The sequence below is a fragment of the Candidatus Photodesmus anomalopis genome (assembly GCF_000731785.2).
GTDB lineage: Bacteria > Pseudomonadota > Gammaproteobacteria > Enterobacterales > Vibrionaceae > Vibrio > Vibrio anomalopis.
Genome location: NZ_JGVJ01000012.1, coordinates 1 through 57,671 on the forward strand (window position 1 = coordinate 1; position 57,671 = coordinate 57,671).

At 30.6% G+C, this 57,671-nt stretch carries 51 protein-coding genes, 3 tRNA genes and 3 pseudogenes (1 of these 57 running past the window's edge); 35 read left to right on the plus strand and 22 right to left on the minus strand.

Features of this window, described 5'->3' with window-relative positions:
• Positions 1-266: 266 nt before the first annotated feature.
• The 5 genes from rpsF (at position 267) to alr (ending at position 4,213) form a co-directional block, all read left to right on the plus strand.
• Positions 267-638, plus strand: coding sequence for a 30S ribosomal protein S6 (gene rpsF, locus CF66_RS02985; protein ID WP_016503788.1), 372 nt, complete (start codon positions 267-269; stop codon positions 636-638).
• 180 nt (positions 639-818) lie between these two features.
• A complete protein-coding gene (gene rpsR, locus CF66_RS02990) occupies positions 819-1,043 on the plus strand; it encodes a 30S ribosomal protein S18 (protein ID WP_016503787.1) in 225 nt (74 codons plus the stop codon).
• Positions 1,044-1,078: 35 nt separating this feature from the next.
• Positions 1,079-1,528 carry a 50S ribosomal protein L9 gene (gene rplI, locus CF66_RS02995; RefSeq protein WP_016503786.1) on the plus strand — a complete coding sequence of 150 codons (450 nt, stop codon included), beginning with the start codon at positions 1,079-1,081 and terminating at the stop codon, positions 1,526-1,528.
• Positions 1,529-1,725: 197 nt separating this feature from the next.
• Positions 1,726-3,135, plus strand: a complete 1,410-nt coding sequence (locus CF66_RS03000) for a replicative DNA helicase (RefSeq protein WP_016503785.1) — start codon at positions 1,726-1,728, stop codon at positions 3,133-3,135.
• Complete coding sequence (alr, locus tag CF66_RS03005) at positions 3,125-4,213, plus strand: alanine racemase (protein ID WP_016503784.1); 1,089 nt, start codon at positions 3,125-3,127, stop codon at positions 4,211-4,213. The genes CF66_RS03000 and alr overlap by 11 nt, the downstream gene beginning before the upstream one ends.
• 184 nt (positions 4,214-4,397) lie before the next feature.
• On the opposite strand, the gene gpmI is transcribed toward alr, so the two are convergent.
• Positions 4,398-5,936: a 2,3-bisphosphoglycerate-independent phosphoglycerate mutase gene (gene gpmI / locus CF66_RS03010; protein WP_016503783.1), complete on the minus strand. Its 1,539-nt coding sequence runs from the start codon at positions 5,934-5,936 to the stop codon at positions 4,398-4,400.
• 163 nt (positions 5,937-6,099) lie between these two features.
• Positions 6,100-7,980, minus strand: coding sequence for a methyl-accepting chemotaxis protein (locus CF66_RS03015; RefSeq protein ID WP_034411588.1), 1,881 nt, complete (start codon positions 7,978-7,980; stop codon positions 6,100-6,102).
• A 612-nt stretch (positions 7,981-8,592) separates the two neighbouring features.
• On the opposite strand from CF66_RS03015, the pseudogene rfbB reads away from it, so the two are divergent.
• From rfbB to pgi, 3 genes and pseudogenes are all read left to right on the plus strand, one after another.
• Positions 8,593-9,582: pseudogene (gene rfbB, locus CF66_RS03020) on the plus strand (dTDP-glucose 4,6-dehydratase).
• Between the two features lie 3 nt (positions 9,583-9,585).
• Positions 9,586-9,867, plus strand: a pseudogene (locus tag CF66_RS03025) (sugar phosphate nucleotidyltransferase); the annotation flags it as partial.
• A 592-nt stretch (positions 9,868-10,459) separates the two neighbouring features.
• Positions 10,460-12,112 carry a glucose-6-phosphate isomerase gene (gene pgi / locus CF66_RS03030; RefSeq protein ID WP_016503780.1) on the plus strand — a complete coding sequence of 551 codons (1,653 nt, stop codon included), beginning with the start codon at positions 10,460-10,462 and terminating at the stop codon, positions 12,110-12,112.
• A gap of 50 nt (positions 12,113-12,162) precedes the next feature.
• Here the strand turns inward: pgi and dusA are convergent, their stop codons facing one another.
• From dusA to CF66_RS03065, 7 genes are all read right to left on the minus strand, one after another.
• Complete coding sequence (dusA, locus tag CF66_RS03035) at positions 12,163-13,152, minus strand: tRNA dihydrouridine(20/20a) synthase DusA (protein ID WP_034411592.1); 990 nt, start codon at positions 13,150-13,152, stop codon at positions 12,163-12,165.
• A 104-nt stretch (positions 13,153-13,256) separates the two neighbouring features.
• The gene (gene waaA, locus CF66_RS03040) at positions 13,257-14,528 is read right to left on the minus strand and encodes a lipid IV(A) 3-deoxy-D-manno-octulosonic acid transferase (protein WP_016503778.1); all 1,272 of its coding nucleotides are present in this window, start codon (positions 14,526-14,528) and stop codon (positions 13,257-13,259) included.
• 146 nt (positions 14,529-14,674) lie between these two features.
• Positions 14,675-15,706: a lipopolysaccharide heptosyltransferase II gene (gene waaF, locus CF66_RS03045; protein ID WP_034411599.1), complete on the minus strand. Its 1,032-nt coding sequence runs from the start codon at positions 15,704-15,706 to the stop codon at positions 14,675-14,677.
• On the minus strand, positions 15,707-16,927 hold the full coding sequence (locus CF66_RS03050; RefSeq protein ID WP_034411601.1) for an O-antigen ligase family protein: 1,221 nt from the start codon (positions 16,925-16,927) through the stop codon (positions 15,707-15,709).
• A gap of 204 nt (positions 16,928-17,131) precedes the next feature.
• Positions 17,132-18,883 (minus strand): bifunctional glycosyltransferase family 4 protein/polysaccharide deacetylase, encoded by a 1,752-nt coding sequence (locus tag CF66_RS03055; protein ID WP_034411603.1) that lies wholly within the window; start codon positions 18,881-18,883, stop codon positions 17,132-17,134.
• Positions 18,884-19,106: 223 nt separating this feature from the next.
• The gene (locus tag CF66_RS03060; protein ID WP_034411605.1) at positions 19,107-19,943 is read right to left on the minus strand and encodes a CPBP family intramembrane glutamic endopeptidase; all 837 of its coding nucleotides are present in this window, start codon (positions 19,941-19,943) and stop codon (positions 19,107-19,109) included.
• Between the two features lie 290 nt (positions 19,944-20,233).
• Positions 20,234-21,370, minus strand: coding sequence for a flagella assembly protein FlgT (locus tag CF66_RS03065; protein WP_034411633.1), 1,137 nt, complete (start codon positions 21,368-21,370; stop codon positions 20,234-20,236).
• Positions 21,371-21,538: 168 nt separating this feature from the next.
• Between CF66_RS03065 and CF66_RS03070 the strand changes: the two genes are divergently transcribed.
• Entirely contained in the window at positions 21,539-22,186 is a 648-nt protein-coding gene (locus CF66_RS03070; protein WP_034411607.1) for a FlgO family outer membrane protein, read from the plus strand.
• Positions 22,183-22,596, plus strand: a complete 414-nt coding sequence (locus CF66_RS03075) for an LPP20 family lipoprotein (protein WP_016503771.1) — start codon at positions 22,183-22,185, stop codon at positions 22,594-22,596. The genes CF66_RS03070 and CF66_RS03075 overlap by 4 nt, the downstream gene beginning before the upstream one ends.
• A gap of 22 nt (positions 22,597-22,618) precedes the next feature.
• On the opposite strand, the gene flgN is transcribed toward CF66_RS03075, so the two are convergent.
• On the minus strand, positions 22,619-23,044 hold the full coding sequence (flgN, locus tag CF66_RS03080) for a flagellar export chaperone FlgN (RefSeq protein WP_034411609.1): 426 nt from the start codon (positions 23,042-23,044) through the stop codon (positions 22,619-22,621).
• Positions 23,045-23,279: 235 nt separating this feature from the next.
• Positions 23,280-24,008, minus strand: a complete 729-nt coding sequence (gene flgA / locus CF66_RS03085; RefSeq protein WP_016503769.1) for a flagellar basal body P-ring formation chaperone FlgA — start codon at positions 24,006-24,008, stop codon at positions 23,280-23,282.
• Between the two features lie 75 nt (positions 24,009-24,083).
• On the opposite strand from flgA, the gene CF66_RS03090 reads away from it, so the two are divergent.
• From CF66_RS03090 to CF66_RS03155, 14 genes and pseudogenes are all read left to right on the plus strand, one after another.
• On the plus strand, positions 24,084-25,007 hold the full coding sequence (locus CF66_RS03090) for a chemotaxis protein (protein WP_016503768.1): 924 nt from the start codon (positions 24,084-24,086) through the stop codon (positions 25,005-25,007).
• Between the two features lie 18 nt (positions 25,008-25,025).
• Positions 25,026-25,853, plus strand: a complete 828-nt coding sequence (locus tag CF66_RS03095) for a CheR family methyltransferase (protein ID WP_016503767.1) — start codon at positions 25,026-25,028, stop codon at positions 25,851-25,853.
• Positions 25,854-25,996: 143 nt separating this feature from the next.
• Positions 25,997-26,395 carry a flagellar basal body rod protein FlgB gene (gene flgB / locus CF66_RS03100; protein ID WP_016503766.1) on the plus strand — a complete coding sequence of 133 codons (399 nt, stop codon included), beginning with the start codon at positions 25,997-25,999 and terminating at the stop codon, positions 26,393-26,395.
• Positions 26,396-26,398: 3 nt separating this feature from the next.
• Complete coding sequence (gene flgC, locus CF66_RS03105; RefSeq protein WP_016503765.1) at positions 26,399-26,815, plus strand: flagellar basal body rod protein FlgC; 417 nt, start codon at positions 26,399-26,401, stop codon at positions 26,813-26,815.
• A 36-nt stretch (positions 26,816-26,851) separates the two neighbouring features.
• On the plus strand, positions 26,852-27,568 hold the full coding sequence (locus CF66_RS03110) for a flagellar hook assembly protein FlgD (RefSeq protein WP_016503764.1): 717 nt from the start codon (positions 26,852-26,854) through the stop codon (positions 27,566-27,568).
• 28 nt (positions 27,569-27,596) lie between these two features.
• Positions 27,597-28,901 (plus strand): flagellar hook protein FlgE, encoded by a 1,305-nt coding sequence (gene flgE / locus CF66_RS03115; RefSeq protein ID WP_016503763.1) that lies wholly within the window; start codon positions 27,597-27,599, stop codon positions 28,899-28,901.
• A 44-nt stretch (positions 28,902-28,945) separates the two neighbouring features.
• Positions 28,946-29,710: a flagellar basal body rod protein FlgF gene (locus CF66_RS03120; protein ID WP_016503762.1), complete on the plus strand. Its 765-nt coding sequence runs from the start codon at positions 28,946-28,948 to the stop codon at positions 29,708-29,710.
• 22 nt (positions 29,711-29,732) lie between these two features.
• Entirely contained in the window at positions 29,733-30,521 is a 789-nt protein-coding gene (gene flgG / locus CF66_RS03125) for a flagellar basal-body rod protein FlgG (RefSeq protein WP_016503761.1), read from the plus strand.
• 164 nt (positions 30,522-30,685) lie between these two features.
• Positions 30,686-31,324, plus strand: a pseudogene (locus CF66_RS03130) (flagellar basal body L-ring protein FlgH); the annotation flags it as partial.
• A gap of 33 nt (positions 31,325-31,357) precedes the next feature.
• Positions 31,358-32,428: a flagellar basal body P-ring protein FlgI gene (locus tag CF66_RS03135; protein WP_034411612.1), complete on the plus strand. Its 1,071-nt coding sequence runs from the start codon at positions 31,358-31,360 to the stop codon at positions 32,426-32,428.
• 22 nt (positions 32,429-32,450) lie between these two features.
• Positions 32,451-32,906 carry a rod-binding protein gene (locus tag CF66_RS03140; RefSeq protein WP_016503758.1) on the plus strand — a complete coding sequence of 152 codons (456 nt, stop codon included), beginning with the start codon at positions 32,451-32,453 and terminating at the stop codon, positions 32,904-32,906.
• Positions 32,907-33,103: 197 nt separating this feature from the next.
• A complete protein-coding gene (gene flgK, locus CF66_RS03145; protein ID WP_016503757.1) occupies positions 33,104-34,975 on the plus strand; it encodes a flagellar hook-associated protein FlgK in 1,872 nt (623 codons plus the stop codon).
• Between the two features lie 10 nt (positions 34,976-34,985).
• Entirely contained in the window at positions 34,986-36,179 is a 1,194-nt protein-coding gene (gene flgL, locus CF66_RS03150; RefSeq protein WP_034411615.1) for a flagellar hook-associated protein FlgL, read from the plus strand.
• Between the two features lie 147 nt (positions 36,180-36,326).
• Positions 36,327-37,469: a flagellin gene (locus CF66_RS03155; protein WP_034411616.1), complete on the plus strand. Its 1,143-nt coding sequence runs from the start codon at positions 36,327-36,329 to the stop codon at positions 37,467-37,469.
• A gap of 25 nt (positions 37,470-37,494) precedes the next feature.
• Here the strand turns inward: CF66_RS03155 and CF66_RS03160 are convergent.
• From CF66_RS03160 to lolB, 8 genes are all read right to left on the minus strand, one after another.
• Positions 37,495-37,579 (minus strand) — tRNA-Leu (locus CF66_RS03160).
• A gap of 79 nt (positions 37,580-37,658) precedes the next feature.
• Positions 37,659-37,735 (minus strand) — tRNA-Met (locus CF66_RS03165).
• Positions 37,736-37,765: 30 nt separating this feature from the next.
• Positions 37,766-37,840, minus strand: a tRNA-Gln gene (locus CF66_RS03170).
• A 141-nt stretch (positions 37,841-37,981) separates the two neighbouring features.
• Entirely contained in the window at positions 37,982-39,076 is a 1,095-nt protein-coding gene (gene ychF, locus CF66_RS03175) for a redox-regulated ATPase YchF (protein WP_016503754.1), read from the minus strand.
• An 18-nt stretch (positions 39,077-39,094) separates the two neighbouring features.
• Positions 39,095-39,682 (minus strand): aminoacyl-tRNA hydrolase, encoded by a 588-nt coding sequence (pth, locus tag CF66_RS03180; RefSeq protein ID WP_034411618.1) that lies wholly within the window; start codon positions 39,680-39,682, stop codon positions 39,095-39,097.
• 45 nt (positions 39,683-39,727) lie between these two features.
• Entirely contained in the window at positions 39,728-40,678 is a 951-nt protein-coding gene (locus CF66_RS03185) for a ribose-phosphate pyrophosphokinase (RefSeq protein ID WP_034411620.1), read from the minus strand.
• A gap of 28 nt (positions 40,679-40,706) precedes the next feature.
• Positions 40,707-41,585, minus strand: a complete 879-nt coding sequence (gene ispE, locus CF66_RS03190; protein ID WP_081697378.1) for a 4-(cytidine 5'-diphospho)-2-C-methyl-D-erythritol kinase — start codon at positions 41,583-41,585, stop codon at positions 40,707-40,709.
• Positions 41,567-42,199, minus strand: a complete 633-nt coding sequence (gene lolB, locus CF66_RS03195) for a lipoprotein insertase outer membrane protein LolB (protein WP_016503750.1) — start codon at positions 42,197-42,199, stop codon at positions 41,567-41,569. The genes ispE and lolB overlap by 19 nt, the downstream gene beginning before the upstream one ends.
• A 170-nt stretch (positions 42,200-42,369) precedes the next feature.
• Between lolB and hemA the strand changes: the two genes are divergently transcribed.
• The 4 genes from hemA to CF66_RS03215 all read left to right on the plus strand — a co-directional run bounded on the left by hemA (position 42,370) and on the right by CF66_RS03215 (position 47,749).
• Positions 42,370-43,635: a glutamyl-tRNA reductase gene (hemA, locus tag CF66_RS03200; protein ID WP_016503749.1), complete on the plus strand. Its 1,266-nt coding sequence runs from the start codon at positions 42,370-42,372 to the stop codon at positions 43,633-43,635.
• A gap of 22 nt (positions 43,636-43,657) precedes the next feature.
• A complete protein-coding gene (gene prfA, locus CF66_RS03205; protein WP_034411622.1) occupies positions 43,658-44,746 on the plus strand; it encodes a peptide chain release factor 1 in 1,089 nt (362 codons plus the stop codon).
• Positions 44,736-45,605 (plus strand): peptide chain release factor N(5)-glutamine methyltransferase, encoded by an 870-nt coding sequence (prmC, locus tag CF66_RS03210; protein ID WP_016503747.1) that lies wholly within the window; start codon positions 44,736-44,738, stop codon positions 45,603-45,605. Before prfA ends, prmC begins: the two co-directional genes overlap by 11 nt.
• Positions 45,606-45,703: 98 nt before the next feature.
• Entirely contained in the window at positions 45,704-47,749 is a 2,046-nt protein-coding gene (locus CF66_RS03215) for a tRNA(Met) cytidine acetyltransferase TmcA domain-containing protein (protein WP_034411623.1), read from the plus strand.
• Between the two features lie 38 nt (positions 47,750-47,787).
• On the opposite strand, the gene ung is transcribed toward CF66_RS03215, so the two are convergent.
• Positions 47,788-48,495 carry a uracil-DNA glycosylase gene (gene ung, locus CF66_RS03220; RefSeq protein WP_016503745.1) on the minus strand — a complete coding sequence of 236 codons (708 nt, stop codon included), beginning with the start codon at positions 48,493-48,495 and terminating at the stop codon, positions 47,788-47,790.
• 145 nt (positions 48,496-48,640) lie between these two features.
• Between ung and queA the strand changes: the two genes are divergently transcribed.
• From queA to secF, 5 genes are all read left to right on the plus strand, one after another.
• Positions 48,641-49,699: a tRNA preQ1(34) S-adenosylmethionine ribosyltransferase-isomerase QueA gene (gene queA / locus CF66_RS03225; RefSeq protein ID WP_016503744.1), complete on the plus strand. Its 1,059-nt coding sequence runs from the start codon at positions 48,641-48,643 to the stop codon at positions 49,697-49,699.
• 70 nt (positions 49,700-49,769) lie between these two features.
• A complete protein-coding gene (gene tgt / locus CF66_RS03230) occupies positions 49,770-50,894 on the plus strand; it encodes a tRNA guanosine(34) transglycosylase Tgt (protein ID WP_034411624.1) in 1,125 nt (374 codons plus the stop codon).
• Between the two features lie 132 nt (positions 50,895-51,026).
• Positions 51,027-51,356 (plus strand): preprotein translocase subunit YajC, encoded by a 330-nt coding sequence (gene yajC / locus CF66_RS03235; RefSeq protein ID WP_016503742.1) that lies wholly within the window; start codon positions 51,027-51,029, stop codon positions 51,354-51,356.
• 22 nt (positions 51,357-51,378) lie between these two features.
• Positions 51,379-53,229 carry a protein translocase subunit SecD gene (gene secD, locus CF66_RS03240; RefSeq protein WP_034411625.1) on the plus strand — a complete coding sequence of 617 codons (1,851 nt, stop codon included), beginning with the start codon at positions 51,379-51,381 and terminating at the stop codon, positions 53,227-53,229.
• A gap of 14 nt (positions 53,230-53,243) precedes the next feature.
• Entirely contained in the window at positions 53,244-54,155 is a 912-nt protein-coding gene (gene secF / locus CF66_RS03245; RefSeq protein WP_034411643.1) for a protein translocase subunit SecF, read from the plus strand.
• Positions 54,156-54,199: 44 nt separating this feature from the next.
• Here secF and rfaD read toward each other — a convergent pair whose 3' ends face one another.
• Positions 54,200-55,147 (minus strand): ADP-glyceromanno-heptose 6-epimerase, encoded by a 948-nt coding sequence (rfaD, locus tag CF66_RS03250; RefSeq protein ID WP_034411626.1) that lies wholly within the window; start codon positions 55,145-55,147, stop codon positions 54,200-54,202.
• Positions 55,148-55,402: 255 nt separating this feature from the next.
• Positions 55,403-55,768, minus strand: coding sequence for a YajG family lipoprotein (locus CF66_RS04730; RefSeq protein ID WP_081697377.1), 366 nt, complete (start codon positions 55,766-55,768; stop codon positions 55,403-55,405).
• Positions 55,769-56,149: 381 nt separating this feature from the next.
• On the opposite strand from CF66_RS04730, the gene CF66_RS03260 reads away from it, so the two are divergent.
• Together CF66_RS03260 and CF66_RS03265 are read left to right on the plus strand one after the other, a co-directional pair.
• Positions 56,150-56,758, plus strand: a complete 609-nt coding sequence (locus tag CF66_RS03260) for a peroxiredoxin C (RefSeq protein WP_016503738.1) — start codon at positions 56,150-56,152, stop codon at positions 56,756-56,758.
• A 130-nt stretch (positions 56,759-56,888) separates the two neighbouring features.
• A protein-coding gene (locus CF66_RS03265) for a DapH/DapD/GlmU-related protein (RefSeq protein WP_016503737.1) crosses the window boundary here: on the plus strand, positions 56,889-57,671 show its 5' portion. Its footprint extends 249 nt past the window's final position; 783 of the gene's 1,032 nt are visible here — the first part of the coding sequence; the start codon lies at positions 56,889-56,891; its stop codon lies off the right edge, out of view.

Sequence of the window (57,671 nt, forward strand, 5' to 3'; positions counted from 1 at the left end):
AAAATTTTTGAATAAGAAAGATATAATATCCCTTTCTAAGTTAGATAGAACATGATTTTTAAAATGTTTTCTAAAAAAATAGCTTAGAAGGGGTTATTTAAACTATAGATTTAGTGTTTAAGATAATCTTTTTTTTCTTGCTCGTTCTGTTTTTTTTTTATAAAATCGGCAGTCCTTGTTTTTTTAGTTCCTTGCTTCCTTTTACCTTTGTTTTTTGAAAGTCAATATAAGTTTGGAAGCTAATAGTCCGTAAGGAGCAAATAATAATGCGTCATTATGAAATAGTATTCATGGTAGATCCTGATCAAAGTGAGCAAGTGGAAGGTATGATTGATCATTATACTTCCATTGTAGTTAAGTCAGGCGGTACGGTTCATCGTTTAGAAAATTGGGGTCGTCGACAAATGGCTTATCCAATTAATAAACTACATAAAGCTCACTATGTTCTTATGAATGTTGAAGTTACTCCAAAAATCATTAATGAGATAGAAACTGCTTTTCGTTTTAATGATATAGTTATGCGTAATATGATTATGTCTGTAAATAATTCTATTACTGAGCAATCTATTATGATGAAACCAAAAGAAGAGCGTTCTTCCCGTCGAGAAGAGCGTATAGGATTAACAAAGCAACCATGACTATATGTATTTCCAATATAGTCTGAGTTTTTAATGAAGGGTTTTATTTATAGATTTTCTGTAAAGTAATATAGACGTAATTCATTATGTGTATCTTATATCTGTTGGAATTGATAGCGTAACTAAGTTATTCTCTCATTCAGAGAGTTCTTTAATTAAAAGATTAATAGGAAATATACTGTGGCTCGTTTTTTTCGTCGTCGTAAATTCTGCCGTTTTACAGCAGAGGGTATACAAGATATCGATTATAAAGATATAGTAACTCTAAAAAATTATATTACTGAAACTGGAAAAATTGTTCCAAGTCGCATTACTGGTACAAGTTCTAGATATCAGCGTCAGTTAGCACGTGCTATTAAGCGTGCACGCTATTTGGCTTTATTACCTTATACTGATAAACATTAGTTATTGGTTTTTTATTTACTTAAAAGGATTGTATAATGCGAGTTATTTTACTTGATAAAGTAAGTAATCTTGGTGCCTTTGGTGATACAGTGAATGTTAGATCGGGTTATGCTCGTAATTTTCTTATTCCTAAAGGCAAAGCGGTTGTAGCTACTGAAGTTAATGTAAAAATGTTTAAGATTCGTTCTGATAAGTTGAAAGCTAAAGTTACTGAACAGTTATCACTTGCTAAAGCTCGGGCTGAAAAAGTGAATAATCTTAGTAATGTAGTTATATCTTCTAAAGCAGGTGATGAAGGCAAATTATTTGGTTCAGTTGGTGCTCGTAACATTGCCAATGCTATTTCATCCATGGGTGTTGAAGTAGAAAAAAGTGAAATTTGTTTACCCGATGGAGTGATCCGTAGTACTGGTGAATTTGATATTAGTTTACAATTTCACCCAGAAGTAGTGGTTTCTATTAGATTACATGTGGTTTCAGCGTAGTTTAGATTACTTAGTAAGTAAAATAACGCTTGTCTTTTTTTATAAAAATTTACTTTTCTCTTTTTTAGTTTTCTGAGTTTGCTTTCTATTTTGTAATTTATAATATCTGTTTTAGTTTTTATTAAGATTTAGATATATTAAATTTGAGGTTCGGTTATACCTATACCATCAATATTTAGAATACATTGAGTGTAATTATGGCTAATTCCAAAATCAATAATAGAAATCAAAAAAAAACAGATTTTGAAATTGATGCAATTAAGATTCCTCCGCATTCATTAGAAGCAGAGCAGTCAGTTATTGGTGGTTTACTCCTAGATAATCTACGTTGGGATATAGTTTCAGAAAAACTAGTAATAAAAGATTTCTATCTTCATCCTCATCGTTTAATTTTTGAATCTATAAAATCAATTTTAGAAGATGGAAAACCTCTTGATTTAGTTACTTTATCAGAATTTTTAGACCGACGAGAACAGCTTGAAGATGTTGGTGGCTTAGCCTATTTAGTTGATTTAGTCAAAAACACTCCAAGTGCTGCTAATATAAATGCTTATGCTACTATTGTCTCTGAACGAGCTCTTATAAGAAGTTTAATTAGTTTATCACATGAAATTGCCACAGCAGCTTACAATCCACAAGGAAGGACATCAGAAGATTTATTAGATTTTGTTGAAAGCAAAGTATTTGCTATTGGAGAAGCACGTACAATTGAAAATGAAGGTCCACAGAATGTTGATAGTATTCTTGAGAAAACGTTAGAAAAAATTGAAATACTATATAAAACACCTCAAGACGGTGTGATAGGGTTAAGTACAGGTTTTAGTGACCTTAATAAAAAAACAGCTGGATTACAAAACGCTGAACTTATTGTTGTAGCAGCACGCCCATCAATGGGAAAAACCACTTTTGCTATGAATATATGTGAAAATATAGCTATGCTACAAGATAAGACAGTTTTAATTTTTTCTTTAGAGATGCCTGCTGATCAACTGATGATGCGTATGTTGGCTTCTTTATCTCGTGTTGCTCAAACGAAGATTCGTACTGGTCAACTTAATGATGAAGATTGGGCTCGTATATCTTCTACTATTGCTATTTTGATGCAAAAGAAAAATATATATATTGATGATAGTTCTGGTTTAACTCCAACTGAGTTACGTTCACGAGCTCGTCGTATTGCACGTGATTCTGATGGATTAGCTATGATTATGATAGATTACTTACAGCTAATGCGAGTTCCAAGTTTGCAAGATAGTCGAACATTAGAAATTTCAGAGATATCCCGTTCTTTAAAAGCACTCGCAAAAGAATTAAATGTACCTGTAGTTGCATTATCGCAGTTAAATCGTTCTTTGGAACAACGTGCAGACAAACGTCCAATTAATTCAGATTTACGTGAATCTGGAGCTATTGAACAAGATGCTGATTTAATTATGTTTATTTATCGTGATGAAGTATATAATTCTAAGACTTCACTAAAAGGGGTTGCTGAAATAATTATTGGGAAACAACGTAATGGTCCTATTGGTTCGGTAAAATTAACCTTTCAAGGTCAATTTGCTCGTTTTGATAATTATATGGGTTTTTCATTTGAAGATGAGCAATGATAAAGGTTATGGAATAGCTGTTAAGGCAGTAGTAGACTTAAAGGCTTTTCAAGATAATATAGCTCTAATTAAAACTCAAGCACCTAATAGTAAAATTATGGCCATACTTAAAGCAAACGCTTATGGTCATGGATTATGTCGTATTGCCCGATGCACTAATAGTGTTCATGCAATTGGGGTTGCTCGCATTGAAGAAGCATTGCAGTTAAGAGAATCTGGTATTCTAAAACCTATCATTTTATTAGAAGGTTTTTATTCTCTAAGCGATTTGTTTATTTTATCAGCTAATAACATTCAAACAGTGTTGCATTGTGAAGAACAATTATTGTTATTAGAGCAGACTAAACTTAAAGTTCCAATTGTTGTTTGGTTAAAAATAGATACTGGTATGAATCGTTTAGGAATTAATCCAAATCAGTGTTTTGATTTTCTAGTTAGGTTAAAATCTTGTAGAAATATTGACAAATCATTGCGAGTTATGAGCCATTTTTCTTGTGCTGATGATTTTAATTTTTCTATGAAACAATTTAAATTATTTTTATCATTAACTAAAGATTGTAATGGCGAACGTTCAATTGCTGCTTCAGGTGCTTTATTATATTTAAATAAAACCTATTTAGAATGGGTTAGGCCTGGAATAATTATGTATGGATTGTCTCCATTCTTTAATCAAAGAGTAAATACTTTGGGTTATCGTCCTGTTATGACACTAAAATCAGTTCTGATTGCTATTCGTGATATTAAATATGGTGAAAGCATTGGTTATGGTAGAACATGGATTAGTAAATGTAATACTAAAGTTGGTGTGATCTCTATTGGTTACGGTGATGGTTACCCTAGAATGGCACCCAATGGAACACCTGTTTTTCTTAATGGTCGAAAAGTTCCTATTGTTGGTCGTGTATCTATGGATATGATTACAATTGATTTGGGTTTTAATTCTATAGATAAAGTGGGAGATGAAGTTATTTTATGGGGGAGAGAACTTCCAGCAGAAGAAATAGCAAGATATATAGGAACACTAGCATATGAACTAGTTACAAGGATTACTTCTCGTGTTGAAATTCAATATATGTGAATATAGCATGATATTCATCACTAAATATAGTGTTCTTCTTATTGCTTTATTTTTAAGGTAAAGTATTTTGGTTCAAAAACATTTCTGAATTTTTATTTAAGCATAGAATCCGTAAGGATGAATGGTTTTTTAAAAAAATATTATAATTGATATTAATCGTTTAATTTAGAAATTAAGTTTACGATTATTCAATGAGTATATTTCCAGTCATTTCAGTTGGAATATTAATATTCGCTAAATATAACATAGTTGGTGCTAGGTCTGATAGTTTCCCGTTTTTTTTAAATGTAAATTTTTTATTACCTACATAAATTAAAGGCACTGGCAGATTGGTATGTGCTGTATGAATAGATCCGGTTTTAGGATTAACCATCATTTCTGCATTTCCATGATCAGCAGTGATTAATAATTGTCCATTAACTTCTATAATAGCCTTAGTAATTTCACCAATACAGATATCAATTGCTTCGATTGCTTTTTTTGTAGCTTCATATACACCAGTATGACCAACCATATCAGGATTAGGATAGTTACAAACTATGGAATCATATTTACTAGATTTAATTGCAGCAATAAGTTTATTAGTAAGTTCTTTAGAATTCATTTCTGGCTGCAAATCGTAAGTTGGAACTTTTGGTGAAGTGACAAGTTGATGTACTTCACCTTTAAATTTGCTTTCAATACCGCAATTAAAGAAAAAAGTCACATGCGCATATTTTTCAGTTTCTGAGATACGCAATTGTGTATAGCCTTTTTTAGATAGCCATTCACCATATGTATTATGTAATGAGATTGTAGGGAAAGCGACTGGTAATGGAAAGCAATCAGAATATTTAGTTAGCATAACAAAGTTTGTAATTGGAGCCTTTATTCGTCTGAAATGATTAAATTCAGGTAAAAAAACACTAGTTAGTTGACGTGCACGATCTGCTCGATAATTCATAAAAATGACTGTATCACCATTCTGAATTTTTACTTTTTTTTGGCCTTTAGCTCTTATTTCAGTTGCTTTTATAAATTCGTCGTTTTCCTGACGTAAATATGCTGCACTTAATCCTTCTAATGCAGAATCATATGTGAAAGAAGCTTTTGCTAAGGTAAGAAGATCATATGCAAATTGAATTCTATCCCAATTATTATCTCGGTCCATTGCATAATAACGACCTATCAAAGAAGCAATTCTAATTTGACTAGAATTGAAAATAGCAAGTAGATTTTCAAGACGTTGTAAAGAATTTCGTGCACTACAAGGTGGTGTATCTCTGCCATCTAAAAAGCAATGTAGGTAAATTTTTTTTGCAGAACGACTCACTGCCATTTTTATTGCTGCATAAATGTGCTCTTCATGAGAATGGATTCCACCTGGAGACAAAAGTCCTATAATATGAATTGCGTTATCAGTAGTCTTAGCTTTATCTATTGATTCTAAAATAGTAGGGTTATTAAAAAAATTTCCATTGGAAATAGCTTTACTAATACGAGTAAGATCTTGATATACAACACGGCCTGCACCAATATTAGTATGACCGACTTCGGAGTTTCCCATTTGTTTATCTGGAAGACCGACATCAACCCCAGAAGCTGAAATAATAGTATTGGGATTATTAGAAATAAGTTCATCCATTATTGGTGTTTTTGCATTGTTAACTGCATTATTTATATTATCTTCACGGTATCCCCAACCATCAAGAATTACTAGGACCATTGGTTTTTTAGTTGACATAATAACCTCATCAAGTTCGTTTTTAAAAAAACTGAAACCTTAAGTAAGTCTTTTTTATATTTAATATAAGTTTATTTCAAGTAAATATTCTTAAATATATTATGATTATAGAACTAATTTTTCAGAAAAATTATCTGCTGTTATTGGATGTATATTCTAGAATTTATACTTTAAAACGTTTAATTTGTTGACGCATAGAACTAGTAGCTATATTCATATTTTTAGCGCTTTCGCTACTTAGGCTAGCTTGTGATGCTAGTGCATCTGAAGCGTCTTTGATACCTTGAGTATTACGACTAATATCTTCACTTACAGTGCGTTGTTCTTCAGCGGCACTTGCTATTTGAGCTGCCATATTGTTAATTTCAGTAATTGCTTCTGTAATTTTAGTTAAGCTATCTTGAGCTTCTTGAGCATAATTGACACTAGTATCAGCGAGTTTTGTACTTGTTTCCATACTATCAACTGCATGTCTAGTATTTTTTTGTAGTGTTTCAATCATAGTACGAATTTCTTCTGTAGAGCCATGGGTGCGTTGACTTAATACACGGACTTCATCAGCTACAACTGCAAAACCTCTACCTTGTTCACCAGCGCGAGCAGCTTCAATTGCAGCATTAAGTGCAAGTAAATTTGTTTGTTCAGCAATGCCTTGAATAGTCGATAAAATTTGATTGATGCTTTGAGTATTGTTTTCTAATTCTCCTATTATTTTTGCTGCTCCAGAAACTTGATGGGCTAAGCTTAATATGGATTGTTGATTTTTCTGAATCACTTGTTGACCATCATTACAAGCTGAAGATGATGCTTTTGAGGCATTAGCAGTAAGAGCTGCATGTCTAGAAACTTCAGCTGCTGTAGCAGACATTTCATGGATTGCTGCAGCTATTTGATTTACATCATTTTGTTGATGTTCGATTTGGTCTGCTGCTTGAAGAGAAATTTTGCTGGCTTGTTCTGCTTGTTTAGAAAGTTCTTGACTATGATCAACAATTCCTCTGAGCATTTTTTGTAATTGGATTAAAAACTGATTAACATGCTTAGCCAATGTTCCTATTTCGTCCATACGTTTTACATGAATTCGTTGTGTTAAATCGCCTTTACCTTGAGATAATTCTCGTAGAGCTTTAGATAATGTTTTTAAAGGTTGAAGTAGATGAGTAATAATCCATGTACTAATTATAGCAATAATAATATACAGGATAATAGGAGCAACAGTGGTAAAGGTAATTTGCTTAGATACAGAATACAATGCTTTGTTTTTATCAATAACTAAACCAAGAGACCATTCAGTCTTGGGAATAGAAGAAATAAAAATTAATTTGTTTCCTTGTTTTGGCCAAGGAACTGTAGAGATGTCAGCTATATCAGATAGCTCATTTATTTTCTTTTTATTCAAAATTGGATTTAAGTCAGTTAATGGTTTTTGACTTAATTTATCATGTTTGTAGGCAACAATATTATTATTACCATCAACTAAGAAAGCGAATCCATCATCATCAAGTTCCAGGTTTAGTACTTCATCAATGATATTAGAAACTGTGAGGTCTGCTGCCAGTACACCAGTTCTGTTTCCAGAAAAGGCTTTAGCAAAACTAATAACGATGCTTCCATCAAAATCTCTGTATGGTTCAGTTATTATTAATTTTTGCGTGGACATTGCATCTCTATACCAAGGTCGGTTTCTTGGATCGTAGCTTTTTGGCCAAATTTCTGTTTTATCTCCATAGGAAATGCTGCCATCATTAAAACCTGCGTATACAGATAGAAAATCGCCAGCTTTTTTAATAACAAGCATTTCTCTATCAGCATTTCCTGATTCTCGGATAATAGATTCATTAGCAAGCATCATTTTACTATGAATTTCTAGCCAATTACTTATATAGCGAGCTGTTGTTATGTTGATATTTTTCATTTCACTATTGATCGCAGAGGTTGTTTCTTGTTTTAGCTGGTTTACTGAAATCCATGCTTGGACAGTGCTTACGATAGCAATAATGATTGCTATGGAGATCTGTATCTTAAATTTAATCGTATTAGTCATTTGCTTTCTACCTAAAATGAATAGTCTATAATTGTAGCAATTCTTATTTAAATAAATTATCTAGTTAAATCAAACAACTTTTAATTATTAAATTTAATGTGCCTTTTAAAGTTTATAAACTCGTACCAAAAAAATAAAATATAGAATTAAATATATGGTAAAGTATTGGAGAGTATTATGGAGTTGTTTGTTGTTGATTTGACCCATAGTATACAGAGAGTTTTTGCGATATTAAAATCACTTTTTAGATATTTTAATTATACTAGTTCAATGTTTATTATCTTTATATAAACAGCAATATCCATTGCTAACTACTTTAATGGAATTAAACTGGTTTTTGTTTCTTAATTTTATTAATACCTTTATATATGACTGTTTTAACTAATTTGCAATTTTACTCTGCTATTCTAATTTTAAATTCTATAATATTTTAGTTATATATTTAGATAAGTTATGTGTAAAGAACAATTTCTTGTTTTTCTTGTTCTTTATTATTAAGTAAACATTATTTACTTATCAATTTTTTATATTTTAAAGACAGATTTTTTGATAATCGGTTAAATAATGAGGAAGTATAAAAAATAAAATAAATTCTTCCTACTAAGGATGAAAATGAAACTGTTAGTTACTGGTTGTGCTGACTTTATAGGATCTTCTGTTATTCGTCATATCATTTTAAATACATGTGATAAAAAAATGGAGTTATTTCTTTGAACAAGTTGATATTTGTGATTTCATTGAATTAAATCGTGTTTGCTCTGAGCATAAACTAGATTCTGTAATGCATCTTGCTGCTGAAAGCCATGCAGATCGTTCAATCTCTGAAATATTAGTGTTTATCAGAACTAATATTCTAGGTACTCATGCTTTACTTAAATCTTCTCTAACTTATTGGAATAAATTAAACAATAAATGTAAAACACTTTTTCGTTTTCATTATATTTCTACAGATGAAGTATATGGAAAACTCAATTATCTAATTCAAGCTTTTACAGAAAAAACTCCTTATTCACTTTCTAATCCTTATCAGCTTCAAAAGCTTCTAGTGATCATTTAGTTAGAGTTTGGTTCAAAACATTTAATCTTCCTACAATAATAACTCCTTGTTCAAATAATTATGGACCACATCATTTTCCAGAAAAATTAATTCCATTAATCATTGTAAATGCCTTAAAAGGTCTACCACTGACTATCTATGAAATGGTAGGCAAATTCGTGATTGGATTTATGTTGAAGATCATGTTAAAGCCTTGTATAAGGTAATTACAATAGGAAGAGTTGGTGAAACTTATAATATAGGTGGTTATAATGAAAAAACAAATATAGAGGTTATGAAAACTATTTATTCTATATTAGAAGAGTTAGTACCTAATAAACCTAATGGAGCAAATAAATATCAAGACCTTATCACTTATGTAACAGATCGTCCTGGGCATGATATTCATGATGCTATCGATTCCTCTAAAATTGAAAGAGAACTAGGATGGAGACTGAAGAAACCTTTGATTCTGGGTTCGAAAAACAGTTAAATGGTATTTAAATAATAAAACTTGGTTATATCAAGCATTGGATAGTTCTATAGTTAGTTTAGTAGATTTCTAAAAAATTTGTGCTGTATCCAAACAATTATTTCCAGTGAATAATAAACCAATGATTTATTATTCACTTTCAACCATTATGTTAGCAGGTATTAAGCAGATTCTCATTATTACAAAACCAGAAGAAAAGATAAGTTTTAAGCGATTGTTAGGAAATGGTAATAATTTTGGTATTCAGTTACAGCATATTACACAATCTAGTCCTGATGGGTTAGCTCAGGCAGTAATCTTAGGTGAAAAATTTATCGGTAAATATAGTGTTTGTCTGATTCTTGGAGAGAATATTTTTTTATGATATCTTAGATCCAATATAATATGCAGTTAATTGCTTTTTTTCAGTTTTATCAAATTTAGCAAAACATACTACATTTATAGATAAACTGATTTTCTATTATACTAAATTTAGTATTTTATTTTAAATAAAAATATTTATTCGAAAGTTTTTTTAATATAAAATTAATATTTATTCCTAGAATAAAAAGGGGCAATAGCGTAAAAATAGCAATAAATTCTAACCTAGAATTCATTCTATTAAAAGTTAATTCTTTAACTCAAGATGTTAATCCTATCAAGCATTATGAATATGGGTCTTTAGATTTGCCTATTCTTTATGAAATTTTTTCTCTTTTATCTGCTTATTTTTAAAAATAGAAAATGCCAATTTAATGGCAAGATTTAGATAAAAATGTTCTTATGAAAAGCAATTTAATCATAATATTTTAGATTATGTACTTTTTGAGAAATATGATATGCTATTTGTAAAACTACATAATAGTAATGTTTTATTAATGTCTATCTAGTATTGGTAATTAAAATAATAATTACTAGATATCATTGATATTAGACTATTTATAGCACTAATTAATGTCAGGATAATTATTATGTTAAAAAATATTAATCCGATAAAAACAAAAGCTTGGAAAAAATTAGTAGAACATTTTGAAATAAATAAAGGTATGCTTCTTAAGAAACTTTTTGCTCAAGATGCGAATCGATTTGATAAATTATCAATTCGATTTGGAACAAGCCTTTTAATTGATTACTCAAAAAATTTGATTACTGAGGAAACTCTTACAAAGTTATTTGATTTAGCAAACGAGACTGAGTTAAAAACAGCCATATCCTCAATGTTTAAAGGGGATATAATAAATCATACTGAAGGTCGTGCTGTTCTTCATATAGCATTACGTAATCGTAGCAATAAGCCTATAATCTTAAATGGCCAAGATATTATGCCATCCGTTAATGCAGTATTAGAAAAAATTAAGCTTTTTACAAATTCTGTTATTAGTGGTAAATGGAAAGGTTATACAGGGAAATCCATTACTGATATAGTAAATATTGGCATTGGAGGTTCTGATCTTGGGCCTCATATGGTTAGCGAGGCTCTATCATCATATAGAAATCATTTAAAATTACACTTTGTATCTAACGTAGATGGTACTGATATTGTAGAGACTTTTAAAAAAATAAATCCTGAAACAACGTTGTTTTTAATTGCTTCTAAGACTTTTACTACGCAAGAAACGATGACAAATGCATTTAGTGCTCGTTCTTGGTTTTTAAAATCATCTGGGAATCAATCTGATATCGAAAAACATTTTATAGCTCTTTCCGTTAACTCAGTTTCAGTAGTTGAGTTTGGTATAAATATTGAAAATATGTTTGAGTTTTGGGATTGGGTAGGGGGGCGTTATTCACTATGGTCATCAGTTGGTCTATCTATAGCATTATCTGTGGGTTATGAAAATTTTATTGAATTATTAGAAGGTGCTCATGAGATTGATAAGCACTTTATTTCAACAGAATTTGAAGAGAATATTCCAGTTATTCTTGCTCTTATTGGAGTTTGGTATAATAATTTCTATGGTGCGGAATCAGAAGCTATCCTTCCATATGATCGATATATGCATCGTTTTTCTGCTTATTTCCAGCAAGCTAATATGGAATCAAATGGTAAATATATAGATCGCAATGGTAAAGTTGTTAAATATCAAACTGGTCCAATTGTGTGGGGAGAACCTGGAACTAATGGACAACATGCATTTTATCAGCTTATTCATCAAGGCACTAAATTCATTCCTTGTGATTTTATTGCTCCTGCAATCAGTCATAATCCAATAGGTGATCATCATAAAAAGCTTATATCTAATTTTTTTGCGCAAACTGAGGCATTAGCGTTTGGTAAATCTGAAGAAGTAGTTTTAAATGAATTTAAAAATTCTAAAAAAAGCTCTAAATATATTAATATGTTAGTGCCCTTTAAAGTATTTCAAGGTAATAGGCCAACAAATTCTATTTTAATTGAAAAAATTACTCCTCGTATTTTGGGTAATTTAATTGCAATATACGAGCATAAGATTTTTGTACAAGGCATTATTTGGAATATATTTAGTTTTGATCAATGGGGTGTTGAACTTGGAAAAGAATTAGCTGATAAGATTTTGCTAGAGCTTGATAATGATTTAAAAATCACTTCGCATGATAGTTCTACTAATGGATTAATTAATGTATTTAAAAAATTTAATAGTTAATTCTTTAAACATGAAAGTTTCATTATGACAGATAAATTTGAGTTCTTTTTTTATATATTTTGTATTTTTTTAAGTGCTCTTTGTATTACTTCAATACCAGCATTTTTTTTATATGCATTTTCACTAATATAGCGACGCCAATATTTTGATCCTGGTTTATTTTTAAATAAACCGAGCATGTGTCTAGTGATTTGACCTAAATTTCCCCCTGTTGAAAGTGTAGCTTCAATGTAAGGGTACATTTCTTCAATTATTTGGTACCGTTTTTTTCTTAATTGATTCATATTAAAAATTTTTTTCTCAACTTCAGATAACATATATGGATTTTTATATGCTTCTCGGCCAATCATAACACCATCTAGATATTTCAAATGTTGTAATGATTCATTTAATGTTTTTATACCACCGTTTAATATAATAATTAGGTGTGGAAATTTTTTTTTAAGTTGATATACCTTGGAATAATTTAGTGGTGGAATGTTTCTATTTTCTTTCGGATTTAAACCATTTAACCATGCTTCTCGTGCGTGTATAGTAAATTTTTTGCATTTTGCTTTTTCTGACACAGTAGAAATAAATTTCATTAGAAATCGTTCCGAATTTTGATTATCAACACCAATTCTAGTTTTTACTGTAACAGGAATATCTACGATACTTTTAATTGCTAATATACAATTTACAACTAGATGAGGTTTAGTCATTAAACAAGCACCAAAATTTGCATTTTGAACTCGGTTTGATGGACACCCTATATTTATATTGATTTCACTATATCCAAGATTCTCTACGAGTTTAGCACATCTTGCAAAATCTCTTGGATTTGAACCAGCTAGTTGAATAGCTATAGGTTGTTCTATTGGATTATATTCGATTAAATTGTTTTTTTTACTATATAAAATTGCATTGGTAGTGATCATTTCTGTATGAAGCAATGTTTTAGTAGATAATCTTCGATGGAAGTAGTTACAATGTTGGTCTGTCCAACCTAACATAGGTGCAACGCTGAAACGATTTATAGAAATATTATTATATTTTTGCATTGGTTTTTTTTATTTGATTTCATATGAGTATATTTATACTACCCTAGAGTATTTCTATTTTTTTTTATAGAAAACAGTATTAATAAAGATTTAGCAGGTTATTTTTATTTTATAGATTTTATTAAGTTAATTGTTTTATTTACTGCGCCTGTATTCATTTTTATTACTTTTAATGCATTATTTCCCATTTTTTTTACCTGTTTTTCTGATTTAAAGAGCATTTTTAAAGCATTAGCTAGTTCTTTTGGATTATGAATGATTTTGATAGCTTGGTGTTTTTTAAGTTGGAGAATAATATCTAAAAAATTAAAATAATTAGGCCCAATTAAAATAGGTTTTTTAAGTATTGCGGGTTCAAGAACGTTATGTCCACCAACTTTATCTTGAATTAGGCTTCCTCCCATAAAACATATAGTTGCAGCACCTATAATAGTTAGCATTTCACCCATAGTGTCTGCTAGATATATAGAATCGTGCTGTGTTATTTTTTGATTTTTACTACGTCTAGAGTACTGTAGTTTCTTTTTTTTACATAATTTAGCTACAGCATTAAATCTTTCTGGATGTCTAGGTGCTAAAATAAGTAAAATATTTGGCAGTTCATCTAAAAGTTGATGATGAATAGCTAGTATTTCTTCTTCCTCTCCAGGATGAGTGCTGACTGCAACCCAAATTGGACGTCTTTTACCTAATTTTTTACGCAAGTCTTTCCCTTTTTTTAGAATAGATTTATCTATGTTTAAATCAAATTTTATCGATCCAGTCACAAAGATCTTACTTTTTAAAATTCCTAAAGAAATAAAATTTTCTGCATCAGTTTTATGTTGACATAGAAATGCTGTAATTTTTTCTAAAAAGAACCGGCATAGTATATTGAACTTTTTATACCTTTTCATTGATCGGTTAGATAATCTAGCATTTATGATTATTATAGGAATACCAGCTTCGCTAACAACATGTATGGTATTAGGCCATAGTTCTGTTTCCATTATTAACATTTTTTTGGGTTTAATAGCTTGAAGAAAGTTTTTAATTGCAAATTTAAAATCAATAGGCATATAACGATGTTCAACTAATGAGCCTAAATTTTTAACTTGTTCTGCACCAGTAGATGTTGTAGTTGTAATTAAAATTTTTTCATTAGGAGAACTTTCTTTAAGAGCTTTTATAAAAGGAAAAGCTGCAATTACTTCTCCTACAGAAGCAGCATGTAACCATATTGGTTTTTGTTTAGATTCTATCTTTGGTATCTTACCAAAATATTCTTTCCATCGTTTACCAACAGTTGAATTTGTTAATTGCATTTTATATAGCATAATCAGTGGAATTGGGGAAAGAATGATTAAAATTAAGCGATATATTAATCTAATAAGCATAATTAGTTGGACCTGATTAGGTTAGTTTAAATAAAACAAACTGTTTTTCAGAAATTTTTTTATTTGCTAAATTTTTATATTTTTAAAAAGAATATATACTTTTATATTTAGATGTATTTTAGATTATTTAATTTACATCCATTACATTATTGAGCAACTTTATTTAGTGCGTTAATCGCATTGCTTGGTGATAGTTTTTTGAGACAATTTAAGTGTTTTAGAGGACATTTACGTTTGAAACATGGTCTGCAAGCAACGTTTTTAGCATATAAAATTTGAAGTTTATTTGTAAGAGGGGGAGTATATTTTGGTGAAGTTGAACCATAAATAGCTATAATATTGCACCCAACGGCAGCGGAGATATGCATGAGACCTGAGTCATTGCTTATTACTGTATGGCAAGCAGCAAGGAGGTCAATAGCTTCAATTAAATTAGTTTTTCCGGATAAATTTTTGCACTCATATTGTTGTTTTTTTAACATAGAATGTTTGATTTGGTTACATATATTTTTATCTTTACTAGAACCAAATAACCAAACTTGATAACCTAGTTCAATAGCATGTTGACTAACTTTAGTGTAGTTATCTGCTGGCCATTGTTTGCTTGGACCAAATTCAGCTCCAGGACATATTCCAATGATTGGTTTATCCTGATGTAAGCAAAGTTTTTGTATAATTATTTTTTGAGAGTTAAGATCAACCTTTAAATTAGGGATAGGACAATTACTTAATGCTATCCTATTTTTGTAATCTTTTTTTTCATACGCTAAAGCAACATAACATTCAACCATGTATTGAAATAAATGTTTTTTTTTTCTTAGATCACTTAATAGTCCATAGCGCCATTCTCCTTTCCATCCTATTCGTTTTTTAATTCCAGCAAATAATGGAACTAAAGCAGATTTAGCTGAATTTGGTAGAATATAAGCATGTGTATAATTATTTTTTGCTAGTTGACGGCCTAGTTTCCATCGAGAAGATATCTGAAGTGAACTATGCTTGATTGGCATTTGAATGATTTGATTAACCTCAGACATTCTTTCTAGAATCGGACTGCTCCAATTCGGAGCAAGAACGTCAATTATCGTGTAAGGATACATTGTTTTTAGGGTCATATATAAACTTTGTGCTATTATCATATCTCCAATCCATGATGGTCCTATAATAAGTATCTTCATTTAGTATGACTGCCTTTCATGTTTAATAAATGCGAAGAAAGTAGCTAACATAAATCCATAAAAAGCACTGATTAAATTAGCTTGTAACAGTACTTCTGTAATACCAAAAATACTAAATCCTGCTACAAATGTTGCAGCAGTTAGTGAAATAATATTGTTTGTTTTTATGTAATAATATGAAAACATAGTTAACGGTAAAAATAGCATTCCTATCAAACCTATTATTCCTAGTAAACCATTGCTTGCTAACATTTCAAAGTACTGACTGTGTGCATGACCACGTTTAATTCCGAGATGCCAATTTGTTATTTCTCCTCGTTCAAAAAGTTTCTGATTGAAAGTTTCACGTTCAGGATAAGTTAATCCGATAAATGGACTTTTGAGAAAAGCTTTTAGTGCACTTTCCCAAAGCATGATCCGTCCTCCAGAAGATACTGAATCATGAATATTACCAGAGGTTATGGATGAAAATTCTTCTATGGTAAAATTGATACGTTTTTGAAAATTATTAGAAGTAAAAAAGAATATTAAGAATATCATAAGAAAGCTAATACTAATTAATAACACTTTTTTAAAATTAAAATTAGTTGTCCAGTTGAGAAGTGCGATAAATGAAGTTATTATTGGAATAGCAAATATTGCCCCTCGAGTTAAGGTAAGAAAAGTGGATATGCAAGCAGCAATGAAAGCTAATCTGAGATACTGTTTATATTCGCTATCAAAGCTTAAACAAATGGCTAAAAAAGCTAAGGAACAAGATAAATATCCAAAATTAATGCTATATAACCAGCCATCAACTCTAGTATAGCCTAAAAAGAAATATTGATATATAGCTATTAAAAGAGAACAAAATGAACCAGCAATGATTCCTAAAGATAGCGCTTTAATATGAAAGCAATTATCGGCAAGGGTTTCCCTGATAAATATATATATAGGTATACAAAGAAGTAACCGAATTCCTCCTTGAAAATATCTAAATTCACCAGTATCTATAAACACATTAGGAATGTTTACTACAAAATAAATGCTAAGACAGGTTATAACTAGACAGTCAAAGGTATCATATACCAGTGAGATATTATCTTTTATGATAAAAAAAATAGAGTATGCTATAAGTAAAGCGATAGTTATTACACTGAAATTTTTGGTCCAAAGGAGTAAAAAAGGAACTAAAAATAAAGCAGCTACAGATAAAGTTCTATTTATATAATTTAAGTTCATAGTATTTTATCTACATCTAATCCGTGGATATGGTAATAAATATAAAAAGGCCTAAGTTATCTAAGTTATCTAAGTTATCTAAGTTATCTAAGTTATCTAAGTTATCTAAGTTATCTAAGTTATCTAAGTTATCTAAGTTATCAGAAAAGCAATACATATTATATAGACTTATTAGATATATATATTAAATTGTTTTTCATGATGTTAGTGTAATTTCCGCCATAAACCAAAGATTGTAGTTCTTGGAAATATAGCTATTCTAGGAATCTGATAAAAGTTAATGTTAGTATTGAGTGACTGTTCGTTAGTTATAACAGCAAATTTATATCCAACTTCCTTGATTATATTTTCAGAATCTTGATTATAGGTTCCATAAGGATAAGCGAAAGAAGTTAACTTTTTATCAAGTAAAGCCTCTAGGTAGATTTTGTTTTTTTCGATTTCATATTGTTGTTGCTCAAAATTCAATGTATTTAGACGAGGGTGAGTCAGAGTATGACCTCCTATTTCAATATAGCCTGAGTTGGAAATGGTTTTAAGTTGTTTATTAGTCATTAATGGTATTGGTATTTCTGGACAAGTTGTAACTTCTGTATCCCAGCGATTAATTTTTTCTCCAGTAACAGTATATATTATAGCTTTAAAATTATACTTTTTAAGAAGTGGTAATAACAGATGGTAGTTATCTTCATAACCATCATCTACTGTAATAATAATATAACGTTTTACTGGTTTGATAATATTAAGATGACGAATAAATTCTATATTTGCTAAATCTTCAAATGTTAGGCTTTCAAACCCCATCCATTTTAATAATTTAAAGTGTTTTTCAAGCATATCAACATGAAGATATGTTCCATGCACTCCTTTCTCATTATTGTTTTGAATAAAACGATGATACATAATGATTGGGGTTTTTTTAAGTAATTTTTCCATGTAGAGCGTTTGATAATTTTTTTCTACTTGATTAACTATATTATATAAATTATAGTTTTGCTTGATTTGGTTCCTAATACTCTTTAAACAGTACTTGTTGTCTAGACCTTTTTTAATTTGATTCTTTATATCTGATAAATTTTTATTGATAATCGTTTTAGAATAAATATCACCAAAATTAGTTATCATAGCTTGATCAATATTAGTTTCATCTATCAGACCAACTAGGCCTGCTTCTCCGATTGCAAGAGTAGGTCTTCCACATAAGAGAGATTCTATAGCTACTCGCCCTGAACCTATTACTAAATCTGAGTGAGCAAGTATTGGAACGATATCTTCTAAATATCCAAGAAAGCTAATTTTAGATGATATTTTGCTAAAAGGTTCTTTTAGCGTAGAGCTTGAAATAAGTTGAATATGATATTTTTCTAAATTTAAATGTTTGTTGAGTAAATTATAATAAACCCTTCCTTTTTCTCCAGTTAATCTGCCAATAATGCTTATGATAGGTTTTTTATTGTTCGGAGCAACTTGCCAAGAAAACTTTTCTATTTCTATTCCATTACGACTAATTTGAAGATAATTAGGAGGGATTTTTAAATCATGAATAAGCTGTTCATGAACAGCTTCACAAATTGTAAGCGCTTTATCACCTATTGCATAAAACACCTTTCTTGACCAGTGAACTGGTTGATAACCATGGATTGTTGTAATCATAGGTATACTGGAAAGTTTGCAGGCTATATGACAGATCCAGCTTGAGGCACGAGAGTGTGCATGTACTAATTGTATATTATGTTTTTTAATTAAAAATAGTAGATATATTAAATGGTAAAGTCGATGGATAATAGAACGTTTGTTAAAATTTAATTTATGAAATTTACCCTCATGTGATTTAGTTAATGTATCAGATACATAGTGAATATTATGCCCTCGATTAGTAAGTGTATTACCAATAGTAGTAGCATAAACTTCAGCTCCAGTAATTTCTAGTTGAGATAAAGCCATAAGTATATTCATCTATGATTTAACCTTTTAAAATTTAATTTAACCAACATTATCAATAGCATTTTAGTTCTGTAAGTTATTTATTACAGATTAATAATTGATTAATTCTAAACTTGATTCGATAGAAAATACATAAATTATTTGACGTATAATAAAGTTAAATTAAGATAAAAATTATTTTATTTTTTTAGTAATCACTAAAGTATAATTAAGCAAATTTTAAGATGAAATAATTTTACTTAGCAAGTATTGGGTAAGTAAAAAAAATAAGATGAATAAAATTAAACAAAAAATGAAATAATACACCTACCCATAGTCGATGGCTAAAATGAAAAATACTTCCATAACCTAAACCAGCTAATGTAGAAAAAAAAATAAGTAATAAACCACCAGAAAAATGTGCTAATCCAAACAATAAACTAGCTAAAACAAGTCCTGGAATCCATCCAATTTGAGTAGTAATGTTTTTTTGTATATATGCTCTAAAGAAAGATTCTTCAGATACACATGTAAAAAGCAAATTATTAAAAGCAAAAATCCACCACCAGCTTGGTATAGTTAGTTCAAGTTGTATAGCTTTTATTAAAGAGGCAATAAATAATAAACTAAATAAAGGGAATATTGTGATGAAAATTGCTTTTATGTTAGGTATTGGAGGATGAGGTTCCATTATTTTTGGCAATGCTAGCAGTAAAACAAAAAAGATAAGAGGCTTATCAAGATTTAAATACATAGTAAAAGGACTGCTTTTGGGTCCTGCTATTACATTATCTAGTACTTTAAAATTATGAAAACCTGGAATTACATGAAAAAATACACCTAATGACCAAAGTGTAATAATAGATAATGATATTTGTTTCCATTTTTTTTTTAATAAAGGTGTTTTATATGACAATATAAAAATCAGAATAGTTGAGATAAGGGCTGAAATATCAAGTTGATCTAAAAAAAATGCGGCTATTAATGTTGTGGAAAGTACTATGATTGTTGATAGTGTTCTTCTTAAAAATGAAAGTATAATAGCAAAAGCAAGTAACACCCAAATGATTAAGCTAGAGGATTCTAGTATCATATTAAAAACCCTTATAAAATAGTGTAAATTAAGATGAAAGTTTCTATTTAACCTTACTAAAAAGCTCAATTTTAAAAACATGAGAAGGTTTAGGGTTTATTTTTTTTAATCCAAAGATTAATTTATTGTTCTGCTTTATTAGTGGTCTGGATAGTAGGTTTGCATTATAAATAAATGTGTTTTTTTGTTTAGAAAGCAAAGCAGGCAGGATTATACACATTTGTTTGATTATATAGTAGATTATATTTAGGCAAGCGTTTAAAATACGTCGTTTAATTTTACTTATACTATTATGACGGTAATTTTTGTACAAAATCACCGATTTGAATACTTTTACCTAATTCTACTTCGTTAATTTTAAGTTCTGATTGATTCTCATAAACACGAGAAACAGTTAGGGTGATATCACTTTGATTTATTCTCTTTCTAAGAAATCCTTGTGAGTCAGTAAATGAATTCATATGCCAAAGCTGAAGTTTATCTCCTTTTTTTACTCCATGTAAGCGTCCTAAGTTCATAGTTACTATGTTTTCTAGTTTAGAAATAATTTCTGGTAAAGTTATTTTGCAAGACATTTGAGATTCTAGGTCCAACATTATTCTACGATTGACTTGTAAAATCATTTCTCCGTAATCTGACAGCCAGAAATTAGCGCTTTTAGTATTTACTTGAGTGACTTTAGCAAATGACCATTTAGCAACTTCTCGATAGTTTTGATCATATATTTTTTGGCCAGTTTTTCCATCAAAAACTTGTATTTCAATTGCAAATTGGCGAACTGTAGAATTCTTGTTTTGATTTTTTTTTTCATCAGACGTTATTGTTAAATCTGTAATAGTGCCAGTAATAATAAATTGAGCTTGTGCATCCTTGGCAATCATTATTAATCGTTCTGGATAAGCTTTGTCTATCTCATAATTAGTTGTACCAACAGATATAAAGCTCCTTGATTCTTGGTTTAATTGACGACTAATAATACGAGAAAAATCTTCACCTATATTGTAAATCTGGCCCAAAACCGCTTGTTCTGGATAAGCTAAATTAATGTTGCTTACTAAAAATGTTTTTTTATACTGATTATCGCAGATTTTTCTTGATTGAAGAATTTGAATTTTGGCTTTTACAAAAAAGATATTATTTTCTATTTCTTGTTTCTCAATAAGCATATGACGAACTAAATGATTTTCAAAGTGGTATTTTGTTTTATGCTCTTTTAAAAAAGGGATTAAACTATTAATGGTACCAATATTTTTACCAGAAAAGCTAACAGCCTTAAATAAGGCATCTTCCAAAGCACGAGCACGTGCTATTCTTTCAGAAGAAAGTATTCTCGAAGTTCCTGTGACCTCATACCATACAGCAAAAGAGTGTGCTGTATAAAATACTAAGTACAGTACTAAAAAAAATTGTGGTACATATTTATGTATTTGTATCATTGTTATTTTAGGTATGATTACTTATTATAAAATTCAATTTTTCTTCATTGTTATTTAACAATAAGTTAAATGCAAGTAAGTTTTATCTATGAAACAAGAATCTTATTGATCAATCAACATATTAATAGATATCTTAATATTTTTGGAGAATTCAAAAAAATGAATAAATGGTTGTCATTAAGTTTAGTGGTATTGTTAACTGCTTGTACTTATGATCCAATTCATGATGGGAAACAATCTTACTTAAAGTCTCTATTTATGTTTAAAAAAAAACCCCGTCATGCATTGGATTTTTTTATTCAGAGTATGACTGAAGATTTAATGATTTCTAATATAAATTTATCAAGGAATAAACCAATAGCTGTAGTTTCATTTGTAGACCTACAGGATATAGATACAACAAATTGGTTGGGCAATTTATTAGCAGAAAGTTTTATCTATCAGTTTCAACGTCGTGGGTTTAATGTAGTTGATTTTAAAACTACTGGATCAATTCAAGTAACTCAGCAAGGTGACTTTGTATTTAGTCGTAACTGGAAAAAGCTTTCTAGGGAACAGAAAATTCAATATATCCTGACAGGTACAATGTTACATCAAAAGGGTGGCATAGCAATTAATGCTCGTATAGTGGAAATGAATTCTCGTATAGTTGTTGCTACAGCACAGGGCTTTTTACCAATAGAAGCTATTGGTCGTGATCTAGATATATTAAACTCTATTAGTATAGAAAATGGTCACTTAATTCGTTTGAGTTCGAATATTATCGAGCCTTATACTTTTAATTTGTCCTTTAGGAGGTTGTTTTGAATAAATGGTACGTATTAATTTCTATTGTGATTCTTATTGGTTGTCAGCCTTTGTATAGGAGTAATAAATATAGACAAGATTGGTTTACAGCAGTAGGTTACGCTAATATTACTCAGCAAGAAGGAGAAACTTATGAAGAAAAACAGATACATGCTATACGAGCTTCAAAGCTAGATGCTTATCGAGAGCTTACAGAGCAGATTTATGGTATGAGAGTTTCTGATATAGCAACCAGCATTGTAGATGGTTTGATTGTAGGAGCGGAAGTAGTACGTAATTATAAAGTTGGAGATAACTACGTGACAGAACTTCGTTTGAATATTGAGAAGATGAATCAACTTCGTCGCGATTATTGTAAAATAAAGGAGATATATCATGTTCCAGATAGGCCTAAAAAAGCTATTTTCTGATTTAAATGGAAAATAATATTTTTTAAACTTTGATATCAGTTCCTGGGGTGTTTATCGTAAATTTTTTACCAACTGAATTGTAAATTATACTTCCATTTTCATTATCTTCTTGTATTAAACTATGTAATCTACTAAAACTTAATCGGACTCGTTCAAGTACCTCACCATTAATTAAATTTAATACTTTGCATTCTCGAATAATTGAATATATTTTATCTATTTGCTTACTAAAGTTTTTGATTTTTATTATGTTAGAAATATCAGGATACGAATTAATATGATTATCAGTTTCCTTTAATTGTTCTATAAGAGCTATTTTTTCCTTAGCCAGGAATTCTATTTGAGAAGAATTTCGATTAGCAATAGCTAGTTTCTCTTTTTCTAAAAGCGCAGCTAGTTGGGTTGCATTTTTAAGCTGATAAACAAGTAAGTCAGATAACACTTTCATAATAGTCCTTAAATTGCTTTATCTTTTTTTATCATCTAATGCTTATTTATTTTATTATTGGATTAATACTTGTTAGTTTAGTAATCTATATCTTTAAATACCTAGATAGTTAGTAGCATTGAACACATCTGAATTTAGTAGTGCTATCGTATTTCTTAAAACATACCTTGATTAGATTCTAAGTGACAATTACTGATATGACAATATCAGCCTAAAACCAATTAAAAATAAAGAATTAAATCTGTACTGTAACCTCACCAGATCCTGTTATTATTCCCTCAATAATTTGTTTAGATTTCTTGTTTTTTACTTTTATTTTTTCACCATTATGCCCGTCTTTAAGAGCTATTCCTTTATCGGTAATTGTTATGCCTTTCATTATTGCTTTAATGGTAACTATATCATTACGGCATACTATACACACATCATTAATTTCTAAAAAATCACCAATGTATAAATTTCTTTTAACTTTAGCTCCAATTACTTCCTCTAATGAAGAAACTCCCTGTCTATGAAAATAATATAAATCTGTCATTCTAATTGTGATATGATCAGGCTTGATAATTTGACCAGTATTTAGGGAAGAAGTCATTATAATTTGAGGTATAAACCGAGTTATTTGAACAGGAACATAGATTTTCCAATTATCTTCTTTGCATTGAATAAGAACAGTTATATTTCTAGTTGAAAAATTTAAAGAAGGAGATGAAGGAATTAAAGGAGAAGAACAGTTAGTGATGAAGGATCGCCAACGGATATTAGATGCTTTTACTTTTATTCGTTCTTTTGATTCTGGTATATTAATATGGCTAATTATATAGTCTTCAGCAGTTTTTTGAATGATTTTTATTTGATCTTCTGTTGAAGAATATAAACAAAAACTAAAAGAGCAATAAAAAAAAATATATAAAGCTCTACACTTAGTTATAGAAGAAAACCGCCAACATGATTTTAAATATATCATCGTTTTTCTCTTAATTTTTAGATGGTCTGTTTATCTTTCATCTTTTTTATAAAAATTTGAGGTTCAAATAAGTGTATGACTGGTATCCTTGATTCAGTAAATCAACGCACACAACTTGTAGGTCAGAATCGTTTAGAATTATTGACTTTTCGTTTAACAGGAGGGAGTCAGCGTTATGGGATTAATGTATTCAAAGTAAAAGAAGTTCTTCAATGTCCAAGGCTTACTTTGATACCAAATTCTCATCGTCTTATCAGAGGAATTGCCCATGTCCGTGGTTATACTATCTCTGTTATCGATTTAAATTTAGCGGTTGGTGGAAAAGCAACTACTAACACAAACAGATGTTTTACCATTATCACAGAATTTAATCGTACTATTCAAGCTTTTTTAGTTGGCTCAGTAGAGCGAATTATTAATATGCGCTGGGAGGAAATTCTTTCTCCACCAGACGGAGCAGGTAAAGGAAATTATCTAACAGCTGTTACTAATATCGATAATGAGTTAGTAGAAATACTTGATGTAGAAAAAATTTTAGCAGAAATAGCACCAATTAGTAATAAAATGAATCCATTAATTGTTGAAGAAATAAATCAAGTTAGAAAAGATATAGTGCGCCGTGTTTTGATTGCTGATGATTCCGCAGTAGCGAGAAAGCAGGTAGAGCTAGCAATTTCTTCTATTGGTTTTGAAGTGCTGACTGTTAAAAATGGCAAAGAAGCATATGAAAAACTGTTAGAGATGTCCCGCAAAGGTAACATATATGATCAAATTGCTTTAGTTATTTCGGATATTGAAATGCCAGGAATGGACGGTTATACATTGACAGCAGAAATTCGAAGTAATTCTGATTTAAAAGATTTATATGTCATCCTTCATTCTTCTTTGAGCGGTGTTTTTAATCAAGCAATGGTAGAACGAGTTGGAGCAAATTTATTTATTGCTAAATTTAATCCTAATGAACTTGGTAATGCAGTCAAGACCGCGCTAATGAAATAAAGTACTCAAGAGGTATAAATGGGATCTATAATTATTACTGATCAAGAATACAAAAAATTTAGGATTTTTTTAGAAGCACAATGTGGTATCGTTTTGGGAGATAATAAACAATATTTAGTAAGAAGTCGTTTAACTCCATTAATAACTAAATTTAATGTAGCTTCTTTATCTGAATTATTACGCAATGTTGCTATAGACAGCAATCGAGATTTACGGGCTGCTGCTGTGGATGCCATGACCACTAATGAAACTTTATGGTTTAGAGATAATTATCCGTTTACCGTGTTGTCAGAAAAAATATTGCCAGAGATCACTTCTGTTAATCGGTTAATTAAAATATGGTCTTCGGCAAGTTCATCTGGTTGGGAACCTTATTCTATTGCAATGACCATATTAGAATCTCAAGGAAATGATCCGGGGATTTTTCCAAGTATATTTATAACTGCAACTGATATTTCTAATAGTATGTTAGATCTATGTCGTGCTGGTATCTATGATACTTTAGCACTTGAGCGTGGTCTTTCTCTTCAACGTCGTCAGGACTTTTTTATAAATCTTGGTAATGGTCGAATGAAAATTAAAGATAATGTTAAACGTTTGATTGATTTTCGATTACATAATCTCATGAAAAGTTATGTATCTCTTGGTAAATTTGATGTTGTTTTTTGCCGTAATGTTTTGATTTATTTTTCAATAGGTATGAGATCTCAGGTATTAGATCAAATCGCAAATACTCTTAATCCTGGTGGATATTTATTTCTTGGAGCATCAGAATCTTTATCTGGATTAACTGATCGTTTTGAGATGATTCATTGTAATCCTGGAATTGTTTATCAACTAAAATAATATTAAAATTTATTAGTATTGTTAACTTTTTAACTTATTGAAAAAATAATCTAGATTTATACTATTAAATTAAAATATAAATTGTTTGCTAGTTTGCTAGACTTATTAAATTGCACTTAGAAAAAAGATTAGGATATATATATATGGTTATTTCTTTTGATAATTCTTTAGGTATTCATCAATATTCAGTTAATTTACGTGAGCGTCATGCTGAAATACTTGCTACTAATCTTGCTCACGCAAATACTCCTGGATTTAAAGCAAAAGGGATGGATTTTCGTAATACTTTATTGATGCTAACTTCAAATTTATCTGCTAATTTTTTTTGTACACATGAAAACCATCTTGATGCTAACAAGACTACGATGAGTGTTCAGCAGTTGTATCGAATTCCTACTCAACCGGATACAGGTGATGGAAACACAGTAAATGTTAGCTTTGAGCGAAATTTATTTATGGAAAATCAAATTAGACATCGAGTGTCCGTAGATTTTCTTGGAAGTAAGTTTCGAAATTTAACGAAAGCAATCAAGGGAGAATAACTCATGAGTTTATTTCATGTATTTAATGTTACTCGCTCTGCAATGAATGCTGAGTCTATTCGTTTGAATACTACATCGAGTAATTTAGCAAATATTAATAGTGTATCTAGTTCTTATAGTCAGACTTATAAAGCACGGCATCCTGTTTTTTCTGCTGACTTACGTAAAGCTCATAGTCGTAATAATCATGTAATACCAGTAAAAGTTTTAGGTATTGTTGAAAGCTCTAAACCTCTTAATAGAGAATATAATCCTAGTCATCCATTCGCAAATGATCAGGGTTATATCTATAAACCTAATGTTAATCTAATGGAAGAAATGGCGAATATGATTTCCGCTTCCCGTTCATATCAAGTGAATGTACAGGTGACTGATGCAAGTAAACAAATGTTATTAAGTACATTGCAAATGGGTAAATAAAATAAGAAATAAATCAAACTGTTAGAGGGTTAATTAGTGTCAACAATAGATAGTGTTAGTCAGACCAATTTGTCTTATATTGACCAGATAAAAAAACGACAGCATAAGGATTCTGCTAAAGTAATAGTGAATCAAGGTATCAGACAAGAAGATTTTTTTTCTTTGCTTACGAAGCAGCTTGCTCATCAAGACCCATTTAAGCCAGTTAGTAATGATCAAATGATTGCTCAAATGGCTTCATTTGCTACTATTAATGGAATTCAAAAAATGAATGCTCAGTTTGAAAGTCTTAATCAGTCTATAATGTCAAATCAGGCACTGCAAGCCTCTTCTTTAGTAGGTCGTAGTGTATTAGTACCAGGTAATAAAGTAGGTTTAAAAGAAAAGCCTGATAAAGACATCGAAGCTGCAGTTATGCTTCCTAACCATTTAGATAATTTATTTATTCATATTGAGGATGAAAATGGACAACTAATACATTCATCTGAACTGGGTTATAAGCCTGCTGGTATTCATCGGATCGACTGGAATGGTAAAGATGAAGATGGTAATTTCTTGCCGGCTGGAAAATATAAAATTAAAGCATCAGGCTTATTGAATGGAAAAAACAATGAATTTGCTGTATCAGTTTATGCTAATGTTAATAGTGTACTACTTGGCAATAGTAATAGTAACAGCATATTGTTAAATTTAGCTGGGTTTGAATTACCAGTTCATCTTTCCGAAGTATTAGAAATTGCTGATGATACGTAATTATTATTGATTTAGGAGGTTTTTATAAATGTCATATATATCTTTAAGTGGCTTATCTGCAGCTCAGTTGGATTTAAATACTACTAGCAATAATATTGCTAACGCTAATACATTTGGTTTCAAAGAATCTCGAGCAGAATTCGGTGATGTACATTCCACTTCTTTATTTACAAATGCTAAAACCACTCCAGGACAAGGAGTGCAAGCCAATAAAGTTGCTCAACAGTTTCATGAAGGTTCCAGTGTCTATACTAATAATCCAATGGATTTGCGTATTTCTGGTACGGGATTTTTTGTTGTAGCAAAAGATCGATTAATACCTCAGCAAAACGAATTAACACGTAATGGTGCCTTTCATATTAACAAAGATAACTATATGGTAACAGCAAATGATGAATTTCTTCTCGGTTACCAAGTTAATAAAGATACTGGTGATGTACTATCTTATGAAGCTAATCCTTTGGCTATTCCAGCAGAGTTTGGGAAACCGAAGCAGACAGTGAATATTAATGTTGGTGTTAATTTACCTGCGACTGGAGAATTAAAGGATCCTAGTTTATTCGATTATAGCGATCCTGAAACATATAATCGTTTAACATCATCAACTATTTATGATTCTATGGGTCAATCTTACAAGTTAACAACTTATTATCTTAAAGATATAAATCAACCTAATACATGGCAAACGTACTATACAGTCACTGATAAAGTTTCTGAGAAACCAATTCACATTATGGATGGTGATGCAGTATCATCAACTGGACATATTGGTCATACAATGAGATTTAATAATGATGGTACATTAGCAAGCTTAAATAATAATAAAGATATTGTGTCAAAGGCATTAGGTGAAGGTAATACTCCAATTGATCTGAATGGTGCAGATAACAAACAAGTATTATCATTTAGTTTAATTGAAGCAACGCAGTTCTCTTCTCCATTTGAACTAACTAAGTTTGATGAAGATGGAGCTACAACTGGTTTTTTAACTAAAATTGATTTTGATGAAAATGGTACTGTATTAGGCAGCTATTCTAACGGTGAAAGTGTTAATTTAGGCAGAGTTGCTATGGCTCGTGTTCCTAATGAGCAAGGTCTTGATAAAAGAGGTGGAACTCAATGGGATTCCACGCAATTTTCTGGTAATAAAATTTGGGGTGAGTCAAATAAAGGTTCTTTTGGTACTATCAATAATGGTAGTCTAGAACAAGCTAACATTGATATGACTCAAGAATTAGTAGATTTGATATCTGCACAGCGAAATTTTCAGGCTAACTCACGTTCTTTAGAAGTTCATAATCAATTACAACAAAATATTTTACAAATTCGTTAGATAATTATTTATTTAACTATTAATGTATTCGGTGGAGTAGATTTATGGATCGTGCGTTGTTTCTTGGGATGAATGGTGCGAAACAGACCATGCAAGCGATGAAAGTTAGTGCAAATAATCTAGCTAATGTTAGCACTACAGCTTTTCGCGCTGATTTAGCTCAGGCAAGAGCTATGCCAGCATATGGTAATGGAGTACCTAGCCGTGTATTTAGTATGACAGAACGTTCAGGACAGAACTTTTCTAAAGGTTCCATGGTTACTACTGGTTATGATTTAGACATAATGATCCAGGGTAATGGATGGATTTCAGTAATTGATGAATCTGGTCATGAAGGATTAACAAGAAATGGAAATTTCATTATCAACCAGGATGGCTTGTTAACAAATTCTTCTGGTCATCTTGTTTTAGGAGATTCTGATGCACCTATCGCACTGCCAATTCCGGTTAGTAAAGTAGAAATTAGTAATGATGGAAGTATTTCAGTCATATTAAAAGGCGCCCCAGCAAATTCTATTGAAACTATTAACCGTATTAAATTAGTAAACTTAAATCAGGAGTCTTTGTTTAAAGATTTTAATGGATTATTGCGCCTAAAGGAAAGGGAAAGGGGAAATGAAATTTCAATGTATCAGTCTGATGAGAGTGTAAAGTTATTATCTGGTTCCTTAGAAGGTAGCAATGTCAATGCTATAGAAGAAATGACAAATTTAATTGCTTTGCAAAGACAATTTGAAACTCAAATAAAAATTATGAGTACTGCAGAGGATATGGATAAAGCATCTGATTTATTATTTCATACAAATTAATTGATAATTTAAGGAGATTATTATGCATCCTGCATTATGGATAAGCAAGACAGGGTTAGATGCTCAGAAAACTAATATTTCTAACATTGCTAATAATTTAGCAAATGCCTCTACAGTTGGTTATAAAAAAAGTCGAGCTGTATTTGAAGATTTGTTTTATCAAAATATTAATCAGCCTGGGGGACAATCGTCTCAAAATACTACATTGCCAAGTGGTTTAATGCTTGGTTCAGGTACTAAAGTTGTGGCAACGCAAAAAGTATATACTCAAGGTAATACGCAAACTACAAATAATAATTTGGATATGATGCTTGAGGGATCTGGTTTTTTTCAAATTGCTATGCTTGATGGAAATATGGCTTATACTAGAAATGGTCAATTTACCGTTAATAGTGAGGGTGCTCTTGTTACTTCTGGTGCAGGTTATCCTTTAGAGCCTGAAATAGTAATACCACATGATGCAACTGGTATCACTATTGGTATCAGTGGTGAAGTTTCAGTACGTATGCCAGGTCAGAAAAATCACCAAGTTATTGGTCAAATTACCATAGCAGATTTTATAAATCCTAGTGGTTTAGAGCCAATTGGTAAAAATCTTTTTTTGCCAACTGGAGCAAGTGGTGATCCTCAGGAGGGTGTACCAGGTTTTGATGGTTTTGGTGATGTTCGTCAAGGAATGTTAGAGACTTCTAATGTAAATGTAACTGAAGAGTTAGTAAATATGATTGAAGCGCAGAGAGTGTATGAAATGAATTCTAAGGTTATTTCGTCTGTTGATAAAATAATAGGTTTTATTAATCAACAATTATAATACATAAGGTTGTTTCTATGATTTATTCATTTTTATTGGTGCTTCTTTTTTGTTCAGGTTGTACTACATTGGATATGTCAAAAAAATTGGATGCCGATGAAATTGTGAAAGTTGATAATGTATTAAAAGAAAATAAGGAATTTTCTAATTTTAATAAAATTGAACCTATATTAGGTGATCCTGAATGGGCTCCTGTTTATCCTAAATATATTCCAAAACACTACATAGCAGAAACAGGTTCTTTATTCAGTGTAAAGAGTAGAAATAGTTTATATAGTGATTTAAAACCACGTGATGTTGGTGACATTATTACTGTTAAATTAAATGAAAGAACAAAGGCAGAAAAAAGTTCGGTTTCTGATCTTTCCAAAACAAATGATTTATCTATGCTTCCCTTAGAGGTAGGTGGTCAGTCACTTGATATTAGTGATTATGATTTTTCATATAAGATAAATAATGACAATAAATTTACTGGTAGTGCAGAGGCAAATCAAAGCAATAGTATTTCAGGTTTAATTACAGTTGAAGTAGTCAAGGTTTTACCAAATGGTAATTTGGTAATTCGTGGTGAAAAATGGCTTACTTTAAATACAGGTGATGAGTATATTCGACTTAGTGGTATTATTCGTCCAGATGATGTTAGCTTTGATAATACTATTACTTCAAGTCGAATTTCCAATGCTCGAATTCAATATTCTGGTAAAGGAACAAATCAGTCTGTACAAGAACCTGGTTTTTTTGCAAGATTTTTTAGTATACCTCCTCATACATATGAAAGTGATTTTTTATCGAAATTTTTCTAATTTTTTTTAAAAAAGAAGAGGAAGAGCAGTATAATGAAAAGCTTTTTCTTACTTATTAGTGTATCTTTATTGATAGTGACTGCAGAAACACAATCTGCCAGAATTAAAGATATTGCTCAAGTATCTGGTATTCGTAGTAATCAGTTATTAGGTTATGGATTAGTTACTGGTTTGTCTGGAACTGGAGAATCAACACCTTTCACAGAGCGAAGTTTTAACGCAATGTTGAGAAATTTTGGTATTTCATTGCCAGATGGAAAAAAACTGAAAAATAAAAATGTTGCTTCTGTTATTGTAACAGCTAGTATGCCCGCTTTTGCTAAGCAAGGACAAACTCTTGATGTAACAGTTTCATCTATTGGCTCTGCAAAAAGTTTACGTGGTGGAACTTTAATACAAACCTTTCTTAAAGGTTTAGATGGAGAAGTATATGCTATTGCCCAGGGAAATTTGATCGTAAGTGCTTTTAGTTCTATTGATTCCAATGGTTCCAAAATTCTTGGAAATAATTTAACTTCTGGCATGATTCCAAATGGTGCCATGATAGAAAGGGAGGTGCATAACCCTTTTAGTAGAGGCGATTTCATTACATTAAATTTATTAGAGTCTGATTTTACGACTTCTCAACGTATGGCATATACAATTAATAGTTTTCTAGGTTCTGAAGCTGCATCCTCAATTGATGCAACTTCAGTAAAAGTGCGAGCACCGAGAGATATTAATCAGCGTGTATCATTTTTATCAACAATTGAAAATTTAGATTTTGAACCAGCTGATGTTTCAGCAAAAATTGTTGTTAATTCACATACAGGAACTATTGTGATTGGTAAACATGTTCGTATTAAGCCTGCAGCAATTACTCATGGAAATATGACAGTAGCGATAAAAGAAACTGAAACATTTGATGAACAAGGGTCAAACTCTTCTATAAATAAAGGTATTCCTGAAACAAAAGGTAAGATGTTTAAATTCGCTCCTGGTTTAACATTGGAAGATTTAGTAAGAACGATAAATGAGGTAGGAGCAGCTCCTTCTGATTTGATAGTAATTCTTCAAGCTCTAAAACGAGCGGGAGCTATTGAAGGGAAGATAATCATTCTTTAAATGTTCAGTTAGGTTAATTATAATGAATAATAATGTTAGCTTTATTTATGACATCGCTTCTTTAGATCAATTTCGTCATCAGATAGTTCATAGTAAAATTAAGGACCATGCTGCGTTATCAATTGTAGCAAAACAATTTGCAGGTATTTTCCTTTCTATGTTATTGAAATCAGTGCGTAATGCCAACTTTCTTTTTGAAAATCCAATAAATAGTCAACAAAAACAATTTTACCGTCAGATATTAGATGAACAAATGTCTAGCAAGTTAAGTATGTCAGGTTCATTAGGTTTAGCAGATATACTTCTCTCTCAATTAATACCTAATCCTATTAGAAACTCTAATCCAGATTTTCAATACAATAATAATTTTGAGAAATTAATGAGGAAAGTAGGCTCTAACAATAAAATATTCGAAGAAAATAACCCATTAACAATTCATCAGACCCATATAGGGAAAAGTATAGAGATCACATGTTGATTGACTGTTAGTTAAAAAAGTTGAACTATATTTTCTTTATTAAAGAAAAATCTCGTTATAATAAATAGTAGACTCACTCATAATGAGCAATAGTTCGTCTCATTTTCTAAGAAAACTATATGAATTTTTTAGTTAATTGTGTGTTTAGTCCTTTTAGTAACTTTTAAAATATTTTATAGAACTGTTATGGAGAGCATATGACCTCAGATCTTTTACATTTAGGTATTCGAGGTGTATTAACAGCTCAAAAGCAGCTAAATACCACAAGTCATAACATCGCTAATGCTAATACAGAAGGATATAGTCGTCAATCTCTTATCCAAAGAAGTGAACCTTCTCATCAATATGCTAAAGTAGCTTATGGTATGGGTGTTCATGTAGAAAAAGTTCGTCGTTCATGGGATCAATTTGCTATTCATGAATTTAATTTATCAACCACTCGTTTTTCTTTTTACCAGGGTATAAAGGAACATCTTGATCTTCTTGCAAGAACACTTTCTTCTATGACTTCTCAACAGATTCCAAAAAATTTTCATGAATGGTTTGATTCCGTTAAAATTTTATCAGATAGTCCAAATGATATTGGTATTCGGAAAATTGTACTGGCAAAAGCTGCGATAGTTTCTAATGGATTTAATGATTTCGATGAAAGAATTAAAAATCAAGCTAGTGTAATTGATGAAAAGCTTAATCTCAGTATTGAACATATTAATCAATTAGCTTATGAACTTTGTAAGTTACAACGTTTAATGATACGGATACCTAAAAATAATGACTTAATGGATCGACATAAGCAACTCATATCTGAGTTATCTCAGTATACGAAAGTAATTGTTACACCAAGAAAAGATAGCAAAAGTTATAATATCCATATTGGCAGTGGTCATACGCTAGTATCAGGTGTAGAAGCAAGTCAACTGAAAATCATTGGTGGTTATCCTGATATTCGTCAGCGCCGTTTAGCTATTATTGAAGGGGAAAATATTAAAGCTATTATCCCTAAAGATATTAGTGGTAGTATTGGAGCTTTATTTGATATACGTGATAAATATATTCCTAAGATTTTAGATGAAGTTGGTCGTATGAGTGTCTCTTTTTCCTATGAAGTGAATAAATTACAATCTCAGAGTTTAGATTGGTTTGGGAATATAGGTGGTTTACTCTTTACTGATGTAAACTCTGAAGATATAGCCAGATCTCGTGTGTTTAAATCTACTGATTCTATGGCTGAATTAGCTGTATTTATTGAAGATACGAGTAAACTAAAATCTGGTGAATATTCATTGCGGTATACTGGAGATAGCTATGTAGTAAATGATTCGATGGGTAAGAAATTTTCAATAGAAATTAACAATGGCTCTTTAATTTTTGATGGAATGCGAATTGAGGTACGTAATAATCTAAATATTGGAGAGAAAGTATTGATTCGTCCCACTCGTAATGGTTCAGAAAAAATTAAAATGGTAGCTAATGACCCTAAAGAAATTGCAGCACAAAATTATGAAGTATCCAGTATACTTGCTCAAGGGAAAGATAGACTTAAAATCATACAAGTAGGTGGATTACGAGAATTTGAAGTTTCGATAACATCTGATGGTGATCAGTTCATAGTGACTAATTCTAAAGGAGAAATATTACAAGAATCTCATCCATACCCCCCTCCGGGATTAATTACCATTGAAGGGACAACTTTTGAACTAACTGGTGGTGCCTTTCCAAACGATAAATTTATAGTTAATCTCATGTTTGCAGAAGGTAATAATAGTAACTTGCACAAAATACAGGAATTACAAACAGAAAAAATCCTCGATAATAAAGAATCGACACTTCTGGATTCGTATTATAATCTTAATACAGATATTGCTTTGGAAATGTCGTTTGCTTCGCGTTTAACTGAGACTTCACGTTTAGAAAAAAACATTGCTAATGAGCGTATTGCTTCCGTTTCTGGGGTTAATCTTGATGAAGAAGCGGCTAATATGATGAGCTTTCAACAAAGCTATATGGCATCCTCTCGTATTATCCAGGTAGCGAATGATATATTCGACGCTATTTTATCTTTAAGATAAGGAATAATGAATGTTAAATCGTATTTCTAGTTTTTATAACCATCAGCTGGTTCAAGATAATTTTCGTAGTCAAGAAAATAAAATTCATCATAATCAACTTCAATTAACTTCTGGAAATAAACTTATTCAGGCAAGTGATAATCCTTTAGATATACACTATATTCAGAATGTTAATCAGCAGTTAGAAGAATTAAAACAATATATAGATTCGATTGAATTAGTTAGAAATCGACTAGTTAATCATGAAATTATCATATCTAATGCTGAAACTTTTTCGGATGAAGCAAAGCGTATTGTAATGAGTATGATAAATGCTTCTTTATCTCATGAAGATATGCAAGTTAAGTCAATTGAAATACAAGAAATTGCAAATAATTTTATCAAGTTAGCTAATTTTAAAGATACATCAGACAGTTACGTTTTTTCTGGTACCAAATCAAAAAATCAACCTTTTTTCTTTAATAAAGATAAAAAAGTGGTTTATCTAGGTGATAATGCCCAACGTACAGTAAAAATTTCTAATAATTTAGAGATAGCAATTAATGATCCTGGTAGTACAGTATTTATGGAAATTCATAATCCATATGGTGATTTTGAACCTCAGTATCATTTACAATATTCTTCAAAATTATTATTAGAAAGTGCTATTAATTCAGATGACAATGATCAATCTAGTTATGCAGTTAAATTTATTGATATGGTTGATGGTAACTCTGGTTATCAATTAGAGAAGGATGGTCAAGTTGTAAAGGTTGATAAATTTGATCCATCTAAAGGTATTCAATATGAAAATATATCTGTTCAAGTTAAAAATCAGTTTACTACAGGAGACTGTATATTCCTAAAACCAAGAAAAACTTATTCTATTTTTGATACTTTCCAGAATATTATAGAACTCACTAAAAATCCTATTAAAAATGCTAATTTTATAGCTAAATTGCATCAAATTACTCAAGAATTTCATACTGCTTTTATACACTTTAATAAAGTTCATAGTGATATTGGTATAAGAATGAGTACTCTAGATGCACAAGAAGAACAACACAAAGATTTTCAATTAACTTTTAAAAAAATAAAAAGTAACTTAGAGGACCTTGATTACACTGAAGCAGTTATAGAATTAAATGACAATTTAAAAGCTTTACAAATATCACAAATTGCTTTCAATAAAACTAAAGATTTAACTCTTTTTAATTATATTTAATGCATTAGTATTTATTCTTTAAAAAAATCAGCGTACTTACTTATAATAGAGTTTTTGAGTAAAATGCTTGTATAATGTGGTTATTATTTTTAAATGAGATAGTTTAATTTGTGGAAGTATGTTTATCTCTTCTAGAGAATTAAAGAAATGACTATTACAGTAAATACTAATATTTCAGCATTAACTACCCAGCATTATTTAAATAAAGCAATTAGTAAATTAAACATCTCTATGCAGCGTTTATCTTCAGGAAATCGAATTAATAGTGCAAAAAATGATGAAGCTGGGTTACAAATTTCTAATCGATTAACGGCACAATCACGTGCTCTTGATGTTGCGATGAGAAATGCGAATGATGCAATTTCTATTATACAAACTGCTGAAGGGGCAATGAGTGAATCAACTAATATTTTACAACGTATGCGTGATTTAGCACTTCAATCAGCAAATGGAGCTAATTCAGTATTAGAACGTAAGGCATTAAATAAAGAAGTTTTAGCTTTGCAAGATGAGTTAAACCGGATAGCAGAAACAACATCATTTGGTGGTCGTAAATTATTAAATGGATCATTTAGAGAAGGCTCCTTTCAAATTGGTGCTAGTTCAGGTGAAGCAATTATTTTAGATTTTAAAAGCATGCGTGCTGATGATATTCATATGGGAGGACGTTTTTTTGTTTCTGAATTGGGTAAAATTAAAGAATGGATTGTACCAGAAGATAACAAAGATATTCAGTTTGAATTTATTGACAGGTCTACTAATGAGTTAATTACTATTAATATTCTTGCTAAGAAGGGTGATAATATTGAAGAATTAGCTACATATATTAATGGACAATCAAATAAATTAAAAGCTTCAGTTAATGAAGAAGGGAAGTTACAAATATTTACTTCTAAGTTAAATTTATTAGATGATTTGAATATTTCTGGTAATTTAGCAGATGAATTAGGATTAAAGGGTGGTTTAGGTGTTTTTTTAACAGTTCAGGATATTAATATCAGTTCAGTTGGTGGCGCTCAAAACTCAGTGGGTATTATTGATGTAGCATTGAATTATATAGATGCTCAACGTGCCAATCTTGGTGCAAAACAGAATCGATTAGAGCATAGTATAAATAATTTAATTAACATTCAAGAAAATATTGAAGCATCAAATAGTCGAATTAAAGATACGGATTTTGCAAAAGAAACAACAAATTTAACAAAATATAAGATTTTGCAGCAAGTAGGAACAGCAATATTGGCTCAAACAAAACAATTACCAAATTCATTAATGACGTTACTTCAATAGTGATATTTTTTTAGTTTCTAAATGGTGGTGCGGAAGGAGAGACTTGAACTCTCACACCTTTCGGCGCCAGAACCTAAATCTGGTGCGTCTACCAATTCCGCCACTTCCGCGCACATAATTAATAATCATAGCAAAAAAAAGTACTATCGTTATAGTAGACCAAGTCTATTATAACAATGATTAAAGAAATGGTGGCTACTGCAGGATTTGAACCTGCGACCCCATCATTATGAGTGATGTGCTCTAACCAACTGAGCTAAGTAGCCATTTTTTTCTACTGCATAACAGTAGGGATATGGCTGGGCTACCTGGATTCGAACCAGGGAATGCCGGCATCAAAAGCCGGTGCCTTACCGCTTGGCGATAGCCCAACTATTATATATAAATGTGGCGCATTATGCTTAGTTGTTTTAGATTCGTCAACATTGTTTTAATAAATATGATACAAGATTGGGAACTAATGATGCCTGTAATTTTTTAAAAGTCAAGATATAAAATCTTATTTTGATTTTTTATACATTAAATCGAAAATAAATGATATCTCCATCTTGGACTATGTAATCTTTACCTTCAAGACGCAATTTTCCAGCATTTTTAGAAGTATATTCACTACCATATTGAATGAAGTCATTATAGCTAATGACTTCTGCACGAATGAAACCTTTTTCGAAATCAGTATGAATTTTACCAGCTGATTTTTGAGCTGTTGTTCCTATAGGTATAGTCCATGCTCGTAGTTCTTTTTTCCCAGCTGTAAAGTAAGTTTGTAGATTTAATAAGTCATAGCCAGAACGAATTACTCGATTTAATCCCTGTTCCTCAATACCCATATTTTCTAAAAATTCTTTATGATATTTATCATCTAATTGAGATATTTCTGATTCTACATTGGCACAAATAGGCACTACAATATTATTTTCTTTTTCTGCATGTTTTTTAACCATATCCAAATATGGATTATTTTTAAATCTATTTTCACTAACATTAGCTATATACATGATTGGTTTTAAGGTTAAAAAGTTTAAATAACTTATAGTAGATACTTCATCTTTTGATAAATTGGCAGTGCTTGCCATTTCCCCTTCTGACAGAACAGGCAGTAATTTTTCTAATATGGTTAACTCATACTTTATATTTTTTTGGTCATGAGATTTCCATTTTTTTTTATATCGTTGAATTGTAGCTTCACAAAAATTTAGATCGGCTAAGGCAAGTTCAAGATTAATAATTTCAATATCCCTAATTGGTGAAACTTGCCCAGATACATGAATTATATCTGTATTTTCAAAACATCGTACTACATGGCTGATTGCATCAGTTTCACGGATATTAGCTAGAAATTCATTACCAAGTCCATCTCCTTTTGATGCACCAGATATGAGGCCTGCGATGTCAACAAACTTAATTGTCGATGGTATTGTTCGTTTTGGTTTGATAATCTCTTTTAATTGGAGTAGACGAATATCTGGGACAGGAACAACTCCAATATTTGATTCGATAGTACAGAATGGAAAATTAGCAGCTTCAACACTAGATTTAGTTAGCGCATTAAATAAAGTTGATTTGCCAACGTTAGGAAGGCCAACTATAGAACATTTAAATCCCATTATCAATTTCTCCTTACTTTATTCGATTTTAAATGAACGCAAATAATTTTGTGCTTTACTCAATCCATCTTTTAGTAAAACATGAATAATTTGTACTGATTCATTTATAACTAATCCTAGGAGATGCTGTTCTGAATCAGATGCTTTGCTTAAAACATAATTCGAAACTTTATTTCGTTCCTTTGGACGACCAATTCCAATTCTAAGTCGGTAAAATTCTTTGTTATTAAGTTTATTAATAATGTCGCGCAAACCGTTATGACCACCGTGACTTCCTCCTTTCTTAAATTTTACAATACCTGGATTTAAATCTAGATCATCATGAGCGATCATAATTTCTTCTATATTAATTTGATAAAATTCAACTAGAGCTGCAATAGCCTTGCCAGATAAATTCATAAATGTAGTTGGAATTAGAAGATGTATTCTCTTATTATTAACTATTATTTGTCCAGTTAATCCATAAAATTTTGTTTCATTTTTAAGGGTTATATTATGAACACTAGCTAGTTTTTCTAACACCCATGATCCGGCATTATGTCTTGTTTGGATATATTTATCACCAGGATTTGCAAGACCAACGAAAAGTTTAAATTCTTGATCCAAATACTAGGTCTCCATAAAAGGCTTTAAGAATTAAGAAACTAAAATTTAGTTTCTATTGAACATTTCTGAAATAGATTCATTATTATTGATTCGGCGAATGGCTTCAGCCAGCATACGAGATACGCTCAGTGTGGTTATTTTCCCTGTTTCAAGCATTTTTTTAGAAAGAGGAATGGAGTCAGTAACAATTACTTGGTCCAATAATGAATTATTAATATTTTGTGTTGCTTTCCCCGAGAATACAGCATGAGTAGCATAGGCAAATACACGTTTTGCATTACATTTTTTTAGTGCTTCAGCTGCTTTGCATAAAGTTCCTGCTGTATCAATAATATCATCAACAATTACACAATCTCTATTTTGAACATCACCAATTAGATTCATTACTTCAGCAACATTAGCTCTTGGACGACGTTTATCAACAATTGCAATATCAATATCACCGAGTGCTTTAGCTGTGGCTCTTGCACGAACAACCCCTCCCAAATCTGGTGAAACCACAACTGGATTTTCCAATGAACGGCTTTTCATATCTTCAAGTAATACAGGGGTGCCAAATATATTATCTACAGGCATATCGAAAAACCCTTGAATTTGTTCAGCATGTAAATCGATAGTTAAAATACTATCAATGCCAACTTTTCCTAAGAAATCTGCAACTACTTTTGCAGTAATTGGTACACGTGCTGATCGAACTCGACGATCTTGTCTAGCATAACCAAAATATGGCATTACTGCAGTAATGCGTCTTGCTGAAGCACGACGCATTGCATCGATCATGACTAGTAACTCAATTAAATTATCATTAGTTGGTGCACAAGTAGATTGAATTAAGAATACATCATCACCGCGAACATTTTCATTGATCTGTACAGCAATTTCACCATCAGAAAAACGTTCTACAGTTGCATTACCAAGAAAAGTATATAAACGATTAGCAATACGTTGGGCTAATTCAGGTATTGCATTACCAGCAAATAGCTTCATATTATTCACGGTGAAAACCTCAAAATTAGATCTTATATTAATTATAAATTGATTGATATTTAGCTAGAGTTTCTTTCAATGGTGAAATATTGATTCCTTTAGCAATAAAAGCTGAAACATTTTTCGAAAGTTTTGAAAAAATAGCCTCTGCTTCTTTTTTATAGGTAAATTCAGAAAATATGCAGGATCCTGTTCCAGTTAGCCTAGAAGGCGCGTATTGTAACAGCCATAAAAGTTGTTTATCAACCTTTGGATGTAGTATGCGTACAATTTTTTCACAATCATTTACATAATTCCCTCGCAATAAGGATATCATTTCCCCTTTCGGGGTATCTCGAATTAAATGTGGATGAGTAAATATATCGACAGTAGCTATATTGACGCTTGGTTTTACAATTAAATACCATTTTTCTTTTGGTGTTGCTGGAGAAAGTTTTTCTCCAATTCCTTCTACAAAGGAAGAAAAACCATAGACAAAAACTGGTATATCAGTGCCTAAAGTTAGGCCTATATTTGCAAGTTGATTATCAGTTAATTCTAAATGCCATAAAAAATTTAATGCTACTAAAATTGTTGCAGCGTTTGAAGAACCACCACCGATGCCTGCAGCTATAGGAAGAATCTTTTTTATTTTAATATCAGCTCCAAAATTACACTTAGCATATTGTTTCAATGCCATTGCTGATTTCCAAATCAAATTTTCTGTAGTTTTAAGTTTTTTAATATCAGAAAAGACTCGAATTCTATTAGAGCGATTGATTTTAATTGCTAATGTATCGCTGTAGTCTAGAAATTGAATAAGTGTTTGTAATTCATGATAGCCATTTTTTTTTCGAGCTATAATATTTAGGAATAAATTGATTTTAGCTGGAGATGGCCAATAGGTAGTTTTAAAGATCATTGGTTTAAGATCCATTTCAAAATGATGAGATCAACTTGTATATTATCATTTCGAATTTGGATTTTTTTTGGTAGTAACAATGTTAGTTCATCTAATGATACATTTTGATATTTATAGTAATATACATGCCAAAGTTTTTTATCTATTTTTTTAGATAATGATGTAAGAATATTGTTTTCATTCATTTGATATATATCAGCATCTTCTGGTTTACCTATTATCCAATATTGAAGTTGTTCTAGTGGAATATTCAATCCTATTAGTTTTCGAAAAAGTGTAGTTGTATTTTTTTCTAAGAATATTTTATTATTATAATATGTTTTGAGTTGTGCAGAATCTGGTTTGATATTTAGACCTAAGATAGGTTGCCCAAAGAAATTTATTAATTTTATACTTGAATTTTGGAAAGTATACTTCCATTGAAAATTGCATGATTGTTTTTTATCTTTTAAATTATACACTAGTTTTCCAATAGCTTGATAATTTTTAATTTTAGCTACTTTTTGCTGGTTATTTTTCAATGGAATAGAAGCATAGTCTTGCTCTTGCTTGTTAGAGCTACAACCAACTAAAAGAAGAACTAAAGTTATTATTCTTATTAAAGATAGGGTCTGATTACAGTGGATCATTGCTATTTAATTTGTTAAATTAATGTATAAAAATATAGCGAAAAGAGTACCGACATTATATATTGGTATCACGAACTCAGTAAAACTAATTAGTTAGACTCTTTTAATCAAACTAGGTATCAAGTAGAATCTTGTACTTGTTCCTATTTCGAACAGAGAATCTAAATTACATGCCATTGCTTGTTATTGGAATTAGTCACAATACAGCTCCTGTAGAATTACGTGAAAGGATGGTTTTTGAACCTTGCAGACTATCAGTTGCGTTAAAGCAACTGAATGTCAATCCTTGTGTCAATAGTAGTGTTATTTTATCTACTTGCAATCGCAGTGAGATTTATTGTGATCTAAAAGCAAGTACTAAAGAGAGAGTTGTTGATTGGTTCTTTCGGTTTCATAATATTTCTCCAAATGAACTTAAATCTAGTATTTATATTTATGAGGAGCAAGCAACAATTAAACACTTAATGCGAGTATCTTGTGGTTTAGATTCTTTAGTATTAGGTGAACCACAAATTTTAGGGCAAGTAAAAAAAGCTTATTCTTACGCGCGTAAATTTGGTACAGTGAATTCATTGATGGAAAAACTTTTTCAAAAAACATTCTTTGTTGCTAAGCGAGTTCGTACAGAAACTGAAATAGGTTTTAATGCAGTCTCCATTGCTTATGCTGCATGTACTTTGGCTAAGCATATTTTTGAATCATTGTCAAATTCCACGATCTTATTAGTTGGAGCGGGAGAGAATATTCAGCTTGTAGCAAAGTACTTAGCTAATGGTTGTAAAAAAATAATTATTGCTAACAGAACACTTAAAAATGCTTTGAAGTTATCAGAGAAATTTAGTGCTTATGCTATTAGCCTCGCTGAAATTCCAGAATATTTACCTAGGGCTGATATTGTTATTAGTTCTACTGCAAGCCCCTTACCGATATTAGGTAAAGGGCTGATAGAAACAGCTTTGAAAATTAGAAAATATCAACCAATGTTATTAGTTGATATAGCTGTTCCAAGAGATATTGAATCTCAAGTAGCAGTGCTTGATAATGTATATCTTTATTCAATTGATGATTTAAAGTTAATAGTTGATAGTAACATAAAACAAAGAGAGGTTGAATCAATTCAAGCTGAATCAATAATTAATGAAGAGAGTGACAGGTTTACGACTAGGATTCGCTCATTGCAAGCTGTGGATAGTATTAGAGAATATCGTAAATTTTCAAATGATATTCGCCAGGATTTACTTAATAGAAGTTTACAATCCCTTGCAGCTGGGAGTGACCCTGAGAGGGTATTAATGGAATTTAGCAATAAATTAACTAACAAACTTATCCATGCTCCAACTCGAGCATTACAAAATGCGGCAGAACGGGGTGAATCTTCTAATTTGGTTATAATTAGAAAAAGTTTAGGTCTTGAAGACTTTTATTATTATAATTAAGATTCTTTAAACATGAAAATATATGAAATCTTCTATTTTAGTAAAGCTTAAAATTCTTGTTGAACGCCATAAAAAACTTCAACACTTGCTTAGTAAGCCTAGCATTATCACTAATCAGCATAAATTTCGTACTCTCTCAAAAGAATATTCTCAGTTAGATGAGGTAGTTCAGTGTTTTCAACAATATCAATCAGTTCAAGAGGAACTTATTTCCATTCAACAAATGGATAATGAAGATGATGAAGATATTCGTATTATGTTTGAAGAGGAAGTTAGAAAAACAAAAGCAATCATTGCTGATTTAATAAATAGACTAAAGATTTTATTACTACCAAAAGAGCTTAATGACAATTGCAATTGCTTTTTAGAAATTCGTGCAGGTGCAGGAGGTAATGAGTCAGGAATTTTTGCAGGTGATCTTTTTCGTATGTATTCAAAATTTTCTGAGAAGCGAGGTTGGACATTAGATATCATAACTTGTTCCGAATCAGAACACGGTGGTTATAAAGAGATAATTACTAAAATAAGCGGAGATGGTGCTTATGGTATGATGAAATTTGAATCTGGAGGACATCGTGTACAACGTATACCTGAAACTGAATCTCAAGGTCGTGTTCATACCTCTGCATGTACAGTAGTAATTATGCCTGAAATTCCAAAATCAGATTTTCCAGAAATTAAAAGTAGTGATTTAAAATTTGATGCATTTCGTGCATCTGGAGCAGGTGGTCAGCACGTTAATACCACTGATTCTGCTGTTCGCCTTACGCATCTTCCAACAGGGATAGTTGTTGAATGTCAAGATGAGCGTTCACAGCATAAAAATAAAGCAAAAGCAATGTCAGTATTAGTGGCACGTATTATACGAACTCAGGAGATAAAGCGTGCTGAACAAGTATCGAATACTCGTCGGGATTTATTAGGTTCTGGAGATCGAAGTGATCGTATTCGTACATATAACTATCCACAAGGCCGTGTATCAGATCATCGAATTAATTTAACACTGTATTGTTTAAATGAAGTGATGGAGGGGAACTTGCAAAGTTTAATTGAACCACTGATTCGAGAGTATCAAACTGATCAATTAGCTTCTTTATCAAATGAAAACTAAAATAATTTCTTTCCCAAATATTGAATTAACACTAAAATTCGCGGTGAATCAGCTTCGAAAAAGTGGGAGCAGTTCTCCTTATCTTGATGCTAGCATATTGCTTAGTTATGTTTTGGTTAAATCGCGTTCTTACCTGTTTACTTGGCCTAATCGATTACTTAAGCCTTCCCAATTTTATTTGTTTAATCAGTTATTATCTAGGCGTTTATCTGGTGAACCTATAGCATATATTGTTGGTGAGCGAGAATTTTGGTCTCTTCCATTTAAAGTTTCATCATCTACCTTGATTCCTCGTCCTGATACTGAACTTTTAATTGAAATTGCTTTAGATAAAACTTATAACCAAAAAGGGTTTATTTTAGATTTAGGAACAGGAGTTGGTATAATTGCGCTTGTGTTAGCTTTCGAGATGCCTAAAAGAGATATTTTCGGGATTGATATAAATCCAGAGGCTAAGCTTTTAGCTGTTGAAAATGCTTCTAGATTAGGAATTACCAATGTAAAATTTTTTGTAGGAAATTGGTTTGAAGCAATTAATAATGATATCAAATTTTCTTTAATTGTTTCTAATCCACCTTATCTTAAGAAAGATGATTTATATTCAGCTCAAGGCGATATACGTTTTGAACCTGTTAGTGCATTAGTAGCAAATGATGAAGGGTTATCTGATATTAAATATATAGCTAAAAATAGCCTAGTTCATTTAGAACATTTAGGTTGGCTAATATTAGAACATGCTTACGATCAAGGTAAGGCTGTAAGAGATATTTTACTATCGTTAGGTTATCAAAAAGTTTTAACTAAAAAAGATTATGCTCAGAATGATCGAGTGACTTTTGGTCAGTTTAGTAAAAAATAATACAGAGCAAGGCAATATAAAAATCAGATTATTATAAGTTTCTTTTCTAATTCAATTAGTTATATTTATTATAAATATAATATCAAGCTTGATTATTGATGTCTAAATTAGATAATTATTTTATAGCTCTTCAAATGAAAGCCATTTCTACAATGAATAGATTTGGTATAGTGCTTGATGGTCAGTATTTTTGGAGTCTTTCTTGCATTAAAAAAGCTATAGATTGTTATAAAAACCCTACAGTTTTTCAATTAGGAGGTCAATATCTTCCAGGAGCTAAATATGTTGCTTTTAATGAAGGTAGTCGATTATTAGGAGAAGAGTGTCAGATTTTAATATGTGATTTTTCTCAAGATTTTAATGCAAACAGCTTTAATTCTGTATTGGGGACCTTGGTTGGTGGTGGCTTATTATTTATTTTTCCAGAAAGGTCATTATCTAAATCGTTAGATAAGGTATGGTTAGAACGAAGTTTAAATAGATTAATTGTTCTTTCTCAAAACAAACCTTTTCCTTCATTGCCTAAGATTATTTCACAGGCTTTACCGATATCTATTTATCAAGAACAATATATTGCTATTGATAAAATAATGCATGTAGTTGAAGGTCATAATAAACGTCCTTTAATTTTAACCTCTGATAGAGGAAGAGGAAAGAGTGCAGCGCTAGGAATAGCTGCCGCTAACTTAATGAAATCGCGTTCAATTAAGATATTGATAACAGCACCGTCAATATCTTCTATAAATGTTGTTTTTCAACATGCTTTAGCGAAGTTAGATAGTACCAAGAAAACCAAATATAACTTAATTTATCAAAAGTCATCTCTTCTTTTTGTTTCTCCATATGAATTGCTTCATAGTAAAATTAAATGTAATTTTTTAGTCGTAGATGAAGCAGCGGCTATTCCAATTTCAATGCTAAAAACCATGGCTAAATTATACTGTCGTATTATTTTTTCAAGCACAATTCATGGTTATGAAGGTTCAGGAAGAGGATTCAGTTTAAAATTTTTAACATGGTTAAAATCTTATCGCTCTAAGACTTTTCATTTGCATCTTAATTGTCCAATCAGGTGGACACAAGAGGATTTTTTAGAAAGATGGCAATATCAGACATTTTTATTAAATGCAGAGTTATATATTGATAAGCAAAAGCTTATTAATATAGATAAATTGAAGTTACTTAAATTTAATAAAAACAATTTATTTACTCAGTTTGAAAGGTTTAAAAATTGTTTTGCATTATTGGTTAGTGCTCATTATAAAACTTCTCCAAATGACCTATTTTTGTTTTTACGAGATGATAGCATGCATATGTATATGATGTTTGCATTAGATGTGTTTGTTGGTTGTATGCTTGTGGTAGAAGAAGGGGGAGTAGAAGATGATTTAATTAAGAAAATACAATTAGGGGAGTATCGTCCTAAAGGGAAATTAGTATCTTCTATTCTCGCCAAGGATATTGGGATTTCTGAAGCAGCTCGCCAAAAAAGTTTACGTATCATGCGTATTGCAGTACATCCGAATTATCAGAGACTTGGGATTGGTAGTAAAGCAATTCAAATATTATATAAACAAACTACTGTTAATTATATTTCAACAAGTTTTGGTGCTACTAGCGAACTTATCAGATTTTGGTTAAGGAATAAGTTTGTGCCTATTAAAATAAGTTCAAAAATAGATAAAGTAAGTGGTTGTTATTCTCTGATCATGGTAAGAGCTGAAAACTCACCTTGGTTAGGTGAGGCTAGGGATTTTTTTAAATGTAGTATTGATTATTTTCTAACTTGTTCACTAAAAACACTCGATTCTAGTATAGTTCTTCTCCTTCTATCAGAAATAGCGAGTCATACTCGTAAATCCTCTAAATTTATTAATATAAAGCTTAATTTTTTAATTAGTAATTACTTAGAAGGTGGAGGCAATTTCGATAGTATTGCTTCTCAAATTAAAAACCTTATTAATACATTGCCACAAGAAAAGTTTGTATATGTTGGAAAACTTACATTGCTTAAGATTATTCAACAATGGTCTTGGAAAGACTGCATGAATCAATTTCAATTATCTACTCGTAAAGAATGTGAACTTCAATTTAAAAATGAGATTAAATGGTTATATACTAACTTAGTTTCTACACCAGATTAGTTTTCAGTTAAAATAGATAAGTGTATTTTTGAATAATCTTAAGTTATTAATGGCAAATGCCAATTAATTGGTTGTTTCTTTTGATTAATAAGTAATCTGTTTGTTTTAGAGAAATGTTTGCAACCAAAAAAGCCTTGATGAGCTGAAAGTGGTGATGGGTGAGCGGCTTCAAGAATATAATGTCTATCTCGTTTGATAATAGTTCCTTTTTTTTTTGCATAATTCCCCCATAGTAAAAATATTATTCCTTGACTTTGTTCACTCAAAGCTTGAATTACTTTATCTGTAAATATTTCCCAACCAATATTTGAATGAGAATGCGGTTTTTTTTCTTCTACAGTAAGAATAGTATTTAATAAAAGGACTCCTTGTTTAGTCCAATTTTTTAAAAAACCATGCTTAGGAATTTGAAAATGTTTAATATCTTGTGCAAGTTCTTGATATATATTTATAAGTGATGGTGGTATATTTACACCAGGTGGTACGGAAAAACTCAATCCATGAGCTTGATTTTTTCCGTAGTATGGATCTTGGCCAAGAATGACAACTTTAACGTCACTAAATTTTGTAAATTTAAATGCATTAAATACATCTTTATCTGATGGAAAAACAAGCTTTCCATTTTTTCGTTCTTTTGAAATAAACTTCATCATCTGTTTAAAATAATTAGCTTGTTTTTCAGAACCTATAACATTTTTCCATGTTAAAGTATTATGAATAAGTTTATTTTTATGAAAGTTAAGCATTTTTGTACAAATACTCTTACTTTGAGGTTTTTAACCAATAAGGGTTTATTAATCATTGTCTATTATTTTATTTTAAATAGCAATGTCATGATTATAGTAATGTCATATCACCAATTATTTTTTTATAATCAAATGAGATATACATATGCGAGTTTCTGATTTTTATTTTGAACTTCCTAATGATTTGATTGCTCAATATCCAAAAAGAAAACGAACAGCTAGTCGACTTTTACAGTTAAATGGCAATACTGGCTCATTGAGAGATAGTTCATTTACAGCACTTTTAGATTTAGTTAGACAAGGAGATTTAATGGTATTTAATAATACCCGTGTTATGCCAGCCCGCATGTTTGGTCGAAAAAAAACTGGTGGGAAACTGGAAGTTTTAATCGAGCGAATATTAAATAGAAGTACTGTTCTTGCACACGTGTACTGTTCCAAATTGCCTAAGATTTCCAGTACGTTATTTTTAGGTAAAAATGATGAATATGAGGTTGAAGTTATTGATTGCCATAGTGCACTATTTAAGCTTTGTTTCAATAATGGAGAATCAGTATTAAATGTTCTAAATCATATTGGTCATGTTCCGCTTCCACCGTATATTTCTCGATTAGATACAGCTATTGATAAGGAACGTTACCAAACAGTTTATAATCTAAAGTTAGGAGCAGTTGCAGCGCCAACAGCAGGTTTGCATTTTGATGAGGTTTTTCTTGAAAAAATAAAAAAAAAAGGAATTAAATTCGCTTATGTAACCTTACACATTGGTTCTGGTACATTTTATCCAGTAAAAGTAGATAAAATTAATGAACATAAAATGCATTCAGAGTATGTTGAAGTAAAAAAGATTACAATTGATGCTATTCGTTCTGCTAAAGCACGAGGAGGTCGTATTATTGCTATTGGTACTACTTCTGCACGTTCTTTAGAAAGTGTTGCGCAAAATGCTTTAAAAAAAAACACCGATTTGATGCCATTTTGTGGCGATACGAAAATTTTTATTTTTCCAGGTTATAAGTATCAACTGGTAGATTGTTTAGTTACTAATTTTCATTTGCCCAAATCAACTTTGATCATGTTAGTAAGTGCATTATCTGGTTATAATCATGTTATGTCTGCTTATCAATATGCAGTAAAGAATAGATATCGTTTTTTTAGTTATGGTGATTCAATGTTCGCTACTAGAAAAACTTGTATAGATTAAACTTTTTTATACTGTCATTATTTAATGAGATATCAATAATTTAAGAATAGATTATGGATTTGTGAAGAACTTGAAATATGAACTAAAGAAAAAAAACAATAAAGCACGACTTGGTCAACTAACCTTTAAATATGGTGATATAGTGAGAACTCCTGCATTTATGCCTGTTGGTACTTACGGGACTGTTAAAGGAGTAACCCCAGAGGAAATAAAAAACACAGGTGCTGAAATTTTGCTCGGTAATACTTTCCATTTATGGTTGAGACCTGGTCAAGATGTAATAAAGATGCATGGTGATTTGCATCATTTTATGAACTGGAAGCGTCCTATTTTAACCGATTCTGGTGGTTTTCAGGTATTTAGTCTTTCTGCTATTCGTAAAGTAACTGAAGATGGTGTCTATTTTCGTAATCCAGTAAATGGTAATAAGATTTTTTTAAGTGCTGAAAAATCTATGGAAATTCAAAAAAACTTGGGTTCCGATATTGTAATGATTTTCGATGAATGTACACCTTACCCAACAACATATGAGGATGCAAATAACTCAATGAGAATGTCGTTACGTTGGGCACAGCGCTCTCGTATTCATTTTAATAAGATTGGTAATACCAACTCATTATTTGGAATTGTCCAAGGTAGTATTTATAATGAGTTACGTGATATTTCAGTTAAAGAATTAGTAAAGATTGGTTTTGATGGTTACGCCATTGGTGGTTTGTCTGTAGGAGAATCTAAATCTGTCATGTATCGTGTACTAGATCATACTTGTACTTTACTTCCAGAAAATAAACCGCGTTATTTGATGGGAGTAGGGAAACCTGAAGATTTAGTTGAGGGTGTTCGTCGTGGAGTTGATATGTTTGACTGTGTTATACCAACAAGAAATGCCCGTAATGGTCATTTATTCATAGATACTGGTATAATCAGACTTCGTAATGCAAAACATAAAATGGATAACAAGCCAATTGATCCAAATTGTGATTGTTATACTTGCCAAAATTATTCAATATCTTATTTACATCATCTAGATCGTTGCAAAGAAATATTAGGTATGCGTTTAAATACTATTCATAATTTGCATTATTATCAACGTTTAATGAAAGATATTCGTAGAGCAATTAATGAAAATTATTTTAATTTATTTGTAGAAAATTTTTATTTGTCTCAAAATAAAAACGTACCAGAATTTAATTAGCAATGAATTTTAAAAGAGCTATCTATTCATCCTATTTTTTTGAATATTGATCACAATTAGAGATTTATATTCCTTGAAAAGTTAAAATTAAGACCCAATCTAGGTTGCCATGAGAAATACTGGTGAAAATAAATGTTTATTCCTCAAGTTCATGCAGAGGCAAAAGGCTATACATCTGGTTCTGGTTATGAAATGTTGATTATGCTAGGTGTATTTGCTTTAGTTTTCTACTTTTTAATTTACCGTCCTCAATCTAAACGCATTAAAGAGCATAAAAAACTTATCTCCTCAATTACTAAAGGTGATGAAGTACTTACAAGTGGTGGATTAGTTGGTAAAATAATAAAAATATCAGAAAATAGTGATTGTGTTTCAATTAAATTAAATGAGAATAATGAAGTTCTTATTCAGAAAAGTTTTATTACTACCTTATTACCAAAAGGGACATTAAAATCTTTATAGAATAGTTTTGTGGGAGGAGGATTTGCTCAATCGTTATTCATTATGGCAATATTTATTAGTACTTTTCCTATTTTCTATTATATCTTTATATGCACTTCCAAATCTATATAGTGAGAGTATTTCTATTCAAATCAAAGAGAAACAAGGAGTACCTTTAGATTTATCGTTAGTAGATACTATTCGTTCTTCCCTAAGTCAGCATAATCTTGCTTATAAGTCTATTTCTATAAAGGATGGGGCAATTCTTGTTAATTTTTTTAATGATGAGAATAACCAAAGTGATGCTCGAAAAATTATCAGTGAAGTACTTGGTAAAAATCAAATTGTTTCTTTAAAGCTTGTTTCCTCTTCACCTAATTGGTTGAAAGCAATTGGCGCAAATCCAATGAAGCTTGGTTTAGATCTTCGTGGAGGTGTCCATTTTTTAATGGAAGTCGAGATTGATGAAGGAATAATGAAGATTACTACTCAAAGAAAAGAAGAATTCCGTAGTGAATTACGTGAAAAAAAGGTTCGGTACCAGAGAATTCATCTTTTAGATAATAAAAGTTCATTAGAGATTTTATTTTATGATAAGAAGCAATTAATTAAAGCAAAACAATCGCTTAAGTTAAAATACCCTAATATGACCTTTATTGATTCAAGTATTGATAATCGTTTTTCAATATTAGCCACTTTTACTGAAGGTTATTTAAAAGAAATTCGTAATAATGCGGTTGAACAGAATATTGTTATTTTACGTAATCGAATTGATGAGCTAGGAGTTTCAGAACCATTAGTTTACCGACAAGGATTAAGTCGGATTGTGGTTGAGTTACCAGGCGTACAAGATATAGCACATGCAAAACAAATTCTAGGTGCAACAGCTGTTCTTGAATTTCGTGAGGTTGATAATGATGAAACTTTTTCTGTTAATAAAGTGCCAATGGATAGTGAAATTAAACAAGACCAGCACGGTTATCCTATAGTATTAAAAAAAGCTGTTATTCTAGATGGTTCAAGTATTATTGATGCTAATGCAATTGTAGATCAATATGGTCGTCCCGAGGTAAATATTTCATTAGATCAACAGGGTGGAGAAAAAATGCTAACATTCTCCCGTCATAATATTGGGAAATTAATAGCAACTGTATTTACCGAATATGAGAGCGATATTGATAAATTTTCTGAAAAAAGAATTTTAACTAAGCATGAAAAGATTATTAATCAAGCAAGCATACAATCAGTGTTAGGACGTAATTTTCGTATTACTGGTATCCGCTCTATTTCAGAAGCACGAAACCTTGCTTTGTTACTTCGTGCTGGAACTTTAAATTCCCCTATTTCAATTATTGAAGAACGTACTATTGGTGCCTCTATGGGTAAGGAAAATATAAAAAAAGGGATTATGGCATGCGTTTGTGGGTTTTTGTCAGTGATATTATTTACCTTATTTTATTACCGTAAGTTTGGCTTGATTGCAAATATAGCACTAGTTAGCAATTTAGTTCTGATTATTGGAATAATGTCAATGATACCTGGTGCAACTATGACATTACCAGGCATTGCAGGTATTCTATTAACTGTTGGTATGGCAGTTGATGCTAACGTATTAATATTTGAAAGAATTAGAGAAGAGTTACGTAATGGTTGTAATCCTCAGCAAGCTATTCACTATGGTTATAAAAATGCATTTAGTACTATTACTGATGCTAATTTAACAACATTAATTACTGCAGTAGTTTTATTTGTTATTGGTACTGGCGTAATAAAAGGTTTCGCTATAACATTATCGATTGGTATTTTAACTTCAATGTTCACAGCAATTATAGGTACACGTTGTATTGTAAATTTGCTTTATGGTAGTAGAAATATTAGTAAACTTTCTATCTAAAATTAGGAGCTATAATGTTTCAAATTATGAAATTAGAAAGAAAGAGCATAGACTTTATGCGTTGGATAAAGGTTTCATCTTTTTTCTCTATCTCAATAATAGTTATTTCTATTTTCTCTATTTTAACTAGGCAGTTAAATTTAGGTTTAGATTTTACTGGTGGTACATTAGTTGAAGTTAGATTTAAAAATCCAGTGAATTTAGCTAGCGTACGGTCTATTTTAAATGAAAAAGATTTTTTTAATAATAATGTAATTGTGCAACATTTAGGTTCTTCTCATGATATAATGATCCGGTTTCAGTCAGATCATAATCAGGATTTAGGAATTCAAGTCCTGAATGCTCTTAAACATGGTAATGATGAAAACGTAAAAATTCGCCGGGTTGAATTTATTGGGCCAGTTGTAGGTAATGAATTAAAAGAATCTGGTATTCTTGCTATAATTTTTTCATTAATCTGCATATTATTGTACGTTTCAATTCGTTTTGAATGGCGTCTAGCAATAGGAGCTATATTAGCGTTAGTGCATGACTTGATAATCACACTAGGTATATTTTCTATAATGCAAATTGAGGTCGATTTGACAATTATTGCAGCGTTGCTAACAGTAATTGGATATTCACTTAATGATACTGTTGTTATTTTTGATCGCATTCGAGAAAACTGCAATTACAAACCAAATTTAACCTTGTCGCCAGATGACATAATCAATAATTCAATCACTCAAACACTAAATCGTACTTTGATTACTTCTGGAACTACCTTATTCGTAGTTATCGCATTATTCACATATGGTGGTACTACGTTTTATGGTTTTGCGATTGCCCTTTGTCTTGGTATCATTATTGGTACCTATTCCTCAATTTATATTGCATCATCATTAGCACTAAAATTAGGTATAACAAAAAAGCATTTTGTTAATTAAAAAATTTATTTCCTCTTTATTTATTCCCAAAAAAATCAGGAAATTTATTTCCTATTAATAATTTTCATATATTCTAATATACCTTCTTTGACTGTTTTGAATTTATGCTTACAACCAATTGAACGAAGTTTTGTTAAGTTTGCTTCAGTAAAACTTTGGTAAGAATCTTTTAAATGTTCTGGAAATGGAATAGTTTCAATCTCACCTTTTCCATAGTATTCAACCATTGTTTTAGCTATGTTATAAAACGATGTGGCCTTGCCTGTTCCTACATTGAAAATACCAGATATTTTATTTTTCATAAACCATAAATTGACTTCAGCTACATCTTCTACATATACAAAATCTCGTTGAAATTTTTTACTACCTTCAAATATTTTTAAAGTTTCTCCTGAATTTATTTGACGATTAAAATGAAAAATAATTGAAGCCATTGAATTTTTATGTTGTTCATGAGGTCCATAAACATTAAAGTAACGAAAGCCAGTTATTTGTGATAACTTTTCATTATTAATTTTAGATGTTTCCCATATTTTTCGAACATAATTATCAAATTGTTGCTTAGAGTATCCATAAACATTAATAGCTCCTTCATATTCTTTATTTTCAATAAATACCTTTTTTTTACCGTAAGTAGCAGATGAAGATGCATAGAGGAAAGGAATTTTATATTCTAATGAATAATGAAGTAGCTTTTTTGAATACTCATAGTTATTCAACATCATGTAGTGACCATCCCATTCTGTAGTTACAGCGCATGCACCTTCATGAAAAATAGCGTCAATTTGACCTAAAGTTTTTTTGTTAGCTGTAATTTTCAATAAAAAATCATTACGGTCTAGATAGTCACTAATATCAAGGTCTACTAGATTTCGAAATTTTTTGCCATTTTTAAAATCATCTACAACTAAAATATTTGTTATATTTCTTCTGTTGAGTGCTTTAATAATATTGCTACCAATCATACCAGCACCACCAGTTACAATGATCATAAATATTCTTCCTGAATGATATTTTGCTTGAGTATAGCATTTTTATTAATAAAAATTGTATTACTACTAAAAAACTTGATATGTAACATCAACGATTTTACTGAAAAAGCAGAATTATTTTGTAATAATTATTTGATGGAACAGTTAACTGTAATAAAATTATTTAACAGACAAATCTACTATGGATAATACATCTTCATTTTTTATTAGATAAAATCTAATAAAAAATATGCATTCGTATGATATGAAAAATAGTTAGAAATATTTTCTCATATAGTCTTGTAATTCATAATCAGTATATATTTTCATTAAAACTATACTTATCATTTCGTTTAGTATTGTTTCAATTGTATTATTTACTTCATTAAGAACGAATGTTCTTTCTATTTTAGCATTGTAAGTCTTTATTAATTTACCTATCGGTGTTTTAGCGGTGATCAGAATGGTTGATTTAGCATTTATTCTATTTTGTAACATATGTCTTTTTAGTCTGATAAGCACTTCTTGAATTTCCATTTCAATTATATTTTGGCTGTTTATTTGGTGATGAAATCCTTGTGCGTTGAATTGTGTTATAAGGAGGTTTTCAACAGTGATACGTATGTTTTGTTTAGTATGGATAAGTTTTTTTTAGAATTAAAAAAAGATTTTTCAACTAATCCAATGTACTGTGTTAGCCTTGTATCTTTGCTTATTAAAAAAAAAGTATTCTTTTTAGTTGGGTCAATTTTATTTAGTATTATTTGAGGTGAAAAGTTAATCTGTGTTTCTTGCTGAATAGAAGAACATGATACAATGAGAGGAACAATACAGGTAAGTAAGCTAGAATATTTCATAATATTTTCTATCGGCATCACTAAAATGTCGTATTTTGTTTAGTGTTACTAGTCTTTAAGTGCTACGAACTGTATCATAATCTTCTGATACAATATAATAAAAGGAAGGGGATATGCTTAAGTTATATTATTCCTTGGTTATTTATTTATATTTAGGAGATAAAAAATGGTATTAGTTGGATGCAAGGCTCCTGATTTTACTTCAGCAGCAGTGTTAGGAAATGGAGAAATTATTAATGATTTTAATTTTTTTGAATTTACGAAAGGTAAGAAATCAGTTCTTTTCTTTTATCCGATGGATTTTACTTTTGTTTGTCCATCAGAGCTGATTGCATTTGATAAACGGTTTCATCTTTTTAAAGAAAAAGGTGTAGAGGTAATTGGTGTATCTATAGATTCTCAGTTTTCTCATAATGCGTGGCGTAAGATAGCTATTAAGGATGGTGGTATTGGTCCAGTGAAGTATCCTTTAGTTGCTGATATTAAACATGAGATTTGTAAAGGATATGGAGTAGAATATTCAGTAGAAGGTGTAGCATTCCGTGCTTCTTTTTTAATAGATGAGAACCAGATTATACGTCATCAAGTAATTAATGATCTTCCACTAGGACGTGATATTGATGAGATGTTACGTATGGTAGATGCTTTAAATTTTCATGAACAAAATGGTGAAGTTTGTCCAGCTCAATGGAAGGAAGGAAAGACTGGTATGAAAGCGTCTCCAATAGGTGTTGCACAATTTTTATCTAAATATATAAAAGATTTAGATAGATAGCATCTTCTAAGTGATATCCTTTATTAATAAAAAGATTTAAGGTCCGGATTTTTATTCGGGCTTTTTACTTGCATAAATGTTATTTTTAGGTAGTTTTTTTTTGATAGTTAGTTTATATGGAGAATTAGACATGTCTTACTTTTCATTAGCTTTCGGTATTGCTACCAAAAATCGTGATGGAAAGATAATTGAAGCATTTTTCCCTCAGCCTATTCTTAAACCAAGTGATTGTTTAGTTAATTCAGCAAAAGAAGTCACTTATTTTTGGAAAGGTAATACTGTTATTGAGCTTTCTAATCTTCAAGCTGATAAATTAGCAAATACATTCAAAACATATAGTAATAATAGAAGTATAGGTTTTTCAGAGAAATCTCTACTACCTAATCAATCTTTTATTTTAGTTGCTCTTGAAGTAGATAAAAAACCTGAGTCTATAGCTGAAGTTTTTTTAAAATTGCAACTAATTTCACACCGTTTAGTTAAACCTAATAATGTTATATTAGATGGTATCTTTGCATTATTGCATAATATAGCTTGGACAAATAAGGGACCTATTGATCTTCCAGAGTTGGTTGAATATCAAATTAAAGCACGGGGGCAAGGAAATTCTTTAACTGTAAATTGCATAGATAAATTCCCAAAAATGGTAGATTATATTGTTCCTTCTGGAGTTCGCATTGCAGATGCATCTCGTGTTCGACTTGGAGCCTATTTAGGTAAAGGGACAACTGTTATGCATGAAGGTTTTATTAATTTTAATGCGGGTACTCTTGGTATGAATATGGTGGAAGGTCGTATTTCTTCAGGTGTAATAATAGGTGTTGGAACTGATATAGGTGGTGGTGCTTCCATAATGGGTACACTATCTGGAGGAGGTTGTTCAGTTATTTCTATTGGTAAGAATGCATTGTTA

Bases quoted from the DNA above. Each gene is read 5' to 3' on its own strand.
- CF66_RS03260 (WP_016503738.1), top strand. From the start codon at position 56,150: ATGGTATTAGTTGGATGCAAGGCTCCTGATTTTACTTCAGCAGCAGTG.
- CF66_RS03090 (WP_016503768.1), top strand. From the start codon at position 24,084: ATGACTGGTATCCTTGATTCAGTAAATCAACGCACACAACTTGTAGGT.
- flgK (WP_016503757.1), top strand. From the start codon at position 33,104: ATGACCTCAGATCTTTTACATTTAGGTATTCGAGGTGTATTAACAGCT.
- rplI (WP_016503786.1), top strand. From the start codon at position 1,079: ATGCGAGTTATTTTACTTGATAAAGTAAGTAATCTTGGTGCCTTTGGT.
- rfaD (WP_034411626.1), bottom strand. From the start codon at position 55,147: ATGATCATTGTAACTGGTGGTGCTGGTATGATTGGTAGCAATATTATT.
- CF66_RS03015 (WP_034411588.1), bottom strand. From the start codon at position 7,980: ATGACTAATACGATTAAATTTAAGATACAGATCTCCATAGCAATCATT.
- CF66_RS03140 (WP_016503758.1), top strand. From the start codon at position 32,451: ATGAATAATAATGTTAGCTTTATTTATGACATCGCTTCTTTAGATCAA.
- CF66_RS03070 (WP_034411607.1), top strand. From the start codon at position 21,539: ATGAATAAATGGTTGTCATTAAGTTTAGTGGTATTGTTAACTGCTTGT.
- waaF (WP_034411599.1), bottom strand. From the start codon at position 15,706: ATGAAGATACTTATTATAGGACCATCATGGATTGGAGATATGATAATA.
- ychF (WP_016503754.1), bottom strand. From the start codon at position 39,076: ATGGGATTTAAATGTTCTATAGTTGGCCTTCCTAACGTTGGCAAATCA.
- waaA (WP_016503778.1), bottom strand. From the start codon at position 14,528: ATGCTTATTAGATTAATATATCGCTTAATTTTAATCATTCTTTCCCCA.
- CF66_RS03000 (WP_016503785.1), top strand. From the start codon at position 1,726: ATGGCTAATTCCAAAATCAATAATAGAAATCAAAAAAAAACAGATTTT.
- queA (WP_016503744.1), top strand. From the start codon at position 48,641: ATGCGAGTTTCTGATTTTTATTTTGAACTTCCTAATGATTTGATTGCT.
- CF66_RS03050 (WP_034411601.1), bottom strand. From the start codon at position 16,927: ATGAACTTAAATTATATAAATAGAACTTTATCTGTAGCTGCTTTATTT.
- dusA (WP_034411592.1), bottom strand. From the start codon at position 13,152: ATGCAAAAATATAATAATATTTCTATAAATCGTTTCAGCGTTGCACCT.
- flgB (WP_016503766.1), top strand. From the start codon at position 25,997: ATGGTTATTTCTTTTGATAATTCTTTAGGTATTCATCAATATTCAGTT.
- CF66_RS03095 (WP_016503767.1), top strand. From the start codon at position 25,026: ATGGGATCTATAATTATTACTGATCAAGAATACAAAAAATTTAGGATT.
- gpmI (WP_016503783.1), bottom strand. From the start codon at position 5,936: ATGTCAACTAAAAAACCAATGGTCCTAGTAATTCTTGATGGTTGGGGA.
- secF (WP_034411643.1), top strand. From the start codon at position 53,244: ATGTTTCAAATTATGAAATTAGAAAGAAAGAGCATAGACTTTATGCGT.
- flgA (WP_016503769.1), bottom strand. From the start codon at position 24,008: ATGATATATTTAAAATCATGTTGGCGGTTTTCTTCTATAACTAAGTGT.
- CF66_RS03135 (WP_034411612.1), top strand. From the start codon at position 31,358: ATGAAAAGCTTTTTCTTACTTATTAGTGTATCTTTATTGATAGTGACT.
- prfA (WP_034411622.1), top strand. From the start codon at position 43,658: ATGAAATCTTCTATTTTAGTAAAGCTTAAAATTCTTGTTGAACGCCAT.
- rpsF (WP_016503788.1), top strand. From the start codon at position 267: ATGCGTCATTATGAAATAGTATTCATGGTAGATCCTGATCAAAGTGAG.
- alr (WP_016503784.1), top strand. From the start codon at position 3,125: ATGAGCAATGATAAAGGTTATGGAATAGCTGTTAAGGCAGTAGTAGAC.
- flgG (WP_016503761.1), top strand. From the start codon at position 29,733: ATGCATCCTGCATTATGGATAAGCAAGACAGGGTTAGATGCTCAGAAA.
- flgC (WP_016503765.1), top strand. From the start codon at position 26,399: ATGAGTTTATTTCATGTATTTAATGTTACTCGCTCTGCAATGAATGCT.
- flgN (WP_034411609.1), bottom strand. From the start codon at position 23,044: ATGAAAGTGTTATCTGACTTACTTGTTTATCAGCTTAAAAATGCAACC.
- CF66_RS03120 (WP_016503762.1), top strand. From the start codon at position 28,946: ATGGATCGTGCGTTGTTTCTTGGGATGAATGGTGCGAAACAGACCATG.
- CF66_RS03055 (WP_034411603.1), bottom strand. From the start codon at position 18,883: ATGAATATACTTATGGCTTTATCTCAACTAGAAATTACTGGAGCTGAA.
- pgi (WP_016503780.1), top strand. From the start codon at position 10,460: ATGTTAAAAAATATTAATCCGATAAAAACAAAAGCTTGGAAAAAATTA.
- CF66_RS03215 (WP_034411623.1), top strand. From the start codon at position 45,704: ATGTCTAAATTAGATAATTATTTTATAGCTCTTCAAATGAAAGCCATT.
- ung (WP_016503745.1), bottom strand. From the start codon at position 48,495: ATGCTTAACTTTCATAAAAATAAACTTATTCATAATACTTTAACATGG.
- CF66_RS03155 (WP_034411616.1), top strand. From the start codon at position 36,327: ATGACTATTACAGTAAATACTAATATTTCAGCATTAACTACCCAGCAT.
- prmC (WP_016503747.1), top strand. From the start codon at position 44,736: ATGAAAACTAAAATAATTTCTTTCCCAAATATTGAATTAACACTAAAA.
- hemA (WP_016503749.1), top strand. From the start codon at position 42,370: ATGCCATTGCTTGTTATTGGAATTAGTCACAATACAGCTCCTGTAGAA.
- flgE (WP_016503763.1), top strand. From the start codon at position 27,597: ATGTCATATATATCTTTAAGTGGCTTATCTGCAGCTCAGTTGGATTTA.
- CF66_RS03060 (WP_034411605.1), bottom strand. From the start codon at position 19,943: ATGATACTAGAATCCTCTAGCTTAATCATTTGGGTGTTACTTGCTTTT.
- yajC (WP_016503742.1), top strand. From the start codon at position 51,027: ATGTTTATTCCTCAAGTTCATGCAGAGGCAAAAGGCTATACATCTGGT.
- ispE (WP_081697378.1), bottom strand. From the start codon at position 41,585: ATGGATCTTAAACCAATGATCTTTAAAACTACCTATTGGCCATCTCCA.
- flgL (WP_034411615.1), top strand. From the start codon at position 34,986: ATGTTAAATCGTATTTCTAGTTTTTATAACCATCAGCTGGTTCAAGAT.
- lolB (WP_016503750.1), bottom strand. From the start codon at position 42,199: ATGATCCACTGTAATCAGACCCTATCTTTAATAAGAATAATAACTTTA.